This is a genomic window from Mesorhizobium sp. C416B, from assembly GCF_030323165.1.
Classification (GTDB): Bacteria; Pseudomonadota; Alphaproteobacteria; order Rhizobiales; family Rhizobiaceae; genus Mesorhizobium.
Genome location: NZ_CP100471.1, coordinates 4,356,388 through 4,410,762, shown reverse-complemented (window position 1 = coordinate 4,410,762; position 54,375 = coordinate 4,356,388). Strand labels below are relative to the sequence as shown.

Below are 54,375 nucleotides of genomic sequence, written 5' to 3'. Positions count from 1 at the left end.
CGCTGAACGCGCCGATCCGCGCCAGCGAGGGTGAATCCGGCGAATGGCAGGACTGGCTGGTCGATGACCACGAAAGCCAGGAAGACATGCTGATCGAGCAGGACGAGCTGGAAAACCGCCGCGGCATGCTGTCGGGCGCTCTGGCCGTGCTCAACGATCGTGAGCGGCGCATCTTCGAGGCCCGCCGCCTCGCCGAGGAGCCACTGACGCTGGAAGAGCTGTCTTCCGAGTTCGACATCAGCCGCGAGCGCGTGCGCCAGATCGAGGTGCGCGCCTTCGAGAAGGTGCAGGACGCGGTCAAGGCCGCCGCCAAGCGCCAGATGCAGGCGCTGCGCACGATCGAGGCGCAGCCGGCGGCGTAAAGCCGGGTTCGGCTAAGGAACAGAAGGCGGCGTCGGGAAACCGGCGCCGCCTTTTTTATGTCTTACGCTTACGCTGGCGATTGGCGAAAGCATTCTTGACATCCAATCTCCCCCCTTGCGGGGGAGATCGGCAGCTTCGCCAACTGCCCTCTCAAAGCCCATCAAGCGGAAACTTCAGATACCGCCTCCCATTGGCCTCCGGTTCCGGCAGCCGTCCACCATTCATGTTGACCTGCAGCGCATGCAGGATCAGCCGCGGCATCGGCAGTGTCTTGTCGCGCGCTTCGCGCAAGGCGACGAACTCGGCTTCGCTGCGCGCCGCAACGAGGTGGATATTCTTTGCCCTCTGCTCGGCGACCGTGCTCTCCCAGCACGGCTCGCGCCCGCCGGCCTGATAGTCGTGGCCGACGAACACGCGCGTATCGTCCGGCAGCGCCAGAATGCCCTCAATCGAATGCCACAGCCGCGCGGCACTGCCGCCGGGAAAGTCCGTCCTTGCCGAGCCGCTGTCGGGCATGAACAGCGTGTCGTGGACGAAGGCTGCGTCGCCAATGACATAGGTGATCGAGGCGAGCGTGTGGCCGGGCGAGAACAGCACCTTGACCGGCAGGTTGCCGATCATGAACGTTTCGCCTTCCCCAAACAGCCGGTCCCACTGCGAGCCGTCTGCGGGGAAATCCGGCCAGTTGTAGATCGCCTTCCACAGCGCCTGGACTTCGACGATCCTGTCGCCGATCGCCGTCGGCGCGCCGGTCTTTTCCCGGAGATAGTGCGCCGCCGAGAAATGATCGGCATGCGGATGGGTGTCCAGAATCCACTCGAGCTCCAGCCCGTTTTCGCGGATAAAATCCAGCAAGGCGTCGGCATTCTTCGTCGCCGTCGCGCCGGATTTTTCGTCGAAGTCGAGGATCGGGTCGATGACGGCGCAGCGTCTCGTCACCGGGTCGGTGACGACATACTGGATGGCGCCGGTCGGCTTGTCGTAGAAGCCGGCGACCTCAGGTTTGGCCGAAGCGATGTCCAATGTCCGGCCCCCCTGCCCCTTGCCCGACAGGAACCGTTTTCTCCGTCGGGTTGAACAACAGCATGGTCATCTGGCAAAGCGCGCCGGTCAAGCACGCCTTGCCAGAAATAGGACTGAAGCCCGAAATAGCTCCGACGGAGAAAACCTAGGCTGACGGCTGCTTGGTCTTCCTGAGATAGGGCAGGATCGTCTCGAAAGCGCCAAAACGCTTGACCGCATCTTCGTTCGAAACCGCGGCGGTGATGATCACATCCTCGCCCTGCTTCCAGTTGGCCGGCGTCGCCACCTGGTGCTTGGCGGTCAGCTGCATGGAATCGACCGCGCGCAGGATCTCGTCGAAGTTGCGGCCCGTCGTCATCGGGTAGGTCAGCACCAGCTTGATCTTCTTGTCCGGCCCGATGACATAGACCGAGCGCACCGTGGCGTTGTCGGCCGGCGTGCGGCCTTCCGACGTCTCGCCGGCGCCCGCCGGCAGCATGTCATAAAGCTTGGCCACCTTGAGGTCCTTGTCGCCGATCAGCGGGTAATTCACCGTCTGGCCGGTCGCCGTCTTGATGTCGGCCTGCCACTTGTCGTGGCTCGCAACGGGATCGACGGAAATGCCGATGACCTTGACGTTGCGCTTCTTGAACTCGCCTTCGAGCCCCGCCATCGTGCCCAGCTCGGTGGTGCAGACCGGGGTGAAATTCTTCGGATGGCTGAACAGGATCGCCCAGCCGTCGCCGATCCAGTCATGAAACTTGATCGGCCCTTGCGTGGTATCGGCGGTGAAGTCAGGCGCGATGTCGTTGATACGAAGGCTCATGGCATTATTTCCCCAGCAACAGATTTCGTCAGGAGCGGCCGTGGACGGCGTCAACGCTCCGGCATTCCCGCATCTTAGCGCAAAAATCGCGGCTGCAGGACAATAGGAAACTATTATTGGCGACGGAACGAGCACTTTCGTTCTACGGACCGACGTTGGGCCGACAATCTTTCGTTTGTGCGGGGAAGGCTCAGGCCTTGTTGACCGCCAGCGACGTGGCCAGGTCTTCCATGCGCTGGGCGAGCGCGCCGAGCGCGCTGGTCAGCACGGTGTCGTTCTTGTCGGCCTTGGTCAGCGCTTCGTCGCGCGTCTTGCGCAGCGTCTGCACTTCGGTCTCCATGCCCTTGACCCGCTTCTGCAGCTCCGAAAGCTCGTCCATCACCATGATACCGGCCATCACCGTCAGCCGCTGGTCGCCGATCTCGCCGAACGAATCCTTCAGATGCGAGACATAACGGTCGAACCGCTCGGCGAGGTCGATCAGGTGCTCCTCCTGACCCTCGTCGCAAGCCATGCGATACTGCTTGCCGTCGATGGAAACCGTGACCTGTGCCATGGCCTGCAGCTCCTACCTGTCCAGCACCGCGCGGATGGTTTCCATGGCGGTCACCAAGCGGCGCGACACTTCCTTGTTGGCATCTTCCAGCCGTTCGGCGCGGGCTTCGGAATTGTCGAGTTCCTGCGCCAGCCGTGAACGGTCGGCGTTCATGCGCTGCACCTCAGCCTCGGCTTCGGAATAGTCGCGCTCGTGCTCGAGCTTGGCCGCGACGGCGTTTTCCAGCCCCTCGATGGCCTTGCCCAGCCTGTGGATGACTTCCTTGAGTGTGGTTTCGCCGGTCATGGCCTTCGTCCTGTGCCCTGCCCATCACCGAATCGCTTCGCGTTCAGAACGCGTTAACAAGGAAACATTAGGCACCGGGTGAAGGCAACGTCAACAAAGCTCTCGCGACTGTCCCCCGCTAACGCTAATGTAGGTCGCCCCATAAGGTCTCAAAGCCATCACAAGACCGGCAAATGTGCTGCCGATTTGTTGACTAAAAGCCCGTGGCTGCTATGTGTCGCGCACTCTTTCCTGGGCTCTGCCAAGCCCACAAATTCCCACCCCGGAGGTACCATGACGTCGCGTGAACAACATGACCGGATGGCCAATGCGATCCGTTTTCTCTCCATGGACGCCGTCGAGAAGTCCCAGTCCGGCCATCCCGGCCTGCCCATGGGCTGCGCCGACATCGCCACAGTGCTGTTCACCCGCTTTCTGAAATATGATCCGAAGAACCCCCATTGGCCGGACCGAGACCGCTTCATCCTGTCGGCCGGCCATGGTTCTATGCTGCTCTACTCGCTGCTGCATCTGACCGGTTACGAGGACATGACCCTCGACCAGATCAAGCATTTCCGCCAGCTGGGTTCCAAGACTGCCGGCCATCCCGAATACGGCCATGCCACCGGCATCGAGACGACGACCGGCCCGCTCGGCCAGGGTCTCGCCAATTCGGTCGGCTTCGCGCTCGGCGAGCGCATCATGAACGCCGCCTTCGGCAACGACCTCGTCGACCACTACACCTATGTGCTGGCCGGCGACGGCTGCCTGATGGAAGGTGTTTCCCAGGAAGCCATCGCGCTGGCCGGCCACCTCAAGCTCAACAAGCTGATCGTCTTCTGGGACAACAACAACATCTCGATCGACGGTCCGGTTTCGCTTGCAGACAACACCGACCAGGTCGCCCGCTTCCAGGCCTCGGGCTGGAACGCCAGCCACATTGACGGCACCGACCCCGAGGCGATCGCCTACGCCATCGAAGCCGCCCGCCATTCCGACAAGCCGACGATGATCGCCTGCAAGACGACCATCGGCTTCGGCGCCCCGACCAAGGCCGGCACCAACAAGGCCCACGGTTCGCCGCTCGGTGCCGACGAGATCGCAGGCGCGCGGAAATTCTTCAACTGGGACTCGCCGCCCTTCGAAATTCCGGCCGACATTCTCGACGCCTGGCGCACCGCCGGCAAGGCCGGCGTCAAGCCGCGCACCGACTGGGAAGGCCGCCTGGCCAAGGCCAAGTCTGAGTTGAAGACCGAGTTCGAGCGCCGCCTCGCCGGCAAGCTGCCGTCGAATTTCGATGCCGTCATTGCCGACTACAAGAAGAAGCTGTCGGCCGACAAGCCGAAGGTCGCCACCCGCAAATCGTCGGAAATGGCGCTGGAAGTCATCAATGGCGCGGTGCCGGAAACCATCGGCGGCTCTGCCGACCTCACCGGCTCCAACAACACCAAGACCAGCCAGACCAAGAACATCACGCCGGACGATTACGGCCAGCGCTATGTCCACTACGGCATCCGCGAGCATGGCATGGCGGCCGCCCTCAACGGCCTGACGCTGCATGGCGGCCTCATCGCCTATGGTGGCACCTTCATGTGCTTCTCCGACTATGCCCGTCCGTCGATGCGGCTGGCGTCGCTGATGGGCATCCGCTCGATCTTCGTCATGACCCATGATTCGATCGGTTTGGGCGAAGACGGCCCGACCCACCAGCCGGTCGAGCACCTGGCGGCGCTCCGCGCCATCCCCAACCACAATGTCTTCCGCCCGGCCGACGCGGTGGAAACCGCCGAATGCTGGCAGATCGCCATTGAATCGGAAAAGACCCCGTCCACCCTGGCGCTCACCCGTCAGAACCTGCCGACGGTGCGCACCGAGCACTCGGCCAGGAACCTCTCGAGCCAGGGCGCCTATGAACTGGCCGCGGCGAGCGGCGAAGCGGCGGTGACGATCTTCGCCACCGGCTCCGAGGTCGAGATCGCGCTCGGCGCCCGTGATTTGCTTGAAAAGCACGGGCACCCGACCCGCGTCGTCTCGGTGCCTTGCTTCGAACTGTTCGACCAGCAGAGCGACGCCTACCGCAAGGAGACGATCGGCAACGCGCCGATCAAGATGGCGATCGAGGCTGGCATCCGTCAGGGCTGGGATCACCTGATCGGCTCCGACGGCATCTTCATCGGCATGACCGGCTTTGGCGCTTCCGGCACCATCGAGCAGCTCTACCCGCATTTCGGCATCACCGCCGAAGCCGCGGCCAAGGCGGCGGAAGCCCGCCTGCACGGCCAGTAAGATCAGGGTCAGTCCCGCGCACCTCCGAGGCGGATTCGCGGGGTGGACCAACCTAATCGATTTAAATTCGGCCTTCTGCGGCTGGATTCTTGTGCCATCCGCCGCTATGAAGCTGCGGACCCATCTGCCGCCTCCAGCTCCCAGGGAGAGTAAAATGACCGTCAGAGTTGCCATCAACGGATTTGGCCGCATCGGCCGCAACATCCTGCGCGCCATCCATGAATCCGGCCGCAAGGACATCGACGTGGTCGCCGTCAACGACCTCGGCCCGGTCGAGACCAACGCGCATCTGCTGCGCTATGACAGCGTGCACGGCCGCTTCCCGCACGAAGTGTCGGTCTCGGGCGACCAGATCACCGTCGGCAAGGAGACCTTCAAGGTCACCGCGATCAAGGACCCGGCGCAACTGCCGTGGAAGGAACTCGGCATCGACATCGCGCTCGAATGCACCGGCATCTTCACCGCCCGCGACAAGGCTGCCGCGCATTTGACCGCCGGCGCCAAGCGCGTCGTCGTCTCCGCGCCTGCCGAAGGTGCTGACCTCACCGTCGTCTACGGCATCAACCACGACAAGCTGACCAAGGACCACATCGTGATCTCGAATGCGTCCTGCACCACCAACTGCCTGGCGCCGCTGGCCGCAGTGCTGCACGAGACCGTCGGCATCGAAAAGGGCATGATGACGACGATCCACTCCTACACCGGCGACCAGCCGACGCTGGACACCATGCACAAGGATCTCTACCGCGGCCGCGCGGCTGCCCTGTCGCAGATCCCGACCTCGACCGGTGCGGCCAAGGCGATCGGCCTGGTGCTGCCCGACCTCAAGGGCAAGCTCGACGGCATCTCGATCCGCGTGCCGACCCCCAACGTCTCGGTTGTCGACTTCAAGTTCATCGCCAAGCGCGCCACCACCGTGCAGGAGATCAACGAAGCGGTGATCGCCGCCTCCAACGGCAAGCTCAAGGGCATTCTCGGCGTCACCCATCATCCGAATGTGTCGATCGACTTCAACCACGATCCGCGCTCGTCGATCCTGGCGCTCGACCAGACCAAGGTCATGGACGGCAACTTCGCTTCGGTGCTGTCCTGGTACGACAATGAGTGGGGCTTCTCCAACCGCATGGCCGACACCTCGGTCGCCTTCGGCAAGACCATCGCCTGACCTGAAGGCATCGTCTTGCAGCTTCGAACGCCCGGCTTTGCCCGGGCGTTTTTCGTCAGCGCGCCGGGCAAGGCGCGCCGAGCCGCCAAACGCCGGAAAATCAGCGGCATAAGGCAAAAAGCCACCCTTGCGCCTTGCACCGGCCATGCCTTCGCCCCACTCTCCCGTGAATCGGTAGAAAGAGGAATTCGAGGGGCAAATCACGGATGGAGCATGCGATCTATCTCGTCACGCTGGTCGGCACAGCGCTAGTCGTCGCCGCAGCGTTCTCGAGCCTGATCGCCTTTCGCTTCGGCGCCCCTTTGCTGCTGCTCTTCCTCTGCATCGGCCTCGCCAGCGGCGTCGATGGTCTCGGCATCGAATTCGACAATGCGCGCGTGGCATATTTTGCCGGCTCACTGGCGCTGGCGGTCATCCTGTTCGATTCCGGTTTCGGCACGCCGCTCAACGCGCTGCGCCAGGCGGCCGGACCGGCGCTGTCGCTGGCGACCTTCGGCGTAATCCTGACCACTGGCCTGTTCGGCGCCGCCGCCTATTACCTGCTCGACCTCAGCTGGCTGGAATCCTTCCTGCTTGGAGCTGCCGTCGCCTCGACCGACGCGGCTGCGGTGTTCTTCCTGCTGCGCGCCGGCGAGATCAATCTGCGCGAGCGCGTGCGCGCGACACTGGAAGTCGAATCCGGCACCAACGACCCGATCGCCATCTTCCTGACCATCACGCTGGTCGAGATCATCGCTGCCCACACCAATCCCGAGACCCATGTGCTGGTCACCGACCTGATCCTCGGCTTCCTGCTCAATATGGGGCTCGGCGCCGTCGTCGGCGTGCTTGGCGGGCTCGGCATCGTGCGCCTCGTCGACCGGCTCAACCTCGACCATGGCTTGCTGCCGATCTTCGTGCTGACCCTGTCGCTGATGGTGTTCGCCGCCGCCGGCGCCATTGGCGGCTCGGGCTTCCTGGCGGTCTATCTCGCCGGGCTGATTGCCGGCAACTCCGACATCCGCGCCGTCACCATCCTGAAGCGCTTCCAGGACGGCATGTCGTGGCTGGCACAGATCATCATGTTCCTGATCCTCGGCCTGTTCGCGACACCCTCGCAGTTTCCGGCGATCATGGTGCCGGCGGTGCTGCTCGGCCTGTTCCTGATGTTTGTCGCGCGCCCTGTCGCCGTCTGGCTCTGCCTGATCCCGTTCCGCCTGCCGCGTCCCGAGATCGCCTTCGTCTCCTGGGTCGGCCTGCGCGGCGCCGTGTCCATCCTGCTTGCCATCACCCCACTGCTCGGCGGACTGGAGAACGGCCGCACCATCTTCAACGTCGCCTTCATCATCGTGCTGGTATCGCTGGTGGTGCAGGGCTGGTCGGTCGGTCCGCTGGCGCGCCGGCTCGGCCTTATCGTGCCGGCGAGACTCGGGCCGCTCGACAAGGTCGAACTCGAACTGCCGGGCTCCGCCCACCACGAACTGCTCGCCTACCGCGTCGCGCCCGGCAGCCCGGTGGCGCGCGGCGAGCGCATCCCGCGCTGGGCACGGCCCTCGCTGGTGCTGCGCGACGGCCGCTCGATGCGTTTCCAGGACATGGGCCGGCTCGCGGCCGGCGACCAGGTCTACATCTTCGTGCCCGACCGCTATCCGCGCCTGCTTGACAAGCTGTTTGCCAGCCGCGCCGTAGTCGACCCCGAGGATGCCGACTTCTTCGGCGCCTTTGCCGTCGATCCCGCCCGCTCGGCCGCAGAGCTCGAGGCCGCATACACTCCGGGATTGAGCGAAGCCGAGCAGAAGCTCACCGTCGGCGCGCTGGTGACGGCGCGGCTCGGCGGCCATGCCGAATATGCCGACCGGGTGCTGATCGGCCCGATCGAATTGATCGTCCGCGACGTCGACGACAAGGGCAAGATCACCGGTCTCGGCCTCTCCTTCGAGCCGACCGCGCCGGTGGCGCGGGTTCCGGTGTTCCTGAGCGCCGGCGAGATCGGCGATCGGGTCTCCGCCTTCATCCGCAACTGGCACCAGCCGACCGAGACGCAGACTGCAGAGGCGATAGCCAATGAGAAGGCCCTTGAGCCGACGGCGGAAAAGATAACGACCGAAGGCTGACAAGCGATCGGTTCACGCTGACGTCCCGCATCATCACGACAGCCTTCGCCTTGATCTCAAAATTTAGCTCGCACCCCGGCTCAAGCCTTGCATCGTCATCGATGCGAGGTATGGTCCCGGCGATTTTTCACGGAAAGGTATCAGCATGGCCGCCTTCAAGACACTCGACGATATCGGCAATATCAGCGGCAAGCGCGTGCTGGTGCGCGTCGACCTCAACGTGCCCGTCGCCGACGGCAAGGTCACCGACGCCACCCGCATCGAACGCATCGCGCCGACCATCGCCGAACTGTCCGGCAAGGGCGCCAAGGTCATCCTGCTCGCGCATTTCGGCCGCCCGAAGGATGGTCCCTCGCCCGAATTCTCGCTGGAGCCGATCGCCAAGGCTGCCGCGGAGGTGCTTGGCCGCCCCGTCGGCTTTGCCGGCGACTGCGTCGGCGACACGGCGGGCAGTGCGGTCGCCGCCATGAACAAGGGCGATGTGCTGCTGCTGGAAAACACCCGCTTCCACAAGACCGAGGAGAAGAACGACCCGGCCTTCACAGAGCGGCTCGCCGCCAATGGCGATATCTTCGTCAACGACGCCTTTTCCGCCGCCCACCGGGCGCACTCCTCGACCGAAGGCCTGGCGCGGCTGTTGCCGTCCTATGCCGGCCGCACCATGCAGGCCGAGCTCGAGGCGCTGGAGAAGGGGCTCGGCAATCCGGTCCGCCCTGTCGTCGCCATTGTCGGCGGCGCCAAGGTGTCGACCAAGATCGACTTGTTGATGAACCTGGTGAAGAAGGTCGACGCGCTGGTGATCGGCGGCGGCATGGCCAACACTTTTATCGCCGCGCGTGGCACCGCTGTTGGCAAGTCGCTGTGCGAGCATGACCTTGCCGCGACCGCCAAGCAGATCATGATCGAGGCCGCCGAAGCCGGCTGCGCCATCATCCTGCCTGTCGACGGTGTCGTCGCCAAGGAATTCAAGGCGGGTGCCGCCAGCGAGACCGTTGCCATTTCGGATGTCCCGGCTGACGGCATGATCCTCGATGTCGGCGAAAAGACCGTGAAGACGATCGGTGAATGGATCGACCGCGCCGCGACGCTGGTCTGGAACGGCCCGCTCGGCGCCTTCGAGATCGAGCCTTTCGACCACGCCACGGTGGCGGCGGCCAGGCACGCGGCGGCCCGCACCAGGGCCGGCAAGCTGGTCTCGGTCGCCGGTGGCGGCGACACGGTGGCCGCCCTCAACCATGCCGGCGTCGCCGACGACTTCACCTATGTCTCGACCGCCGGTGGCGCTTTCCTGGAATGGATGGAAGGCAAGCCGCTGCCCGGCGTCGACGTCCTGAAGAAGCAGGCCTGATCGGGACGAGGGCGTCAAACGAGGCGCTGGAAACTTTCAATCGATTCGAGCTTTCCGATGCCATTCCTTTGGCGGTAGACTTCCCTTAAGCGCGGAACAACACCGTCAAGGAGAAGCAAAAATGAGCGAACGTCTCGAAGACATTGCCGCCGCGATGGTGGCCGGCGGCAAGGGCCTGCTGGCCGCCGATGAGAGCTCCGGCACCATCAAGAAGCGCTTCGACGTTATCGGCGTCGAATCGACCGCCGATAGCCGCCGCGACTACCGCGAGATGATGTTCCGCGCCAAGGACGCAATGACGAAGTACATCTCCGGCGTCATTCTCTACGACGAGACCATCCGTCAGAAGGCTGCCGACGGCACGCCTCTGGTCGACATCATCAAGGCGGCGGGCGCCATTCCCGGCATCAAGGTCGATGCCGGCGCCAAGCCACTCGCCGGCTTTCCCGGCGATACCGTTACCGAAGGCCTCGACGGCTTGCGCGAGCGGCTCGCGGATTATTACAAGCTCGGCGCCCGCTTTGCCAAATGGCGCGCGGTGATCGACATCGACACCGGCAAGGGCGTGCCCTCGGCCAATTCGATTGCCTCCAATGCCCATGCGCTGGCCCGCTATGCCGCACTGTGCCAGGAGGCCGGCATCGTGCCGATCGTCGAACCGGAAGTGCTGATGGACGGCGCGCACGACATTGCCACCTGCTACGACATCTCGAAGGCAACGCTGATCAAGCTCTATGACGAGCTGCATGCGGCGCGCGTTGTGCTGGAAGGCACCATCCTGAAGCCGAACATGGTGCTGGCCGGCAGGAAATCAGGCAAGGTGAGCAGCCCCGAAGAGGTCGCGGAAAAGACCATAAAACTGTTCCGCGAAACCGTAGCGGCAGCGGTGCCGGGCATCGCCTTCCTTTCGGGCGGGCAGTCGGACGAGGAGGCTACCGCCAACCTCAACGCCATCAACGCCATCGGCCCGCATCCGTGGAAGCTGACCTTCTCCTATGGCCGCGCCTTGCAGGCCGCCCCGCAAAAGGCCTGGAGCGGCAAGGCATCGAACGTCGCCGCCGGCCAGGCCGCCTTCACCCATCGTGCCCACATGAACCATCTGGCGGCGCTGGGACAATGGACGGCGAGCCTCGAACAGGCCGCCTGAGCGCAGTCCTCCCGTTGTCATACAACCCGGGCCGATGCGCCCGGGTTTGTTTATGCAAAGCCCGGCTTGGACGGAGTTCGTCCATCCTTATCTCCTTTTCGGCAAAAGCTGACGGCGATGTCGGTTTCTGCCCACCCCAGACGTCCTTGGGTGAACAGACAGGGAGAACTTCATGACTCGCAGCAAGGTGGTTTCGCGTGAAGACTGGTTTGAGGCGCACAAGGCGCATCTGGCGCGCGAGAAGGAATTGACACGGTTGCGTGAGCGCATCGCCGCCGAGCGGCGTGAACTGCCCTGGATGAAAATCCGCAAGGACTATGTCTTCGAGACCGAGCAGGGTCCGAAGAACCTGGCCGGACTGTTCGGCGCCAACAGCCAACTGATCGTCTACCACTTTATGATGACGCCAGGATCGAACCACCGCTGCGAAGGATGCTCCTTCCTTGCCGACCATATAGACGGCGCCGATCAGCATCTCAGGCACCACGACGTGTCGCTGGTGGTGGTTGCGCGCGCGCCGCTGGCGGAACTGCTGCCTTACAAGCAGCGTATGGGCTGGAAATTCGACTGGGTGTCGTCCTACGCCTCGGATTTGAACTTCGACATGCAGGTCTCCTTCACCGACAAGCAGATCGCGGCCGGCGACACCACCTACAATTTCGAGACGCGTCCGCGCACGTCAAAGGACCTTCCCGGCACCAGTGTTTTCTACAAGGAAGAGAACGGCGACATATTCGTTACCTTTATGTCGCGCGCCCGCGGCGGCGAGGCCCAGATCGGCACTTACGACTATCTCGACATGACACCGAAGGGCCGCGGCGAAAATGGCCCTTATCATAGCCTGATGGACTGGGTGCGGCTGCATGACGAATATCAGGACAAGCAGGCGGACAAGCCGAACTGCTGCGACTAGAAGCTCGTTCACCTCAGGCGAAACTTGCGCTAAGGCTGCCGCTGATCTCTAAACGGTATCGCCATGCGCTTCCCGGCCCTTCTTACCTGGCTCGCCTACCCCGTTTATGTCTGGCAGGGCCTCGGCGTGCGCCGCCGCACCACCCGCATGCTGCCGGCACAAGGGCCGGTCATGCACGAAATATCGGGCAAGGCGCCGGCCATCTCGCTGCTGGTGCTGGGCGATTCCTCGGCCGCTTCCGTCGGCATCGGCAATTCCGAGAACGGGCTTGCCGCGCAGCTTGCAATGCTGGTCGCAAAACGAACCGGCCTTGCCGTGCGCTGGCGCGCCGCCGGATTCAACTCGGCAACGTCGGGCCAGATCCGCGACCATGTGCTGCCCAATCTGTCGGCCGATCGGTGGACGCATATAGTGCTGGCCATCGGCACCAACGACACCAAGAATTTCCACTCGGTGCCGCGCTTCAAGAAGGAGTTCGGCGGCCTGCTTTACGCGCTGCGCGCCAAATGGCCGGAGGCCCGCGTCGTCTGGTCGCCGGTGCTGGAATTCACCCGTGCGCCGGCCATGCCGCCGCTGCTCGGCAAGATACTCGAAATCCGCGCTACCGCAACGAACCGCATGGGCGAGCGCCTCTGTTTCGAGCGCGGCGCCGTGCCGGCGCCACGGCTGCCGATCACCAACCCTGAGGCCGGCTTTGCCTCCGATGGCTTTCATGCCTCGGAAGCCGGTTACCGCGCCTGGGCCGAACATCTGGTCGGATGGGTGCTCGCCGATTGACCTGAGGGGGCACAAGCTCGGACTGGTGGGCTTCAGAGAACTGACGCGAGTATTTCCAAATACTGTTGATTGCAGCCTGCTTCCAATGGATCTGAGCCAGAATATCATCCAGCAGCAATGGATGAGCTACGGCCTGGATTCCGAAACCGGCAACGACACCTGCACGCTGACCGGCAACCGCGCCGAATCGAGCAAGCATGTCATTCCGGCCGGCCCGGCCAACGCCACGCCTTTTATTGCGGCGAACCTGCCGGAATTCATGACGACGCGCGGTGGCGATTACTTCTTCGTGCCCAGCCTCAACGCCATCCGGATGATTGCCATGGGAACGGTGGACCCGACCTGACCCTCAAGGCTATGCCCAGTGCCCCAGCGCACCCGCCAGCGCGATGGCCGCCATGGCGATCAGGGCCAGCTTCCAGAAATCGCCGCGCCGCTTCAGGCCCGGCCAGCCGAGCGGCTTGATCAGCTGAATGGCCATCATGCCGATGATGACGAGCGCGAGGAGTTTCGACATGCCCGCCTTTGAGCAGCATCGCGACGGGCTGTCAAAGCGGTTCTTGCATGGTCTCGGTCGACTTGGCCATTCCTGACAAAAGGCTCGTTTCCGAACCGACCGCGAAGCACCTCGCAGCTTTCTTCAACGACCTGTCATGCTCCTGACAGACTGCTGTCAGGAGGGGTATGCAATAGTGTCTCCATCAGAGAAGAGGAGATGGTCATGAACAGCTTTGGTATTTTGAACAGCGTACAGCACTATGTCGGCAAGATCCGCACGATGCGCAATGAAGTTCGTACCCAGCGCTTCCTGAACTCCTTGCCGGCGGACATCCGCAAGGACATTGGCTGGCCGGATATGTATGAGGGTCACAGCCGCATTCGCGAGATCTGAGGCGTTTTACATGACAATGCTTGGATGCGGACCCCGCAACGCCCGGATCATTGACATCGACCCCCGGGCGGCGACCCCTCGGGCTGGCGCAAAGACTTTTGGCGCCTGCTACGGACAATGCTGAAGGCTCCTGACAGAATGCTGTCAGGAGCACCATGCCATAAACGTGTCAGGAGACATGAATGGTGAAAAGCTGGAACGACAGGCTGAACACGCCGGGCGTCAACGGCGTGAAGCCGACGCCACGCACAATGGGCAACGTCGTCGAGGGCCAGCCGATGCTGGTGCCGACGGCCCGTCAGGTCGATGATTTCATCCGCACGATCCCCAACGGCCTCGAGATGGATGTACGCGCCTTGCGCACCGCGCTCGCCATCGAGCATGGGGCGCAAGTGACATGTCCGGTCACCATCGGCTATCATCTGCGAACCGTCGCCGAAGCCGCCAATGAGGATCTCGAACGCGGCATGACGCTGAACGATATCACGCCGTACTGGCGTGTGCTCGACGTGAACACGCCGACAACGAAGAAGTTGTCCTTCGGCGCGGAATTCGTCGCCGTGCAGCGCAAGCGCGAAGGACTTAAACCATAATGCGTGTCGCCCAAAAGTGCGCAGCGGTTTTTGGGAGAACGACAAGCATAAAACAGGACATGGATGTCACCCGGAACCGGTTTTGGGACCATGACATTCATAGACAAGCAGCCGAGGGACCATACGATGCGACGTGCCGACAGGCTCTTTCAGATCGTGCAGCACCTGCGTGGCGGCCGGCTGGTCACCGCCCAGAAGCTCGGCACATGGCTCGAGGTTTCCGAGCGGACCATCTACCGCGATATCGCCGATTTGCAGTCGACCGGAGTGCCGATCGACGGCGAGGCCGGCGTCGGCTACATGATGAGGGAGGGTTTCGACCTTCCGCCGCTGATGTTCACGCGTGACGAAATCGTCGCGCTGGTCGCCGGCGCCCGCATGGTGCGGGCCTTTGGCGGCGCGGCCATGGCGCGTGCGGCCGACGAGGCGCTGGTCAAGATCGGCGCCGTCCTGCCCGACGCCGAGAAGGACCGCATCGCCCGCACCGAGATCCACACGCCGATGTGGGTGGTGAGCGACGCCGCGCGTGAGGCGATCGACGTGATCGAGCGCGCTGTCGAGAAGCGACAGGTGCTGACCATCGACTACCGCGACGAGGCCGGCCGCGGCACCGGGCGTGACATCCGTCCGCTCGGTCTGTGGTTCTGGGGCAAGGTATGGACGCTGGTTGCCTGGTGCGAGATGCGCGACGATTTCCGCGCCTTCCGCATCGACCGCATCGGCTCGGTGGTCATCGCCGGCCGCATCTTCAAGCCTGAGCGCGGCAAGCAGCTTGCCGACTTCTACCGCGCCGTCGAACGCTCGGAGGACTATGGCATGACGCCGGACCGGGCGGCGCGCAGCTGAGACTTCGATAATCAATGAAAAAGCCCGCTCGAAGCGGGCTTTTTTGATGAACTGTCGCAAACCTTACTCGTCGTCCGCATCTTCCTTCTTGGACTTGAGCGCCGAGAGCTTGGCGAACACGGCGTTTGCGTCGAGCTCGGCATCCTCGTCCTTCGGCTTCTCCGGCGCCGGCACCAGGCGCTCGGTCACGGCAGCCGGCAGCAGCGTGTCGCCGACAGGCTGCGCCTGCTCGCGGCCGCGCGAGGCGCGGTTGACTTCCATGTCGAGGTCGATCTGCGAAGCGAGACCCAGCGTCACCGGGTCCATCGGCTGCAGATTGGCCGAATTCCAGTGCTTGCGCTCGCGGATCTGTTCGATCGTCGACTTGGTCGTGCCGACCAGGCGCGAAATCTGCGCGTCCTTCAATTCCGGATGGTTGCGGACCAGCCACAGGATGGCGTTGGGCCGGTCCTGGCGCTTCGACAGCGGTGTGTAGCGGGGACCCTTGCGCTTGGATTCCGGCACCCGCACCTTGGGGTCGGACAGTTTCAGGCGCTGGTTCGGATCCTTCTCGGCGCGCGCGATCTCGTCGCGGGTCAGCTGTCCGGTCATGATCGGATCCATGCCCTTGATGCCCTGCGCCGATTCGCCGTCGGCGATCGCCTTGACCTCGAGCGGATGCAACCCGCAGAACTGCGCGATCTGCTCGAAGGAAAGCGCGGTGTTGTCGACCAGCCAGACGGCGGTCGCCTTGGGCATCAGCAGCGTATTGGCCATTTCAAAAATCCTTCTCGTTCGCCCGCGTTCCCGCGCGGGCGGTGGTTTAGAGCCACCAAAATGGGAAATTCGCGGCCTGTATAACCGCTCCGCTGCCGTTTCGCAATGTTTTTGGCACAGGGCGCAGCCGTCGGACACCGGACAGCGGGGGAGGCAGGAGGACCTCGGCTCCGGCGATCATTGATGCCGAGTTGTACAGGGGGTCCAAAACGACAAAACCCGCCGGACAGGGTCCAGCGGGCTCGGAACCGGCGACGGGATACCGTCTGCGGCGGCTCTTGCTTCTGCCGCGTGGTCAGGCCTCATCGGCCGACCAGGCTTCGAATTAGATGGCCTTGCGGGCAATCCTCTCGATGTCGCCGCGGCTGATGCCGAGGTCGCTGAGCTGACGGGCGTTGAGCTTGTTCAGCTCGCGCACGGTTTCGTTGTACATACGCCAGTTACGGAAAGCGCGGATCGGGTTCATGGTTGTCCTCCAGTTGTTAGATCAAATCGTTTCGATGACGCTTAGATAGGCAGTGCTGCCCACGAATTGAACAGACGTCTTTGCATAGCCGCAATGCAAATGCTGCATTGCAGCATTAAGCTTGTGTTCATCTTGCCGACAGGCTGAGCGCGGAGCATGGCGCGAGGTTCAGGTCAGGCCGAGCAGAGAATGGCGGCTCCCGAGAACCGGCCTACGCCCGCCGTAGCCTTCATAGAGCGGAGGCATTTATGACGGCTACGGCCGGCGAAGGCCGGAGCGAAGCGTACTTCAGTACGAAGCACCGGCCTACGCCGGCCGTAGCCTTAACTGCCGCAACGCCTCATGAGGGCTTCGGCCGGCGAAGGCCGGAAGCGCAGGGAGCCGCCATTCGCAGGCCGGCCTCACCTAAATCTCGCCCCATCTAGCCGACGTCGAGAACGATCTTGCCTATATGCTCGCCCTCTTCCATGCGCTCATGCGCCCGCCAGGCGTCGGTCAGCGGGAAGATCATGTCCATCACCGGCGCTACCTTCCGGGTGCCGAGCAGCGGCCACACCTGTGCTTCCAGTGCGGCGGCGAGCGCCGCCTTGAACTCGACCGTGCGAGGCCGCAGCGTCGAGCCGGTGTGGGTCAGCCGCTTGACCATGATTTTCGAGAAATCGGCGCTCGCCACCGCGCCGGCCTGGACGGCGATCTGGACGATCCTGCCCTCGACCGCGGCGGCCTCGTAGTTGCGCGCGATATAGTCGCCGCCGACCATGTCGAGAATGACGTCGGCCCCCTTGCCGCCGGTCGCATCCTTGACCGCCGCGACGAAATCCTCCTCGCGGTAGTTGATCGCCCGGTCGGCGCCGAGTTTCAGGCAGGCGTCGCATTTTTCCTTGCTGCCGGCGGTGGTGACGACATAGGCGCCGAAGGCCGACGCCAGCTGGATCGCCGTGGTGCCGATGCCCGATGAGCCGCCATGGACCAGCAGCGTCTCACCCTTTTTCAGGCCGCCGCGCTCGAACACATTGTGCCAGACGGTGAAATAGTTTTCCGGAACCGCGGCCGCCTCCGTGTGGGTGAAGCCGGCGGGCAGCGGCAGCACGCTGCCGGCATGAACCTTTACATATTCGGCATAACCGCCCCCCGGCGTCAGCGCGCAGACCCGGTCGCCGATGCGCCAGCGCGATATGTCGTCGCCAAGGACGGCCACTTCGCCCGATGCCTCGAGACCGGGCAGGTCGGAAGCGCCGGGCGGCGCCGGATAGGCGCCCTTGCGCTGCTGCACGTCGGGGCGGTTGACGCCGGCCGCACGCACCCGGATCAGGATTTCGCCGGGACCAGGCACCGGCACGTCGCGCGTTTCCGGTTTCAGCACCCGCGGCCCGCCCGGTTGCGAGATTGCAATGGCCGTCATCGTGGCTGGAATTTTATGTCCGCTCGCCATGAAATTTCCCGTCTCGGTCCGCCGGCTGCCAGCTTCTTGCCGGCTGTTTGCATCTACGCCCCTGCCCTATGTATGCTGATTGCCGGATCAGGCAAATGGCCAAATCAGCCCCAATACTGAATAGGGAGGAGCGACGATGGCGATCTTCGACGACGAACCCAAGAAGAAAGCCCGCCCGCATGAGATCGGACAGGATCTGTCGCTGCTTTCGGTCGGTGACCTGACCGAACGGATCAGCATCCTGCGCGAGGAGATTGCCCGGCTCGAAGCCGAGCTCCAGACCAAGGGCAGCACCAAATCGGCGGCCGAAGCCCTGTTTCGCCGCGGCTAGTTTTCGCGTTAGTTTCGGCGTTGAGCATCCGCCGCCGAAAAGCCCGAATGCGCCTGTCTTCAGACCCCGCCACCGAATCTCCAGACGGATCAAACAATGTTTGCAAGCTACAGGCCGATCCTCTCGCTGCTTCGCGGCACCGCTTTCCTGCTCGCGGCTTCGGGATTGCACGGCCTGTTGTTGCCGTTGCGCGGCCAGCTCGAAGGGTTTTCGACCGCATCGCTCGGCCTGATGGGCACGGCCTGGGCCGGTGGCTTCGTCACCGGCTGCTTCTTCGCACCGCGCCTGGTGCGCCGCGCCGGCCACGTCCGGGCGTTCGGCGCCTTTGCCGCTTCGGGCGCCATCGTGGCGTTGCTTACCGGCCTGATCATCGACGAATATGTCTGGATCCTGCTGCGCGCCTTCACCGGCTTCACCATGGCCGGAGCCTTCATGGTCATCGAAAGCTGGCTGAACGAGAAGGCCACCAACGAGAACCGCGGCACCGTCTTCGGCCTCTACATGATGGTCACCTATGCCTCGATCATGGGCGGCCAGATGATCGTTGCCGGCGGCGACGTCAGATCGGCATCGCTGTTCATGATCACCGGCATATTGTTCTGCCTGTCGCTGATCCCGACCGCGGTGTCGTCGGCTTCGTCTCCCAAGCCTTTGCAGGACGTCAAGCTCGACGTCAAAGGTCTCTACGCCAACTCGCCGGTGTCGGCGATCGCCTGCCTGTTGGTCGGCATCGCCAATGGCGCCTGGGGCACGCTTGGCGCCGTCTACGGCGCCCGTATCGGCATCTCCACCGCCCAGATCGCACTGATGATGAGCCTTGTCGTTATTGCCGGCGCGGCCATGCAGCTTCCGGCCGGACGCCTCTCCGACAAGACCGACCGCCGTTTCGTGCTGGCGGGCGCGGCTTTCGGCGCCGCACTGTTCGCCATCCTGATCTTCCTGTTCGAACCGCGTTCCGCCGTCCTCGTCATTGTCTTCGCCGCTGCCTACGGCGCCTTTGCCTACACGCTCTATTCGATCGCCGTGGCGCATGCCAACGACCACGCCCGATCGGAGGATTTCGTCAAGGTCTCGGGCGGCCTGCTGCTTCTGTATGGCTTCGGAACCATGATCGGGCCCTTGCTGGCTGCCGCCCTGATGGGCTGGCTCCGCCCCGAAGGCCTGTTCCTGGCCACCGCGCTGGCGCATCTCAGCCTCGCCGCCTACACGTTGCTGCGCATCAGCCGCCGCGCGCCGGTGCCGATCGAAGACCGCGATGCCTTCAAGACCCAGCCGGCCGATCGCTCGGTCACCCCTGAAGCACTGCGGCTCAGAAAAGCGGAAGCCGACGGTTGAGATTTGAAAAGCTTTGCCCCACAAGTATAGGCATGATCTTTTCTGACGCCTTCATGGCGATTGCCGACCCCAACCGGCGCTATCTTCTGGAAGAGCTCCGGCGTGGCCCGAAAACCGTCAACGAGCTGGCTTCGGGCCTTCCAGTCTCCCGCCCGGCCGTGTCCCAGCACTTGAAAGTGTTGCTGGACGCCGGTCTGGTTCAGGCCAGGGCCGAGGGCACGAGGCGCGTCTATACAGTCAGCAGTGCCGGCTTCCTCAAGCTCAATATTTGGCTTGATCAGTTCTGGGAAGCATAGGCCGAGATTCCAGCTCGCCTCCCTGGCTTTCAAGTGTCCGTTGCCAGCGCCTTGCCCAGCGCATCGAGCAGGAATCGGGTACCATGCTCGCGCGATGACGGTGTGTCGTGCCCATCGAGAAACGCGCCCTGCTCGGTGAGCACCAGACGCGTGCCCGTGCCTTCCGGGCGAAGCTCAATTGTCGCCAGCGAAACCGAGATTCTGACATCACCGAACAGCATGTCGTAGCTGTAGACGATGCGCTGGTTGGGCACGATGTCCTGATAGGTGGCGGTATAGGTGTGGATCGGCCCGTTCTTCGGCCCGCCGGCATTGACCTCCTGGCCGCCGACGCAAAAATCCATTTCGTGCCTGTGGGTCATCGGGTTGTCGGGGTCGGCGAACCAGCGCCGCTTGGCGGCCGGATCGCTGAGCGCGAAATAGACTTTCGCCGGCGCAACTGGATAGAGGCGCTCGAGGACGAAGGTGGAGTGGACGACGGATCGTTCGGCCATGGTCAGGTCCTCTTGGTCAGCTTGATGGTTTCTGCGCGACGAAGACGCCGTCGCGATAGGACGCGCCGAAATAGACTTCGACGGCGCGCAACCTGTCGTCATGGAACAGATGCAGTTCGGTGTTGCGGAAGGTCTTTCCGCCCGCCGTCTCGCAGCGATAGAGGACAAAGGCGGCGTCCTCGTCCTCGCATATCCGCTCGATGACGATCGAGTTGAAGGCCGGGCTGTCCGGCCAGCAGCGCTCGAAATAGGTCGCACGCTCGATGGCGTCGTCATAGGGGCTGGTGAAGGTGAAATCGTCGGCGAGCACCGCCGCGACGGCAGCCTTGTTATTCGCCTGGTAGGCGGAAAAATAGCCGCGGATCAACTCCGCTCTGCTTTTGCCGGGCATGGTCATTTCTCCTCTGCTTCAGGTCATTCGGTCCCGGCGAGAAAATCGCCGAGCCGGTCGAGCCGACGCTCCCATGTCAGCCGCCGTTCGTTGATCCAGTGTTCTGCGCTGCGCAGCGCCTGCGGCGCGATCTGGCAGGTGCGCACGCGGCCGAGCTTTTCCGAGCGCACCAGCCCGCTTGCTTCGAGCACGTTGAGATGCTGGACGACGGCCGACAGCGACATCGCCAGCGGTTCGGCCAACTGGCTGACCGAGGCCGGCCCACGCGACAGCCGTTCGACCATGCTGCGCCTGGCCGGGTCTGCGAGCGCCTGGAACATCAGGTCGAGCTGGGCGGGATCGTGCAGCATCGCGATCAGCCGTTATTGTAGGGAAAGAACTTGAAGTAGGGCTGCGCCTCCTCGACCACCCGGGCGAAGGACGGCCGCTTGAGCAGGCGGTCGTGGTAGTGTTTCACGGCCGGATAGCTGTCGCCGAACGGCTCGACCTTGTTGGCGTAGAACAGCGCCGGCGAGGCCGCGCAGTCGGCCATGGTGAAGGTGGGGCCGGCCGCCCAGATTTTCGAACGCATCTCCTCCTCGATGATCGCATAGGCGTTGCGCAGTTGCGCGCGCGCCTCGTCGACCCCGAACGGGTCGGTCCGGTCCTGCGGGCGCAACCTGTCGCCGACGATCTTCTGCATCGGCGCCTGCACGTAGAAATCGTAGAAACGGTCAGCCTGGCGGACCTGGAGAGCAAGGTCGGCCTCGGCCGGGATGAGCTCGACCGGCCCGGGATAATGCGCGGCCAGATATTCGATGACGATGGTCGATTCCAGCACCGTGCGATTGCGTGCATCGTCATGCAGCGCCGGCATCTTGCCGGTCGGCGACACCTTCAGGAATGCTGCCCGCGACTGCTCGTCGCCGAGGTCGACGATAACCGGCGTGAAGGGCGTGTCGTTCTCGTAGAACGCAATCAGCGGTTTCCAGCAGAACGATGCCAGCGGATGGAAATGGAAGGTCAGGGACATTTTTTGCTCGTCTGTTTGTGGTTCGCCGATGCTGGAGCGGTGCCAGCCAGCGCCAACACTGAAGCATTTACTTAACTATTCCCGTGAGGCGAATGTGTCAAGGTTCGAGACTGCCTTCAGGGCTTGGTATGCGTGACGATGGCGGCAACGATCGTGCCCCAGTCGTCGGGATGCAGTTCGTGGCCACCGCCTTCGACGCGGACAAGCCGCCCGCCGGCAACAGCGTCGGCAAGGGCTGCGCCATGCTCGACCGGAAAGATCGGATCCGATGTCCCGTGAATGACGAGCAGCGGAACCTTGATCTCGCGCAGGCGTCCTTTCAGATCCTCGCAGCTCTTCAGCATGAAATGGTTAGTCGCGCTCAGGAAGCCGCCGGATCGGTCGTAGTCCTGTTGGACGAACGCGCGCATCGCCTTCTCGTCGAACGGATGCGCGGTGCTGGCGATCGCACGCGCATCCTTGACGACGAAGCCGATCACCTGGTGGCGGTCCGACCAATCGACCTTGGCGCCATCGGCCGAGTGCTCCATATCGGCCTCGGTCGTCCCCGGCAGGTGCGATGTATCGATCCCCACCGGCGAACTGCTGATCACCGTCAGTGTGATGACACGCGAGGGATGTCTCAACGCCAGTCGTTGCGCGATCGTGCCGCCCATTGACATCCCGACCACATGCGCCTTGCCGATGCCGCAACCGTCGAGGACGCGCACCGCATCGTCCGCCATGTCGTCGAACGTATACGGCGGCTCGCCCGTCGCATATTTGGTCGACAGGCCGGTATCGCGATTGTCGTAGCGGATCACGAAACGGCCCTCGCCGGCGAGTTTTTTGCAGAGCGCCTCCGGCCCCCACAGCATCGAGGCCATGGCGCCCATGATCAGCAGAACGGTTGGATCGCTGGGATTCCCAAACGTCTGGGAGACGATTTCGGGTGCTGCGGCCCGTGTCATGGGACTCTCCTCGCATCGGCCAATCAAAGGCCAACCAAACTGATTGCGTTTTGCAATCGGTTGCACGATAATAAAACTGATACGACAATGCAACTGGTTTTGAGGAGAGTCGGATGAAAACCGAACACCGCTCGGGATGCCCTATCAATCTGTCGCTGGAAGTGTTCGGCGATCGCTGGAGCCTGATCATCCTGCGCGACATGATTTTTGGCGGCAAACGCCACTTTCGCGAACTGCTCAACGGCTCGATCGAGGGCATCGCTTCCAATATCCTGGCCGACCGGCTGAAGCGGCTGATGGAACTCGGCATGCTGACCAAGGCCGACGACCCCTCGCACAAGCAGAAGGCGATCTACAGCCTGACCGAGATGGCCATCACGCTGGTGCCGATCATGGCGCATCTCGGCGCTTGGGGCCGCGTCTGGCTGCCGGTGAGCGAGGAGCTTTCGATCCGCGCCGAACTGCTGGAGAAAGGCGGTCCGCCAATGTGGGAGCAGTTCATGGACGAGTTGCGCCACAACCATCTGGGCACGCCTGTCGCCACACCCGCGGGGCCTTCCGTCCGCGCTACATTGCAGGCCGGATATGAGGCGGTGGTCGCCCGCAAGGCGTCGAGCGGCATCGAGGCCCCCGCCGCTTGACCAACTTATTTCCCCATTATCAGGCCGGCTCTGCTATCAAGGGGCTGAAAAACATAATTTACGGGATTGGATAACGCTCTTGGTCGAGAACTCTAAGGATACTGCCCGCGCCCGGGCGGATATGCGTTTCAAGAAGCAGGAAGAGGCCGCCACGGTGCGGCAAAAGGCGATGGCGGAGTATGTCGCCGAGGCCGACGCCCGCCAGGCCAAGACCAACAAGCTCCGGGCATTGCGCCTTGCCAAGGAAGCGGAAGACCTCGCCAACGCCCCTGCCGTTCCGGTCAAGAAAGCGCCCCGAGCCAAGAAAAAATAGCGCGGCCTTCTTCATCGACGCCCGATCTGGATGCCGGCGGATCGTATCGGCCATGTGCCACGATCAGCAATGCCCGCCATTTCCGCTTTCCCACGCGAAGCAATTTCAACCGCAACCGGGATTTCGCATCCCGCATGTCAGGCGATGATTGACGCGTTTTGATCAGGAGACAGCCATGACCGCACTGACCCTCGAAAAAGCCAAGCACATCATCGACGCCGCCTTCGCCAAGGGCGCCGAGCTGAAGCTCAAGCCGCTCGGCGTTTCCGTGCTGGATGCCGGCGCGCATCTCGTCGCCTTCCAGCGTCAGGACGGCGCCTCGTTCCTGCGCCCGCAAATGTCGGCCGGCAAGGCCTATGGGGCGCTGGCCATCGGCATGGGCTCGCGCCGTGTCGAGGCTTTCGCCAAGGAGCGGCCGCATCTCGTCGCCGGCATTTCGGACGTTTCGGGTGGACGCGTATTGCCGGTCGTCGGCGGCGTGTTGATCCGCGACAAGGCAGGCGCCGTCATCGGCGCCGTCGGAATTTCGGGCGATACGTCGGACAATGACGAGGCCGCCGCCATCGCCGGCATCGAAGCGGCGGGCTTCACCGCCGATCCGGGCTGAGGGGGAGCTTCGTCATCCCAGGGCGAAGCAGGAGCGAAACTCCGTCGCGAAGACCCTGGGATGACGACCAGAAAGAGCAGCCACGCCAATCGCGAACGGATGCGACCATCCAACGAAGGCGGCTAGTTCAAATTTATGTCTCTACTCGCCGACCGCATCGACACCGAAAACCCGGCCAGCACATCGAACAGGGCGATCACCATCAGCGTGAAGAAGACGGAGTGCGCCGCGCCCTTCACCAGCAGGAACTCGACCAGGAACGCCACGAAGACCAGCGTCGACAACAGATGGTCCATGATCGAAGCGTTCGTGGTGCGCACCGACTTCACCATTTCGAGGAACAGGAAGATCAGCCCGATCACGACCATCAAGTCGCCGAGCGTCATCGAAAACACTCCGCCCGACATCATGCTGAACGAGAAGATCTCGGTCGCCCACGGATCGTCGCCGCTGCCGAATATTCCGAGGAGTCCGAGATTGTAGGCCACGAAGGGCACGATCAGCAGCGGGATGGCACCGAACATCAGGCGTCTCCTCTAGCAATTCCAGGAAAGCGGTTTCCCAAGGAATTGCCTAAACAATGGGGGCACCTTCTGTAGAATGCCCCGCAGGCACGCCGTCAAGATTTTTCGCTAGCGCCCGCAAACACGGAAAAAGACCGCGCGAAACAACCCTGTCAGCCACAGTTGCCCCGGCTGACCACCGACACGCCGGGATTCAGCGCTTGAACTGGCCTGTCCGCACGGCGGCGCCGATAGCGTTGAGGATGAAAAGGCCGGCGGTCATCGAGGTGATCTCGTTGACGTCGCGCGCCGGCGCGATCTCGACGATGTCGATGCCGACGACACGTCCCTTGGCGAACAGGCCCTTGATCAGTTCGATCGTCTGCCGGTAGCTGATGCCGCCAGGCGCCGGCCCTTCGACCGCCGGCATGACAGCGGGATCGAGACCGTCGGCATCGATGGTCAGGTAATAGCGGCCACGGTCCGGGATGCGCTTGAGCAGCGCCGCCGTACCGATATCCTGCCATTCATTGGCGGTGACGATGTTGGAGCCGTAGGCGCGGGCCGCCTCGACCTCCTCGAGCCGGGCGCTGCCCTGGCCGCGGATGCCGAGCTGGAAAATCCCGGCTATATGCGCCATCTCCGAAGCGCGGCGGATGGGGCTGGAATAGCCTTCCCTGACCCCGTTGACATTGTCGCGCCAGTCGAGATGGGCATCGATCTGAACCAGGGTGATCGGCCCTTCGTCGTCAAGCGCCCGCAGGATCGGGATTGGAATGCCGTGATCGCCGCCAATGGTGATCGGCAAGGCGCCGGCGACGCGGATCTTGCGGATCGCCGTTTCGGCCAACCTGTAGTGGCCGCCGGCGGCATCGCCGGGAACATCGCCGACATCGACCACCTTGACGTCCTGCCCGTCGAACAGGGTTCCGCCAATGTCGAAATCATAGCGGTCGAGCCCGAGGCTGATGCGCTGCGAGGCGCGCCGCACCGCGGTCGGCGCGTTGGTCTGGTCGTTGACCAGCTCGTCGATCGTGTAGGGACTGCCGTAAGGCATGCCGATGATGGCGACATCCGCCTTCAGCGCATCGAGGTCCTCGACCAGCGGGAAGTTCATGAAGGTCTGGAAGACATCGCGGGGTGCTGTGGTGAGCTTGGTCATGCGGTCCCTCTGAAGCCGGTCGATCATCGCGCGGAAGCGCCGCGACAAGGCATGCGGACTCAATACAGCACCGCCGCCGCAGCTTGTATCGCCACGGACGCCCGGTCTTTGGCATAGTTGGCGGCGCGGCGCACCAAACGCAAAAAAACCGGCCAATGGCCGGTTCTTTTGGCATTCAAACCCTTCGAAAGCTGGTCTCAGCTTTCCTTGGGCGTCAGCACCTGGCGACCGCGATACATGCCGGTCTTCAGGTCGATATGGTGCGGGCGGCGCATTTCGCCGGAATTCTTGTCCTCGACATAGGTCGGGGCCTTGAGAGCGTCGGCCGAGCGGCGCATGCCGCGCTTGGACGGAGAGGTTTTTCGTTTCGGAACGGCCATGGATATGCTCCACTACATGGTCAAAATGCCCCGATAGCCCTCGTGAAAGGGCCGCGTCAGGGCCATAATCTGAGAAAGTCGGGTGCCTATACACGCCCTGCGCCGTTTTGGCCAGCACCGTGGCGATTTTTTTTGAACTGGCAGCGGTTCTACCTAATCAAGACAACCGACATACGCGCCCGAACGGCCGGCGCGGCGTTCGATCAGCGACGCCAGCCGCCGCAGACCCGGACCGGGCTTGGCCGGATTGCGGGCGATCGGATTGGGCAGCGAGACGGCCAGCAATGCCGCCTGCCGCCGCGACAGCTGTTTGGCCGAAACGCCGAAATGGTGCTGCGCCGCCGCCTCGATGCCGTAAATGCCCGGCCCCCATTCGGCGATGTTGAGGTAGATCTCCATGATCCGCCGTTTCGACATCACCGCGTCGAAATAGACGGCCAGCGGCAGTTCGACCACCTTGCGCACCGAGCCCAGCGGCCGCGACCACAGGAAAAGGTTCTTCACCGTCTGCATGGTGATGGTCGAGGCGCCGCGCGTCGCCTCGCCGGCCAGCGCATCGTCGACGACGCCGCGCAATTCGCCGAGATCGATGCCGCGATGGAAGCAGAATTGCCCGTCCTCCGACATGATCACCGAATTGGCCAGCACCGGGGACACATCGTCGATCGACACCCAGCGCCGGTCGTAACCGGAGAAGGTCGCGAGGTCTTTGACCATCAAGGTCGATATCGGATGCACGAAGGACGGCAGATAGAGGAAGGTCAGCACAATGGGTATCGCCGCCAGCACGACGGCGACGACCAGGCCGCGCCGTGCCAGGCGCTTCAGACCGGCGCGGTTCACGCGCCTTGGTCGCGCCATCTCAAACCCTTCGGTTTCATGATCGACGATCGGTTCCGTCAAGCCGCCCCCACCCGCGCCACTCTCCCGCCTCCGGCATAATGGCGCGAGGCTTCTTGCGCAACGTCTGAGTGTCGGCTACCGCTCCCGGCCATGACGAAAGACGAGCAATTGGCCTTTGAGGCCGCACTTCTGGGGCGGGCGGCGGCGATCGAGGCCGGGCTCAGGCTGCTGCTCGACGGCCGCACGCTTGCCGGCGAGATCGCCCGACCGGAGCGTCTGATGGCGGCCATGCGCCATGGCGTGCTGAACGGCGGCAAGCGGCTGCGCCCCTTCCTGGTCATGGAAAGTGCCGCCCTTTTTGGCGCCGATGGCGAGGCGGCGATGCGCGTGGCGGCGGCGCTCGAATGCGTGCATTGCTATTCGCTGATCCATGACGATCTGCCTGCCATGGACGACGACGATCTGCGCCGCGGCCAGCCGACCGTGCACAAGGCCTTCGATGAAGCTACCGCCATACTTGCCGGCGATGCGCTTCTGACGCTTGCCTTCGATGTCCTCGCCGATGAGGCGACGGCGCTGCCGGCGGAGCGCAGGGCGGCGCTGGTGCTGGCGCTGGCGCGCGCGGCTGGCACCGGGGGCATGGTTGGCGGGCAGACGCTCGACCTCGAAGCCGAGCGCAACAGGCCGGACGAAGCCGGCATTATCCGGCTGCAGGCGATGAAAACCGGCGCGCTGATCCGCTTCGCCTGCGAAGCCGGCGCGATCATTGCCGGCGCCGCACCGCAGGACCGCGACCGGCTGGCCGAATTCGGCTCGGCGGTCGGGCTTGCCTTCCAGCTTGCCGACGACCTGCTCGACCTGACCGCCGATGCCAGCCAGATGGGCAAGGCGACCGGCAAGGACGCAGCCGCCGGCAAGGCGACGCTGGTGGCGCTGCATGGCGCGAACTGGGCGCGCAGCCAGCTCCATGGGCTGGTCAAGCAGGCCCATGAATTGCTCGAGCCTTACGGCGGACAGGCAGCCTTGCTGAAGGCAGCGGCAAGCTTCGTTGCAATCCGCAACAACTGAGGTTTGGGCGATCGGATGCCGAACCGTTTTCGGAATTTGTCGGCCTTGCGCTGCCTTGCTTTGGTGTCTCTCAAATGCCCCAAAGCAACTGGGCGCGCTATCTGACCTTGACGACGACCTTGCCCTTGGCGCGTCCTGTTTCGACGTAAGCCAGCGCCTCATTGGTCGCTTCAAAAGGAAAGACCCTGTCGACGACCGGGCGAATCGCCCCATCTTCGATGAGGGACGTGATTTTGCTCAGTTGCTCACCTTGCGCCGACATGAACAGGAACGAAAATCCCACGCCCCGGCGCTTGGCTTTGGTCCTGATACCACGGCTCAGCAGCCGCAGCAGCAGCCTTAGCACCACGTTCAGTCCCTGTTTCCTGGCAAATTCGGGATCCGGAGGACCGGAAATCGAGATGAGCTTCCCACCCGGTTTCAGCACAGTCAGGGATTTCTCAAGCGTCTTGGCGTCCTGGCTGTTCAGGACGACGTCGTAGCCCGACAGGATTTTCTCGAAGTCGTCCTTCCTGTAGTCGACGACGACATCGGCGCCGAGATCCCTGACCAGATCGTTGCTTGCCGCGCCCGCTGTTGTCGCAACGATCGCGCCGAGGTGCTTTGCCAACTGGATGGCGAATGTCCCCACGCCGCCGGAGCCAGCCTGGATGAAGATCTTCTGGCCTGTCTTCAGACCCGCCCTCTCGATGAGAGCCTGCCAGGCGGTCAGACCGACCAGCGGGATCGAGGCCGCCTCTTCCATGCTGAGGTTCGCCGGCTTCAGCGCCACGTCGGCTTCATCGATTGCGATGAATTCGGCGAATGTCCCGATCCGGCCGTCGCGCGGCCGCGCATAGACGGCGTCGCTGGGTTTGAATTTGCGGACTTTCGAGCCCACCCTGACAACCCTCCCGGCAACGTCGTGACCGAGGATGAAGGGCCGGCGATAGGGAAGGACGAGTTTGAATTCGCCGGTCCTGATTTTGGAATCCAGCAGGTTCACCCCGGCGGCATGGACCTCGACCAGGACGTCATTGTCCAGCAGCTCCGGCTCCGGCATCTCGGCCAGCCGCAAAATGCCTTTCTTGTTATATTTATCGACAACGAATGCCTTCATGGCAGTGACTTTCTGAGAGTGTCCGTTGGTGTGCCGTTTGTGTGTGAAATTCTCCGTCCCATCGTTGTTCAGACCGGCAGGCGGAACTGCTTGCGCAAGGTCTTGTCGAACATCCCCGCGGGGGCGAAGCGGCGCAGCAGGCTGACCTGGCGCGCTGCCTTCCCTGCGGTATAGCGCCGTCGCGGACGGGCGTCGGTCGCTGCCTTGACGACCACATCCGCCACCACTTCCGGCCGATCGGCTTTGGGCATCACATCGGCAAGCAGCGCCTTGAGACCGGCGCGCGCCTGATCGTAGTCCTTCAACAGGGAATCCGGCTCGATGCCGTTCTGGTCGAAGACGGTGCGCACGAATGCCGGCTCGATGACCGAGACGCGAATGTTGAAGGCGCGAACCTCATGATCGAGCGATTCCGAATAGCCCTCCAGCGCGTGCTTGACCGCCGAGTAGTGCGCTGAGTATGGCGCGGGCACCAATCCTAGAATCGAGCCGATGTTGACGATGCGCCCTTGGCCGCGGCGCCGCATCGACGGCAACACCGCATTGGTCATGCGCATGACGCCGAACAGATTGACGTCGAACAGAACCTGCACCTGTGCGACCGAAGATTCCTCGGCGCCGCCAAGCAGGCCGACACCGGCATTGTTCACCAGCAGATCGATACGACCGGTCTGGGCCAGCACGGTTGCAACGAGGGCGCTGACGGACTCCCCGTCGGTCACGTCGCAGGTCAGCATGGACACCTTAGCCGGGCCGTTGCCGGCCTTGCTGCGGCTTGTCCCGAAGACGGTATACCCCGCCCGCGCCAAGGCCTCGGCACTGGCGCGGCCGATGCCCGAAGAGGCTCCGGTCACGACTGCGGTTCTTCCCGAAAGGGTATTCATTTGATACTCCAGAGACATGAGGGCTAGCTTTTTGCCGTTGATTGAATTATGATCGTAATATCATATTACACTCATAATGCAATAGCAGAAAGGAAGAGCCGCCATGCGCTACGAAAAGGGCCGAAAGGACGCCTCCCGCGATCGCATCGTCGAGGTCGCAGCCCAGCGTTTTCGCGGTGACGGCATCGCCGCGTCCGGACTGGCAGCCATTATGGGCGACGCCGGGCTGACGAACGGAGCCTTCTATCCGCATTTCCAGTCCAAGGCGGAGCTCGTGCGTGAAAGCCTTGTAGCGGCACTGGAGAGCCAGGTGCAGCAACTGCAGGAGGTATTGGCCGCCGGTGGTCCGGAGATGGGCATAGCGGCGTATCTGTCAGCTGCGCACCGGGACAACCCGGGAACGGGCTGCGCCAACGCCGCGCTGCTCCCGGAACTCGCGCGTCAGCCGCTCGAAACGCGACAAGTCTATACCGAACGCTTGCTGGTTCTGGTGCGCCAGTTGTCTGCAGCGCTTCCGCAGGCCAGGGATCCGGAAGGCGTTGCCATGGGCGTCTTTGCGACCCTCATCGGCGCGCTTCAACTGGCCCGCGCGGTGGCAGGGACCGAATTGTCGGATCGCTTCCTTGCGGCAGGAGCAGATGCCGCGCGCAGGCTGATCCAGCCACGTGACGGCGAGAAGGCATCCATTTAGAGATAGAGCGGCAGCAGCAAAGAGCCTGACATCCTCATCATGGCGGGCCGCATTACAAGAAGGGTCGCTTTGCCTAAAGTCATCGGCCATTGCCAGCACGAGGCCATCTCAACCTGCATCAGGGAATGACCGCATTAGGGCCGGAAGCGACTGGCAGCTTCATGGCTCGGAATCGGACGGCCACCGCGACGCAGTCCGTAAGGGGGGTAACTTGCGACGGAGGAAATCGATTGGACGCCCGAAAATCGTGCTGATGAGGAGGGATAACTCACTTTGCCAAGTTAGAGCGGCGTGTTTCGCCCCTCAGTCACGCCTTGAGACCGAGTGCCTCCACAAGAAGAGCGAACGCTGCAGTGTGCTGGCGTCGGCTGGGATAATAGAGGTGATAGCCCGGGAAGGGTTGGCACCAGTCTTCCAGCACCCGGATCAGGCGTCCGTCTGCGATGAACGGAGCGACCTGGCTCTCAAACGTGTATGCTAGCCCGAGGCCGTCGAGGGCCGCAGCCTCCAGCATTTCCCCGTCATTGATAATGAGGGGGCCATTCATCCTGACTTCAAGTTCCTCACCGCCTTTTTCGAACTCCCAGGCAAAGAGCCCGCCGCTGGTCTTCTGACGGTAGCTGATGCCTTTGTGTTCCCCAAGTTCGCGCGGTGTCTTTGGAACCGTTCGGGTTGCAAAATACGACGGTGATCCAACCACCGCCATACGCAGGTCCGGGCCGATCCTTATTGCCACCATGTCCTTCTGGACCTGCTCGCCGATCCGGATACCGGCGTCGAATTTGCTTGCAACGATGTCAACCAGACCTTCGTCCAGGCTCAATTCCACTTCGATATCCGGATACTGCAGAAGGAGTTTGGCGATGACGGGCCACAGTACTGATTTGGCAGCATACCGGAATGTCGTCAGGCGAATGAGGCCAGTGGGCTTGTCGCGCAGGGCGGCGACGGCGGCGATCTCGCTTTCGATGTGATCGAAGGCCGGTCGCAGGCTTCGCAGCAAGCGCTCTCCAGCTACCGTCACGGACAGGCTGCGGGTGGTGCGTGAGATCAGCCGGACTCCCATGCGCTGTTCCAGCGTTCTGACAGCGTAACTGAGCGCCGACTGCGATAGACCAAGCTTTGCTGCGGCGCGTGTGAAGCTGCCCGCCTCTGCTACGGCGATGAAGACTGCCAGCTCGCTGAAATCTCCGCGCCTCATTTATCAATCCCATTTCTAACTTCATGCAGATTATAGAGGCTAATCGTATCGAGTCCTATTCGCTATTTCACCAGGCAGACAACGAACGCTGAGACGGACGTGCCACAAGCCAACGCAGCATAAACTGAAAGATACCGGCCATGAAGGATATGCCTATGAACAGAGTATGGATGATTACCGGCGCAGGGCGAGGCATGGGCCTCGACTTTGCCAAAGCGGTCCTGGCCATCGGCGATAAGGTCGTTGCGACCGGTCGTAACCCAGATCGGGTCGCCAAGGCGATCGGGCAGTCGGACAATCTTTTGGTCGTCACGTTGGACGTGACCAAGCCGGCCGACGCCGACGCCGCGGTGAAGGCAACCCTGGACCGCTTTGGTCGCCTCGACGTGCTCGTCAACAATGCCGCGGGCTTCTATGCCGGCTATTTCGAGGACCTGACTCCGGCCCATATCGAACTTCAGCTCGCGTCCACCCTGACCGGCGCCATGAACGTCACCCGCGCAGTCCTGCCAGTCATGCGCGCGCAGGGTTCTGGCAAGGTCATTGCCATCTCATCGACGGCCGGCCTGGTCGGCTTTGAGTTCTGTTCTGCATACGCCGCGGCAAAGTTCGGCGTTGATGGCTGGATCGAGTCACTGCAAGCCGAGGTGGCGCCGTTCGGCATTGAAACGATGATCGTGAACCCCGGGTTTTTCCGCACGGAGCTGCTGACGGACGAATCCACACAATATGCTCCGTCATTCGTCAGCGATTACAGCGAACGTCGCGCCCAGCAGATAACGGGTTGGAAAGCCGCGAACGGCCAGCAAGTCGGCGACCCCGCGAAACTCGCGCAGGCGTTGATCACTCTGGTCGACAAGCCGGAGTTGCCCCGTCGGTTCATCGCCGGCGCCGATGCTCTTGCAATGGTCAGGCAGAAACTCGCTCTGCTGCAGCAGCAGGTCGATGCCCATGAGGAGCTATCCGGGTCGCTGGCCTTCGACAGCTGAACGTCGCATCCAGCACTGCCGTCGTCGCAGGTCTATTTATGAGCGCCGTCGATAGGCTCATGCGAATTTTGAGGGCTAATTCGGATGTCGCGTCCGTGCTCTCCTGAGGGTTGACCCTTAGGCAACCGGCCAATGACAGGCCTTCGAATAGACGTCCCTTTCCGACCGATGCCGTAGGCTTCGTCGGTCCGATCGATTTCGCGAGAAGTCCCAATCCCGCCCGCCACTCGAGGAGACGACATGCCAGAGCACCGACAGCTAGCCTTGGACATCAACAGCCGGCGCCACCAGTTCAATCTTGATGTACGCGTGACTCTGCTGGATGCACTACGCGAGCATGCCAACCTGCCCGGCACGAAAAAAGGCTGTGATCATGGGCAGTGCGGCGCCTGTACCGTCCACGTCGACGGCGAGCGGGTATTGAGCTGCCTGACGCTGGCGGCCCAGGTCGAAGGCCGTCAGGTCACGACGATCGAGGGCCTCCAGGCTGCCGACGGCGTGATGCACGCAGTCCAGACCGCGTTCATCGAGCACGATGCATTCCAGTGCGGCTATTGCACCCCCGGTCAGATCATGTCGGCCGTTGCATGCATTCGTGAGGGCCACGCCGATACGGACGAGGACATCCGCGAATACATGAGCGGCAACATCTGCCGGTGCGGCGCTTACCCCCATATCGTCGCCGCGGTGCGCGATGCCGCCAGCCGCCTGAAGAAGGAGGCAGCACTATGAGACCTTTCGAGTATCTCCGCGCCAAAGATGCCGCGAGGGCGCTTGCCGAGGCTGCCAAGCCAGAGACAAGATTTCTCGCCGGTGGGACCACGCTTCTTGACCTCATGAAGCTGAATGTCGAGCGTCCTGCGCGGGTGGTCGACATCACGCGCCTTTCCGGCCTGGACACGATCGAGGTATCGGCGGATGCCATTCGCATCGGTGCGCTCGCCAAGATGAGCAAGGTCGCCGACCACGCCGATATCAAGCAGGCTGCGCCGGTGCTTTCCGAAAGCCTGTGGCGCGCTGCCTCGGCACAGCTGCGCAACATGGCGTCCATCGGTGGAAACTTGATGCAGCGAACCCGTTGCACCTACTTCCGGGACCCGGGCGCTTATTCGAACTGCAACAAGCGCAATCCAGGTTCCGGATGCGCTGCCCTTGGCGGCGTCAACCGCAACCACGCGGTGCTCGGCACGAGTGACGCGTGCATAGCAATCTACCCCGGAGATTTTGCGGTTTCCCTGGTGGCATTCGACGCCACGGTCATCATCCGGGGAGCTTCCGAACGCAAAATTCCCGCCGACGAATTCTTCCTTCTCCCTGGCGATACCCCGCACCTTGAGCATGAGCTGTCGGCCGGCGAGATGGTCGTCGGGATCGAGATCCCGCGTTCGGCAGCCCTGGAACGCTCGCATTATCTCAAGGTCCGGGATCGCGCGTCGTACGAGTTCGCCGCGGCCAGCGCTGCTGTCGGAATCGAATTGGAAGCCGATGGCAAGACAATTCGCGAAGTACGCATCGCGGTCGGCGGCCTCGCCACCAAACCCTGGCGCCTGCGCGCCGTCGAAAATTTGCTCAAGGGAAAGACGCTCGACGAGGCGACGATTCGTAGCGCCTCGTCAGCCGCCGGCGACGGCGCGAAGTCGAGCGGACATAACGCATTCAAGGTTGAACTGGCACCGAAGGTCGTGGCCCGCGCCCTGATGACGGTAGGAGGTATCGCATGACACATGGTAACGCGTTCGAACTCAACCGCCGCACCGTCTTGAAGCTCGGCGCCGGCGTAGCCGCTGTCGCTGGCGCCGCTGTCGATCTCTCGTCAAAAGCCGTTGCGGCTGAGACCGTCCCCGCCAAGGCGCCAGCTCTCGGTGCCAGGCTTTCCCGCGCCGAAGGCCCGTTGAAAGTAACCGGGCAGGCTCGCTATGCGATCGAGCAGAAGCTGGAGAACCTGGCCTATGGCGTAACTGTCCAATCGACGCGGCCGGCAGGGCGTATCGTCAGTATCGATACGTCGGCCGCCAAGGCTCTACCGGGTGTCCTGGATGTCTACACCGCGCAGAATTCCCTGAAGCTCAACAAGCCGACCGTCTACAGCAAGGGCGGCGGAGCGACCGAGGAATTTACCCCAATTCAAGACGATGTGGTCCGTTTCAACGGCATGCATATCGCGCTCGTGGTCGCAGAAACCTTTGAGCAGGCAACGGAAGCGGCAAGTCTTCTCAAGATCGAATATGAGGACGGCGACCCTATTCTCGACATCAACGATCCCAAGGCAAAAGTGCAGCCCATCGATGAGATGGGTGCCGCGTGGGGCGATGCGGCGACAGCGTTGGCCAATGCCGAGGTCAAGGTAGACGTCACTTACACGACGTCACGCGAATACAATGTGCCGATGGAGCCGCATGCGTGCATCGCTTCCTGGGACAACGGGAAAATCACCGTCTGGGAGCCCAGCCAGTGGGTTGGCGGGGCACGGAGCGTCGTGTCGGAATGGCTCGGCATCGACATCGAGAATGTGCGGGTGATCTCGCCCTATGTCGGCGGTGGGTTCGGGTCCAAGATCGGGGCACATCCGCATGTGGGGCTGGCTTGCGCGGCCTCGCGGAAACTGGGCAGGCCGATCAAGGTTTCTCTCACGCAGCCGCAGACCTTTACCGGCCTTGGCGGCCGACCGGCGACACGGCAGACACTCTCAATCGGAGCCTCGAAGGACGGAAAGATAAGCTCGATCGTCCATGAGAGCTGGAACGAGACGGCGATTGACGAAGTCCATATCGAGGCTTGCAACAATGTGACGAAGATCATGTATGCGACGCCGAACTTTTCTTCACGTCTCAACGTCGTCCCGGTCAATACGGTCCAGCCCGGCTGGAAACGGGGCCCCGGCGAAAACCCCAGTGCCTATGCTGTGGAAAGCGCGATCGACGAGCTGGCGTACGCGCTCAGCATGGATCCGGTCACGCTGCGCCTTGCCAACTGGGCGGAGACGGATCCCAGCAATGGGATGAAGTGGAGCACTCGACAGTTACGCGAAGCCTATGCCGTGGGCGCGGAAGCCTTCAGCTGGTGGAACCGGAACCCGGCCCCTCGCTCGATGCGCGAAGGCCGCGAGTTGATCGGTTATGGAATGGCCGCCGGGTCATACCCCATGATCCGTACCGCGAGCGAAGCCAAGATCGTACTCCATGCCAGTGGACAGATCGAAGTCCTCAGCGCGGGCACCGACATGGGAACGGGGACCTATACCATTCTCGCCCAGACAGCGGCTGACGCATTGGGCGTTCCTGTTGAGACAGTCGCGGTGCGGCTGGGCGATACCCTCCTCCCCAGATCGGCGCTCGCAGGCGGTTCCCAGCAAGCCAACAACCTGACGGGAGCGGTGGACAAGGCGGCCAGGAATGCACGGGACGCCTTGCTGGCGCTTGCCGCATCCGATCCGAAGTCGCCGCTGGCAGCCTCGAAGGCGACTGACCTCACGTTCGAAAACGGCTCGGTGCAACCGACCCGACGGCCGAACGGCGGTATCGGCATCGCGGAACTCTTGAAGGCAGTGGGCAAAGACAAACTGGAAATCGAGGGTAACACCTTTGCTCCCGGCGCCACCGAGGAGATGAAGAACGGAGCTGACCGCAGTTTTGCACAGTTGAAGGGCGCTGTGGAAGGAGGCGTCTCGGCCCATAGCTGGTGTGCGCATTTCGTGGAAGTTCGGATCGATGAGGATTTTGGCACGATCCGCGTCAAGCGCATGGTCTCGGCATTCGATAGCGGCAGGATCTTCAATCCGAAGCTTGCGGAAAGCCAGTGGATCGGCGGTATGGTCATGGGTCTCGGGCAGGCTCTCCTGGAAGAAGGTTACGTCGACCAGCGAGACGGGCGCACCATCAACGCGAATTTTGCCGACTATGCCGTCCCGGTTAACGCCGATGTGCCCGACATCCAGGTGATTTCGGTTGGAATTCCGGACATGCAGGCAACCGCTCTTGGCGGCAAAGGCGTCGGCGAGATCGGTGTCGTAGGGGTCGCACCTGCGATCGGTAATGCCGTCTTCCACGCGACCGGCAAACGCATTCGAAGCCTTCCGATCACGCTGGAAAAGCTCGTTTGAGTTCGGTCGATGCGCCCTGGTGACCCTCAGGCTCGCAAATAGGCGAGCATGCAAAAACAACGATTCTAAACCCAAGGCAAAACTGGGTCGCTAATCCCTGGTCGCCGCCTGTTGTAACGTCACCAAGCAACGCCGGGAAAGTGTGCAACGGTTTTCCCGGCGCGTTCAATTGTCTTTGATCAGCACGATCTTCGCCGGATCGAAATCGATCCCGACCATCGTCCCTTCCGCCACGGCGGGTGTGACATCAGGCGATGTCGCGAACAGTTCGACCGCCGGATCGCTGATCGCGATCCGGTATTCCATGTGGTCGCCGAGATACGAGCTCTTGACCACCTGGCCCTTCATGGTGCCCGCTGGCTGGCCGGGCAAGATTCGCACGGCATTCGGGCGCACAGCGAGCATCGCCGGTCCCGGAGCGTTACCGCGACCCGGCATGTCGAGCAGCAAGGGTCCGACCTTGACCCTTGCACTGGTCGCATTGCTGGAAACCACCTCGACGTCGAGCAGATTGGCGTCGCCCATGAAGTTGGCGATGAAACGGTTGGTCGGCTCGTTGTAGAGGTCGCGCGGCGTACCGTCCTGGGCGACGCGAGCGGCGTTCATGACGATGATGCGGTCGGAGACGGCGAGCGCCTCTTCCTGGTCATGCGTGACATAGACCATGGTCAGCGCCAGATCTTGCTGCAGGCCGCGGATTTCGTCGCGCACCCGCCGGCGCAGTTTGGCGTCGAGATTGGACAGCGGCTCGTCGAACAGCAGCACCTTCGGCTCCAGCACGATGGCGCGCGCCACCGCGACGCGCTGCTGCTGGCCGCCGGACAACTCGCTCGGCTGGCGCTTCTCGTAGCCGGACAGGCCGACAAGCGACAGCTTTTCGGCGGCGCGCTCGGCTGCCTGCGCCTTGCCAAGCCCCATCGCCCGCAGGCCGTAGCTGACATTCTCCATCACGTTCATATGCGGAAACAGCGCATAGGACTGGAAAACCATGGAGACATCTCGCTCGGCGGCGGACAGCAAGGTGACATCCTTGTCGTCGATCAGGATGCGCCCGGTGCTGGTCTGTTCCAGCCCGGCGATCAGCCTGAGCGTCGTGGTCTTGCCGCAACCCGAGGGCCCGAGCAGCGTCACCAGGCTGGCCGGCGCGATGTCGAAGCTGACATTGTCGACGGCGATCACCGCGCCGTATTTCTTGGTGACGCCCTCGAACCGCACGGCCGGCCTGTCCGTGACAACCGGGGCAGCATTCTTCGCCGTCTGATCCACGCCGCTTCTCCCCATCAGATTGCCGCCACGACGGCTTCCGGACCCGCACGGCGCCGGCCGAGCCGGCGTTCGCCGACCAGCAGCTGGATGCCAATGAGGATGACCATCATGACGACGATCATCACCGCCGAATAGACAATCGCGATGCCGTATTCGCCGACATCTGCGCGCCCGACAATGTAGACCGTGGCAAGGTTGAACCGGCCGCTCGCCAGGAAGATGACGGCGCTGACCGCCGTCACCGCGCGCACGAAACTGTAGATCATCGCGGTCACGATCGCCGGCTTCAGGATCGGCAGGATCACCCGCCGCAAGGTAGCAAAAGACCGCGCCCCAAGCGTCAGCGATGCCTCGTCCAGGCTCTTGTCGATCTGGCCCAGATTGGCGAGCCCGGCACGGATCGCCACTGGCATGTTACGGAAGATGAAGGAGATGACGATGATCAACCCGGTACCGGTCAACTGCACCGGCGGCACGTTGAAGGCAAGGATATAGCTGACGCCGATCACCGTGCCGGGAATGGCGAAACTCATCATGGCCAGGAACTCGAACATGGTACGCCCGGCGAAACGCTGCCGGTCGAGCAGATAGGCCGTCAGGATGCCGAGCGCCGCGGTGAACGGCATCGCCACCAGCGCAAGGCCGATGGTCATCAGCAGCGACGGCCAGGCCGAGCCGCTGAAAAACCAGCCATTGACGCCTTTCTCGATCGAAAAGGCGGTGAGGAAATATTGGAGCGTCGGCGTGTTGTCGCGCCCGATCGATTGCACGAAACCGCCGCCCAGGATGATGCCGTAGACCACGATGGTCAGAACCAGCCACGGAACGACGGCGGCGTAGCAGCCGATCCGCAAGGCCTTGGGCAGCGTCGCCGGTACGCCGCCATCGCCCTTGCCTGCGACGGTGACGTAGCTGCGGCTGCCGATCCAGCGGCGCTGGATGACGAAGGCTGCCAGCGTGAACATCAACAGCACGATCGCCAGCACCGCCGCGCGACCCTGGTCGTGCGCCGCGCCAACCACCGCGAAGAATATATCGGTCGACAGCACGTTGAAATTGCCTCCCAGCACCAGCGGATTGGCGAAATCGGCCATGCTCTCGATGAACGAGATCAGGAAGGCGCTGGCCAGGCCCGGCCGGATCAACGGCCAGGTGACGGTGCGAAACGTCCGCCAGCGGCTGGCGCGCAAGGTCTGCGACGCCTCCTCCATGCTCGGGCTGACCCCTTGCAGCACGCCGACCAAAACCAGGAAGGCGATCGGCGTGAAGGCCAGCACCTGCGCGATGGTGATGCCGGCCATGCCATAGATCCAGCGGCTGCGCGGAATGCCGAGATGCACCGACATGAGGTTGGTGACGATGCCGGCGCGGCCGAACAGCAGGATCAGCGCCAGGCCGATGACGAAGGGCGGCGTGATGATCGGCAGGATGGACAGGCCGCGCAGCAACCATTTGGCCGGCAGCTTGGTGCGTAGCGCGATCAGCGCCAGCGCTAGGCCGAGCGCCGTGCAGAAAAAGCCGACGAGGACTGCGATCGCCACCGTGTTCCACGCCACGCCGCAGGAGCCCTCGCCATAGAGGCAGCGCAGGCTCCATATGTTGGCGCTAAAGATCTTATCGAAGAACAGCGCCGGCACGACATTGCCGTCATTGTCCTTGATGGCCGAGGTGAGGATCGACAGCAGCGGATAGGCGACGAACAGGATCAGCGAAGCAATCACGATTGAGAGCGAGCCGACGACGAAACGGTCGCCCTTGCACCATCCCCGCGCAGCGAGCGCCTCGGCGATGAACATCAGCATCGCCACGGCATAGAGCGCCGCACCCCAGCCGAGCCCCGGCTGTATCGGTCCCGGCGTGCCGGCGACCTGGGTAAGCAAGCCAAATCCCCAGCCCGAATGGATGATGGAAAAGCCTTCGATGGCCAGCCACAGCAGGCCCGCCGCGCCTGCAACCGCCAGGCTCTTGGGGTTGTTGCGCGCCACCAGCCAGCTCGCCAGCAGAAGCGGCAGGATAATCGGCAACAGCCAGGGCCGGCCACCGAGCGCCAGCATGATGGCCGGCGTCGCATCCGCCGGCTGTGCCAGCCAGTCGAACGAAAGGAAGCCGCCTTCGACCTTGTACCAAGGCAAGAGCACGAAGCTCGCCCACGCGGCCATTACCCAGGGGAGCGCGCTGCGTCCAGGAGCGGAACTGACCATGGAACCGGCCGCGGCCATTCAATGTCTTTCTGTTGCCAAAGGACGGTGCGCCAGCTGCCGCGAAGGGCAGCCGGCGATCAGATGCTAGAGTGAGCGCGAAAGAACGCGCTCAGCCGCCATTGCGGACCTCGTCGGTGAACTTCTTCAACAGCCGCTTGCGTTCGGCCGACGAGCCGTATTTGGCGAAGTCGTAGTCGATCAGCTTGATCTTCGAGAGGTCCGGCGCCTCGGGCGGCACCGGCGTGGCGGTGTTCGACGGGATCTGGAAGCTGCCGTTCGGCGCCGCGAGCTTCTGCGCGTCCGGGCTCAGCGCCCAGTCGTAGAATTTCTGCGCCTCTTCGGCATGCTTGGCGCCCGTCACGATGCTCATCGAACCGATCTCGAAGCCGGTGCCTTCGCAAGGCGACACCACCTTCACGGCAGGGTTCTGTTTCGCGGCATTGATCACGTCGTGCTGGAAGGAGATGCCGATCAGCGTCTCGCCCTTGCCGACGGCGAGCGCCGGCGCAGCCCCTGCCTTGGTGTATTCGGCGATGTTCTTGTTGAGCTGCTTGAGATAGTCGAATGCCTTGTCCTCGCCCATCAGCTGGACGATGGTGGCAAGCATGGTCCAGGCCGTGCCCGATGAATTCGGGTCGGCCATCTCGATCTCGCCCTGGAATTCCGGCTTGACCAGATCGGCCCAGCACGCCGGCGCGGTCAGCCCGCGCTGCTTCAGATCTTCCTCATTGTAGCCATAGCCGAGCGCACCGAGATAAATGCCGACCGTGCGGTTCTTCGACCTGTCGGCCTGCTTCAGCGCCCAGTCGCGCAAGTTTGCCAGTTGCGGCGACTTGTATTCCTGGGTGAGGCCCTCTTCCGCCGCCTGCAGATGCGGGTCGCCGGTGCCGCCCCACCAGATATCGGCTTGCGGATTGTCCTTCTCGGCCCGGAGGCGGGCGTAGATTTCGCCGGCGCTCATGCGGGTCATGTCGACGCTGACGCCCGTCTCCTTCTGGTAGGTGGTCGCCATCGCCCGGCACCAGGCCTCGTCGACGGCGCAATACATTGTGAGGCTGCGGTCGGCCGCCTGGGCGGCACCCGCCAATCCGAACATGGCCAGCGCCGCGCCAAGGCCAAGCCAGGCGGCGCGCAAGCCTTGCTTACTGTCAAATGTCTTCATCGATATTCCTCCCTGTCTTCTCACTGGAAACGATCTACCCGTCGTCGAGCGGCACTCCGATCACCTGGGACAATGTCGCCGCGACACCGGGTGCTGCCGCAAGCACGGGATTGCCCTTCGCCATGCCGTCGCCGTCGAGGAACCGGTTCACCCGGCCGCCGGCCTCCTCCACCAGCAGCAATCCGGCCAGGCAGTCCCACGAATTGATGTGCAGCTCGGCATAGGCATCCGAGCGGCCGTCGGCCACATAGGCCAGCCCAAGCGCTCCGGAGCCGGAGCGGCGTACATTGGCGCCGAGCGCCCACACCAGGCTCACCTTGTCGAGATACTCACGGTTCGGAATCCTCGGCGACCAGCCGAACTCCACAAAGGCACGGTCGAACGCTTGCGTCGGCGAAACATGGATCGGCGCGCCATTGCGTGTCGCGCCTTGCCCGCGACGGGCAAAATACGTTTCGCCGATGGCCGGATTGGCAATGCCGCCGATCTCGCTGCGGCCGTCCTCGACGAAAGCTATCGAAATGCAGAAATGCGGAATACCGCGCATGAAATTGGCGGTGCCGTCGATGGGGTCGACGACCCACATGCGGGCAGAGCCGATGCCACCGCCTTCCTCGCCCAAAAACCCGTCCTGCGGAAAAGCGTCTGCCAGCGTCGCGCGGATGTGCTCCTCGACCTTACCGTCGGTTTCAGTGAGAAAATCCTGCGGGCCTTTCATCGCCACCGGCTGGACGGCGCCCTGCCGGGCATAGCCTTCCATCGCCAGTTGCCCGGCCGTGACAAGCAGTTTCCGGCAGACCTCGGCACGCCTGTCCATCTCGGCCTCGGACAGCCGGTCCGCCTTCGGATGCGCCGCCGCCCTGCTCATGCAGCCGGTCCGGACAGTCGCGCCCTCAATGCCGTCTTCGGCGAAATGGACAGGGTATTCCTCCGATGCCACTCTTGAGCCGGCTTGTATTGCACGGCTGTGCAAAGCTGTTGCATTCCGCCATGCCTGTCAAGTGCGGTGGGTGGCAATGGCAGAAGAGTTGCATTACATTGCACGGGCGTGCAAAGAATTACGAAAACAGCAGCGAGAGCGTTCGCTTGACGGTTCCGAGAATCCGCACCGGTTTTTCCAGCGCCCAGCAGGTTGCCGACCTCGCCGGGGTTTCGCGCTCGGCCGTGTCACGTACCTTCACGCCCGGCGCTTCCGTTTCCGGGGAAACCCGCGAGCGGGTGATGCTGGCGGCCGAGCAACTCGGCTATCACGTCAACCATCTGGCTCGCGGCCTGATGCGGGCTTCGACCGGCATCGTCTGCCTCATCGTTGCCGACGGCGACACGCCCTATCATGCCCGCCTGCAGAAGGCGCTGACCCAACATCTGCGGGACGCCGGCAAAATGGCCATGGTGTTCAACACCTCCGGCCCCAGCCACCATGTCGACCAGGCGCTGCGCAACACGCTGAACTATCGCGCCGATGCGAGCATCGTTCTGTCCGGCTCGCCGCCGCAGTTGCTGATCCGCACCTGTCTTGAGAACGGCCAGCGGCTGGTGCTGATCAATCGCGATGACCGCTTCGACGGCCCGCACAATATCGGTGTCGACAACGCTGCAGCCGCAGAGGCAGCGCTGCATGCCTTCATCCGGGCCGGCTGTACCCGCCCCGCTTTGGTGACCTCGGCTGCCGGCACGCCCAGCCTGCTCTCCCGCGAAACCGCCTTCCTTACCGCCGCGCAGAAGGAAGGGCTGGAGGTGACCGTGTGGCGCGAGGGCCGCACCGGCTATGCCACCGGAGCCGATGGCGCCAGGCGACTCTTTTCCGGCCGGCAGCGGCCGGATGCGGCGTTCTGCGTGACCGACCTGATTGCGTGCGGCTTTCTCGATGCGGCCCGCCACGAGTTCGGCATCAACGTACCCCGCGATCTCTGCGTCATCGGCTTTGACGACATTGAACAGGCCGACTGGGCCTCTTACCGGCTGACGACGTTCTCGCCGCCGATCGAGGAGATCGCCAGGCGCGCCGTGCGGCTCGCGACCGGCGCGCGGGAGGAGGCTGGCAGCCGCCTGATCTGCCATGCGCCCATGGTCTGGCGCAGCACGGTGAGGCCGGGCCAGGGCTGATGCGAAACATGTGTCGGTCAAGACGGGAAACGTACTGATGTCCAAGAAAAAGGCCAGGAAGACCCGCCAGGCGGCAAGACCGGTGGAGATAGCTGTAGACCCCGAAATCCGGAGCATGATGCGCAAGTTCGGCCTGACCGAGGAAGAAGCACTGCGCATGATGCGCGAATGCGATGCCACCCTCTATGGCGCCAACTCCGGGCACGTGCAGCCAGGATCTTGACGGCCCGCCAGGCGCGAACGGAATTTTAATGTAAATCAAGCGTAATCCCGACCGTTAAAATGATGCGTATGTGTTGGGGTTGCGCATGCCGGAATATTCTTTCTTCATCCGCTCGATCCGGATCCGCTACATCTCGGGATTGCTCATCTTTGCGCTGGCTTCCACCGCGGTGATGTTTGCGCTCAATCGCGTCAATTCCTTCCGCCACGACATCGACGCGCTGAGCAGCAATCTCGTCGTCTTCACCCGCGACCTGCGCAACGCCTCCAGCTTTGCCGAAACCGCCAGCACGACCTGGCGCACCGAAACCCGTGACGGCCTTGCCGCCGCAGCGCGCGGCCATTCGCAACGCCTGACCAGCGAGATCGAAACACTGTCCGCGGAGTTGGCCGCGATCAAGCCGAGCCTGTCGGCCAAAACGCTGGACGAACTCTCGTCGGCCGCCGTCAACGGCGACCTGTTCTGGTCGTCGCGCGACATCGTGCGCAACTTCAACCTGATGTCGGCGGCGCAACAGACCGACGAATGGAGTTCGCGCGAAATCCTCAACCAGAACGACCTGTTCGTCCAGCCGATGCTGGTGCGTGTGCGTACCGCCATGGATGGCGAACGCCATCTGGCCGACGCCTCCAGCGACAGGCTGCTGTTGTGGGCAAGCGGCCTTCTGTTCGCGGTTCTTGCCATCGTTGCCCTCTGGATCTTCCGGCCGATGGAAAATGCGATTCGCCGCGCCTTCACCGAATCCGCCGCATCCTTGTTCAAGGCCGAAGCGGCCGACCGCGCCAAATCGGAATTCCTGGCCAATATGAGCCATGAGATCCGCACGCCGATGAATGGCGTGCTGGGCATGGCCGAACTGCTCGCCAAGACCGAGCTTAACGCGCGCCAGAAAACCTTCACCGAAGTCATCGTCAAGTCCGGCAATGCGCTGCTCACCATCATCAACGACATCCTCGATTTCTCCAAGATCAATGCCGGTCAGCTGACGCTCGATCCTGCACCCTTCCGGCTTGCCGAAGCGGTCGAGGACGTGGCCACACTGGTGTCGGCGCGCGTCGCCGAAAAGAACCTCGAGCTGATCGTGCGTGTCGACCCGCGCCTGCCTGCCCATGTCGTCGGCGATGCCGGACGGTTCCGTCAGATCGTCACCAATCTGCTCGGCAATGCGGTGAAGTTCACCGAGAAGGGCCATGTGCTGATCGATGTCGGCGGCGAGGTGGTCGACGGCATGGTCCAGCTCAAGGTCCGCGTCGAGGACACAGGCATCGGCATTCCTGCCGAGAAGCTCGAGAACGTGTTCGAGAAATTCGCGCAGGTCGACGGCTCGTCGACGCGCCGCCATGAAGGCACCGGCCTCGGCCTTGCCATCGCCGCCCGCCTCATCGACCTGATGGGCGGCAAGATCGGCGTCGAAAGCGAGATCGGCCGCGGCTCGGTGTTCTGGTTCGCCGTGCCGCTGCCGGCGCATCAGCAGGACACGCGCAACGAGATCGTGCCGGTCGATGTCACCGGCGCCCGCGTGCTGGTCATCGACGACAACCCGGTCAACCGCGAGATCTTGCTGGAGCAGCTCAGAAGCTGGAGCTTCGACTGCGCGGCCGCCGAAAGCGGCGCCGTCGGCCTCGCCTTTCTAGACCGGGCCAGCCAACTCGGTGCTGCGGTCGACTGCATCATCCTCGACTACCAGATGCCCGGCATGAACGGCGCCGATGTCGCCAAGGCGATTTCCGCCGACAGCCGTCTCTCCGCCATCCCGGTGGTGCTGCTGACCTCGGTCGATCAGGTCGATTTCGGCAAGATGGTCATCGATTTCGGCATCGCCGCGCATCTCACCAAGCCGGCGCGCTCGGCCATCCTGCTCGGCACCGTCATCTCGGCCATCCAGAAAGCGCGGGCCCAGATCGGCAAGGCCCAGTTCGTTCGCGAGCCTGTTGTTCCGCAGGCGGCACCCGTGACGCCACCCGCCTTCACCGTCATTCGCGGCCCGGCAATTCCGGCGGCCACAGTGCCTGAATCGATCGCCACGCCAAACGGCCCGATCGATATTCTGATCGCCGAGGACAATGACGTGAACCAGCTGGTGTTCGGCCAAATCCTCAATGGGCTTGGCCTCAGCTACCGCATCGCCAGCAATGGCCGCACGGCCGTTGAGATGTACCGGGCGCTGCGGCCGAAGCTGATCCTCATGGACGTCTCCATGCCGGAGATGAACGGCTACGAGGCGACCCGCGCCATCCGGGCGGCGGAGGCAGCGAGTGGCAATCACACACCAATCATCGGCGTCACCGCGCACGCACTGAAGGGCGACCGCGACAAATGTATCGAGTCCGGAATGGACGACTATCTGCCTAAGCCGGTGTCGCCCGACCGCCTCGGCAGCAAGATCGGCACATGGCTCAGCGAAACGGTCGCGGTAAAGAGGGCTTGATCAAATCGCCGCGTCCAGACGATAGCGGCGCATCCAGTCCAGACTAATCTCGTCCGAGAGCTTGGCGACGCCCGGCTTTACGTCGGCGGCATTCGGCGCCGGAACGCCCAGGGCCTTGCAGATGGATGCCAATGCCGCTGCCGGATCGCCTGACAGGCGCTCATAGCCGATGCGCAGCGGGACGATCCCCTGCTCCGCGAACCAGACGTTCCAGCCCGCGTCATAGGCTTCGAGTTCGGCAAGCTCGCGCTGGATCCGCTTGAAATCGTAGCGGGGTTCCTGCGGCGGTGCGACTCGTTCGATCTCGGTTCCGTCGGGCGCGATGTGCCAAAGCCCGGTCTGCTCGGCCTTGATCAGCGACACCGCCTGCGCCAGCTTGTTTTCGCGCGAAAGATGGATGTAGAGGACCCGCCCGAAGGCCTTTTCAAAGCGTGCTTTGTCCGATGGCAGGTCTGGGTAGATCCGGTCGAGGATTGCCGAGAGTTCATCCAGGTTTTCCCGCATCAGGCGCAAGCCGAAGACGCCCGTTCCGCCCCTTCCCGCGCTGATTGCCGCACCGAGATAGGCGAGGTCGAAATCATGCGCGCTCATCGTCTCGGGATGCGGCAATTTCCACTCTTCGGCCCATTCCGCCTTGTCCTGCCGCCGGTAGAACGAGTGCGGATCGCCGGCTGTTTTCGTCGAGGCCAGAAGGCCGCACAGCAAGGTGCTTCCGGTTCTCGGCGTGCCGCAGATTATGTAGCCGTCACGCATCTCGGGGCTCTGTCGCTTGTCATGGATTGGGCTAACCTCGCCAGGCGCGGTGACACGCGCGCTTCGCGAAGGACTCCAGTCTAGCCGCGCCGGAAGGGATAGAGGAATTGCTGCCAGTATCCGTTCGGAACGGGATGTCCGTGAATGCCGTAGCCGTTCGGCCAGCGCCCTTCGGGCATATGGTGGGTACCGAACAGCCGGTCGAGCAGCGGGAAATGGATGGCGAAGTTTACGTCGATCGCTTCTTTCTCGAGGCCGTGATGCCAGTGGTGGTAACGCGGCGACACCAGCACCTTTTCGACTGGACCGAAACTGGTTCCGATGTTGGAATGGATGAAAGACGAATAGACGTAGACGATCAATATATACGTCTGGATAGCCGATTCATCGAACCCCAGCACGAACATCGGGGTGGCCGTCAGGCTGCGCAGCACGATGATTTCCAGGAAATGCATGCGCGCACCGGCAATCCAGTCCATCGACTTGGCGGAATGGTGCACGGCATGGAACTTCCACAGCCAGGGAATGCGATGAAAGGCCCGATGCACCCAATACTGGGCAAGGTCGGTCAGAAACATCACCGCCAGCAGTTGCACCAGCCACGGCAAGTCGTGGACCCAGGCGCGCACCGAACCAAGGGCGCCCTGCGCATTGACGAAGTTGGACGGCGCCAAGGTCAGGTAGGTCAAAATCTGCACCAGCAGCGATGAGACCAGATAGTAGAACAGGTCCTCGCGCCATTCGTCGCGGAACACGGTCTGATCCTTGTTGCGCGCGAAAAGACGTTCGAGCGGAACGAACAGCACACCCATGAACAGGGCGTTCAGGATGAAGAAATCAAGCCCGAAGAACACCCCTTCGATGTGCAGTTGATGGCGCACCGGAAGCATGCCGACCAGCGACGCCAGCAGCACAGTGAACATCGCTGCCGCGCCGAGCGTCTTTTGCCTGCGCAGAGTCATGCTGAGGATCGCCAGGATATAGCCGGAGATGAGGACGAAATAGAGCACCGGCTTGAAGAACAGCATCTGGTGGATGGGGGCCAGATCCGGCATCGATGTAAGCGACGGGTAGCGCAGCACGATGACCATCAGCAGGGCGGTGACCCCGGCAAGCAAGCCAATCGAGCCGGACAGCCAGCCAGAACCGAACGGCCGTTTGGCGCGCGGCGTTTCAAGTTCACTTACAACGCGTCTAAGGAAATTTGCCACCGCCCCCATGCCCCGCCTTTTTGACGATCGCAAAAGCTCTCGTCGAGATATCGACCTCTTTTGCTACAGCAGGGCTCATTAATATTTAATCGCCACGACCCTGCACATGACGGGTGACTATCGCTTTCGGGCGATTGGAAGAGCTATGATTGCAACAAAAGAACACCGGCCACTATAGTCGGAATCTTTCCTGGATGCGACGGGCGCATTCAAGCGGCGTCAGCCGGCTGGTGTCGACTTCGAGGTCGTAGTCTATGCCGTTGTGGACGCGTCCATATTGCCAGCGCGCCAGGCCAGGCAGCCTGTCGGCGCGCGCGGCCTCGCGCGCTTCCAGCACCTCCAACGGCGCCATGACGCCGACCAGATGCAGATCGAAACCCGACAGCAGCATGCGGTACTCCGCTATCTCGTCATTGAAGACCACGTCGTCGACAATGAGATTGTTGCCTTGCCCGGCCGTGGCGGCGATGGCATGGCGCATGCCGCGCATGGCTCGCGCCGACCGGCCCGCTCCTGATCACCACCGACGGCTTGCCGTCTTCCAGCACGGTCTCAAAGGAAAACCCGTCGGCATGATCCTGCAGCGCCGGCGGCAGCATGTCGATGAAAGCATCCATCTGGACATGCAGGAAGGGCTCGGTGGCGATTGTTTGCAGCGCCCTGGCGATCGAGCTTTTGCCGGCGCTGCCGACGCCATTAAGCAGGACGATTTTGGCCGTCATGTCGCCCCCTATCGGTTGCGCACGACGATACAGGCGCCGCCGACGCTTTGCAGTTTCTGGCAGATGACGTTGGCGGCGGCACGGTCGTCGACACCGATCCTGACGGCGTAGATGCCGCGTCGGCCGATCGGCGTGCGCACCCGGCTGACCACCGGGTCACGACCGGAAAGCAGCGCCGGAAACCGGCTCCTGACCCGCAGCCACTGATTGATCGCAGCTCCCCTGCGGAAATTGCCGGCCACCTGGACGCCCCATGGCTTCACAGTGATCGACGCCATGGCCACGGTTCTCGACATGATCACCGGCAGCTTGCGGCAGGCGACGGCAAAGCTGGTTTTCGCGTCGAGCGGCTCGATCGTTCCGGCGTAGGCGCCGTCGGAGAACTTGTCGGCTGGTTCGCCCATGATGTCGAAGACGTAGCTCTCGGTCTCCATCGGCAGGAAACCGCCGGAATCCAGCCAGCGCGAAACGCGGCTCTCGCCGGCATTGTAGGCAGCCGCCGCCAGGCCGAGATTGCCGAAGCCGGTCTTCATTTCGGCGAGATATTTCGCCGAAGCCGGGATCGCCTGGTCGATGTCGAAAGGATCGGCCAGCCCGCGCATCTTGGCGGTGCCCGGCATGAACTGGGCGATGCCTTCGGCACCGACAGGGCTCACCGCATTGGGGTCGAAGCGGCTTTCTTTCCAGATCAGCCGGGCGAAGTAATCCTTCGGCAGACCGTTCCGCTCGGCATGCGTCTCGATCAGGTCACAGACACGGCCGATCAATCGTTTCGCCGCCGAGCGCGATTGCGGTGGATCGGCGAGCGCCTGTCCGGCACCCAGCCCGCAGAGCAGGATCACACCGGCTTTGAGCAGCCCCCGCATGGCTTATTCGGCCGCAGCCTTGCCGTGCTGGCCAAACCGCTGCTCGATATAGTCGGCAACCATTTTTTCGAAATCGGCGGCGATCGACGGACCGCGCAGCGTCGCCGACTTCTTGCCATCGACGAAGACGGGCGCGGTCGGCGTCTCGCCGGTGCCGGGCAGCGAGATGCCGATATCGGCGTGCTTGGATTCGCCGGGGCCGTTGACGATGCAGCCCATCACCGCGACCTTGAGGTTCTCGACGCCGGGATATTTCTCCCGCCAGACCGGCATGTTCTTGCGCAAATCGGCCTGGATGTTCTGGGCGAGTTCCTGGAACACGGTGGATGTCGTGCGGCCGCAGCCGGGGCAAGCGGCGACGATCGGCACGAACTGACGGAAGCCCATGGTCTGCAGCAGTTCCTGCGAGACCTGCACCTCGCGAGTGCGATCGCCATTCGGCTCCGGCGTCAGCGAGATGCGGATGGTGTCGCCAATGCCTTGCTGCAAGAGGATGCCCATGGCCGCCGACGAGGCGACGATGCCCTTGGAGCCCATGCCGGCTTCGGTGAGGCCAAGATGCAGCGCATGGTTGGAACGCGTGGCAAGCTCGGTATAGACGGCGATCAAATCCTGCACGCCGCTGACCTTGGCCGACAGGATGATCTTTTCGCGGGCGAGGCCGATCTCTTCGGCCATTTCGGCCGACAGGATCGCCGACTGCACGATCGCCTCGCGGGTTACTTCCTGCGCCGTCAGCGGGAAGCCTTGGCGCTGGTTCTCGTCCATCAGCCGGGTGAGCAGTTCCTGATCGAGCGACCCCCAATTGACGCCGATGCGCACCGGCTTGTCATGCCTGATCGCCATTTCGACGATCGCCGCGAACTGGCGGTCTCTCTTGTCCTTGAAGCCGACATTGCCGGGATTGATGCGGTATTTGGCCAGCGCCTCGGCGCAGTCCGGATGGTCGGCCAGCAGCTTGTGGCCGATATAGTGGAAGTCGCCGACCAGCGGCACATTGATGCCGAGCCGCTCGAGCCGTTCGCGGATGCGCGGCACGGCGGCAGCGCTCTCGTCACGATCGACGGTGATGCGCACGATCTCGGAGCCGGCGCGATGCAAAGCCGCAACCTGCGCGACGGTCTGGTCGATATCGGCCGTGTCGGTGTTGGTCATCGACTGCACGACGACCGGCGCGCCGCCGCCGACGACCACGCCGCCGACATCGACGCCGACCGATGTCCGGCGCGCAAAGGGGGAGGAAAAATACCCGGTCATGCCGGCAGCCTCTTGATCACCCGAGCGACATACGTCCACGTCGACGCACGCTCAAACAGCTATCAGCGCATAGCGCTGAGGTTCGGGCATGAGGTGGAGGAGCAAAGATGGCTTGTCAATGGCGACAGACAAGCAGAGCCGCCAAATCGCAGCAGCGCGGCGACCCCACAGACGGGTTTCGCCGGCCAACAGTATCGGAATCAAGTAGCAAAAACAGGCCTCCGGCGGCATGTCGCCACCGGAGCGATAGTCACGCGCCAAGGCGGCGCGTCTAATCCTGGAAGGGCGTCAGTGTCTCGTCGGTTTCGCCTTCAGTTTTTCAATCTCGTCCTTGAGTGCCAGCTTGCGTCGCTTCAGATTCACGATTTCGAGGTCGTCGACCGATGGATGGTTCATCGCATCGTCGATCTCGCGTTCGATATCACCGTGTTTCCGCTGCAACTCATCAAGATGGGATGCAAGAGACATGATTGGTTCTCCCTTTCATGGTTTCCTCGATTGCAGCCGTCAAAGGCACGTCCACCGCAGGTCGCATCTGTGACGGCACCATGACAGTCTGCCACCATCCGGCTGCGATGTCGAATGCTGCGTGGTAGCATTCCACGACAATGTGATATGTGATATTGGCTGCGCGCCGGCGGCAATTGATGCCGCCCCCGCCCAATCATGCCCATTGCCGGGCGCCGCAGACATGCAGACGGTAGAGAATGTCCGACCAGGAAAAGGCCGATGTCCGCCTCGAATTTTCCCGCCTGAAGCAGGAGCATGCCGATTTCGACGCGGCCATCAATGCGATGATCGCCATGGGCTGCGACCCCTTGCAGATCCAGCGCATGAAGAAGAAGAAGCTTTTCCTCAAGGACCGGCTGATGGCGCTGGAAGACAAGATCATTCCGGACATCATCGCTTAGCCGACGGCCTCGGGGCCTAACTGCTCACCCCGCTATCGACAGCCGCGCCGCGCGATGGCGCAGCAACGTCAGCAATTCGTCGGTCTTCTCCGCTGAAGTGTCGATCGGCACCACCAGGCACAGCGTCGCCTCGACCTTGCCGGCGGCCGCGAAGACAGGGGCGGCCAGGCATTTGGTGTAGGCGTCGACCAGCCCCGAAGTGATGCAATAGCCGGTCGTTCTGGCCGTCGCGATATCGGCAATGAAGTCGTCGAACTGCAGCCTGCGGCCGTCGGGCAGCAAAAGGTCGTCTTCCGAGACCATGTCCTGGATGGCGGCCCTTTCCAATCCGGCCAGAAGCAGCCGCCCCGATGCCGTCCATGGCAGCGGGATCTGTAAGCCAGTGGCCGAGCTGATGCGGAACGGCCTGGTGCCGGGGCTGGAATGGACGATGGTATAGCGCCCGCTTTGCAGCATGCACAATTCGGAGGTCTCGCCGGTCTCGCGCGACAGATTGTCGACCTCCTGCCGGCCCCGCCTAAGCAGGTCGTTGCCCCTGACATAGTCCATCCCATAGAGGTAGAGCTTCTTGCCGAAATAGACCCGGTTGCCGTCGCCCTCCATCTCCAGGAGACCCGCATCGACCAGCGAACGCACCAGCGTATAGGTGGTGGAGCGCGGCGCATTCACCCCCTTGGCGAGATCGCCAATGCCGATGGCGCGCTGCGTAACATGCAGGAAGTCCAGGATCTCCAGCACCCGGTTGAGGCCCTTCTCGCGCGAGCCGGAGGTCTTGTCGGGCGTCGGGCTCTCGGCTGGACCAAGCTCCGCCCGATCCGTGAGTCCATTGCTGTCTTGCATAACTGATTCCTGATGTTAGTATCTGTCTTGTATAGGATACATGTGTCTATTGTAAGAGACAATTCAAGTCGGCGACACGTGTGTCTGTAAGGGGAACTCAAACAACAGGAGGTCGCAGTGAACGACGCATCCAAGCGAGATTTTCTGAAACTGGGCATGGCCGGGCTTGCAACGGCGGGCGTGATGACCGCTGTCAGCGCCGAAAAGGCGGCGGCACAAGCCGCATCCGACAGCGTTCTGCGCACCGCGCTTGACCGCGGCAAGCTGATCGTCGGCACCGGCAGCACCAACGCGCCATGGCATTTCGAAAACGATGCCGGCGAGCTGGTCGGCATGGACATCACCATGGGCCGCATCCTGGCCAAGGGTCTGTTCGACGATCCGAGCAAGGTCGAGTTCGTCATGCAAGATCCGGCGCAGCGCATCCCCAATGTCACCACCAACAAGGTCGACATTACCATCCAGTTCATGACCATGACCGCGCAGCGCTCGCAGCTGATCCACTTCTCCAGGCCATACTATGTCGAGGGCGTCGCCCTGCTGACGCTGCCGACCGCGGAAAACAAGACCTTCGACAAGCTGCTCGCCGGCGGTTCGGCGACGCGCATCTCGATCCTGCAGAATGTCGACGCCGAAAGCTCGGTCCATTACGCCCTGCCGGAGGCGCAGGTGCTGCAGATCGACACCCAGGCCAATGTGCTGCAGGCACTGGAATCGAAACGCGCCGATGCCGCCGCTGTCGATCTTTCAACCGTGCGCTGGCTGGCCTCGCGCAACCCCGACAAATATTTCGATGCCGGCAAGAGCTGGTACTCGATGCTCTACGGCGCGGCGGTCAGGCAGGGCGACCTGGACTGGCTGACCTTCGTCAACCAGACCTTCACCATCGCCATGTTCGGCCATGAGACCGCACTCTACGACGCCGCCTTCAAGGACTATTTCGGCCAAGAGCCGCCGGCCCGCCATCCGGGTTTCCCGGTTGTCTGACAAGCGCTGGCGGAAGGGTTAGCCCTTCCGCCTTCTAGTTCGCATCCCCTTGGTTATTGCGGGAGACGCATGGGCTATACGCTCAACTTCAACCTGATCTGGCGGCATTTCGACAAGCTGTGGGGCGGCCTTCTGCTCAGCCTCGAGCTTGCCGTGATTTCGATTGCCATCGGCGTCGTCATCGGCCTGATGCTGGCGGTCTGGTATGTCTCGGCCGGACGCGTGGTGCGCGCCATCATTGCGGCTTACGTCGAATTCATCCGCAACGTGCCGCTGATCCTGCTCGTCTATCTCGTCTTCTACGGCCTGCCGACGGTGATCGACGTCGCCTACGACGCGCCGACCTCGTTCGTGCTGACGCTGTCGGTCTATAGCGGCGCCTATCTGGTCGAGGTGTTCCGCTCCGGCCTGGAAGCCGTGCCGCGCGG

The 54,375-nt window shown here is 63.0% G+C and carries 62 protein-coding genes (2 of these 62 cut by a window edge); 30 read left to right on the top strand and 32 right to left on the bottom strand.

All coding sequences use genetic code 11. From position 1 onward, the window contains the following. Positions 1-362: the final stretch of an RNA polymerase sigma factor RpoH gene (gene rpoH / locus NLY43_RS21545; RefSeq protein ID WP_023670124.1), read on the top strand. It extends 550 nt beyond the left edge of the window; only the last 362 of its 912 coding nucleotides appear in the window; its start codon lies beyond the left edge, outside the window; the stop codon is at positions 360-362. Positions 363-513: 151 nt separating this feature from the next. Here the strand turns inward: rpoH and NLY43_RS21540 are convergent, their stop codons facing one another. From NLY43_RS21540 to NLY43_RS21525, 4 genes are all read right to left on the bottom strand, one after another. Then, positions 514-1,386 (bottom strand): MBL fold metallo-hydrolase, encoded by an 873-nt coding sequence (locus NLY43_RS21540; protein ID WP_023711664.1) that lies wholly within the window; start codon positions 1,384-1,386, stop codon positions 514-516. Positions 1,387-1,531: 145 nt separating this feature from the next. Then, on the bottom strand, positions 1,532-2,191 hold the full coding sequence (locus tag NLY43_RS21535) for a peroxiredoxin (RefSeq protein ID WP_023711663.1): 660 nt from the start codon (positions 2,189-2,191) through the stop codon (positions 1,532-1,534). A 190-nt stretch (positions 2,192-2,381) separates the two neighbouring features. Next, positions 2,382-2,747 carry a cell division protein ZapA gene (locus NLY43_RS21530; RefSeq protein WP_023670127.1) on the bottom strand — a complete coding sequence of 122 codons (366 nt, stop codon included), beginning with the start codon at positions 2,745-2,747 and terminating at the stop codon, positions 2,382-2,384. 12 nt (positions 2,748-2,759) lie between these two features. After that, positions 2,760-3,032 (bottom strand): DUF4164 domain-containing protein, encoded by a 273-nt coding sequence (locus NLY43_RS21525; RefSeq protein ID WP_023670128.1) that lies wholly within the window; start codon positions 3,030-3,032, stop codon positions 2,760-2,762. 273 nt (positions 3,033-3,305) lie between these two features. Here NLY43_RS21525 and tkt point away from each other — a divergent pair, with 273 nt between their 5' ends. From tkt to NLY43_RS21485, 8 genes are all read left to right on the top strand, one after another. Next, a complete protein-coding gene (gene tkt / locus NLY43_RS21520; RefSeq protein ID WP_023711662.1) occupies positions 3,306-5,297 on the top strand; it encodes a transketolase in 1,992 nt (663 codons plus the stop codon). Between the two features lie 154 nt (positions 5,298-5,451). Then, a complete protein-coding gene (gene gap, locus NLY43_RS21515; protein ID WP_023711661.1) occupies positions 5,452-6,462 on the top strand; it encodes a type I glyceraldehyde-3-phosphate dehydrogenase in 1,011 nt (336 codons plus the stop codon). A 206-nt stretch (positions 6,463-6,668) separates the two neighbouring features. Next, a complete protein-coding gene (locus NLY43_RS21510; RefSeq protein WP_023713276.1) occupies positions 6,669-8,555 on the top strand; it encodes a potassium/proton antiporter in 1,887 nt (628 codons plus the stop codon). 145 nt (positions 8,556-8,700) lie between these two features. Next, a complete protein-coding gene (locus NLY43_RS21505) occupies positions 8,701-9,903 on the top strand; it encodes a phosphoglycerate kinase (protein ID WP_023711659.1) in 1,203 nt (400 codons plus the stop codon). Between the two features lie 121 nt (positions 9,904-10,024). Next, positions 10,025-11,050, top strand: coding sequence for a class I fructose-bisphosphate aldolase (locus NLY43_RS21500; RefSeq protein WP_023711658.1), 1,026 nt, complete (start codon positions 10,025-10,027; stop codon positions 11,048-11,050). Between the two features lie 172 nt (positions 11,051-11,222). After that, entirely contained in the window at positions 11,223-11,963 is a 741-nt protein-coding gene (locus NLY43_RS21495; RefSeq protein ID WP_023711657.1) for a DUF899 domain-containing protein, read from the top strand. 63 nt (positions 11,964-12,026) lie between these two features. Further along, positions 12,027-12,740 carry an SGNH/GDSL hydrolase family protein gene (locus NLY43_RS21490; RefSeq protein ID WP_023711656.1) on the top strand — a complete coding sequence of 238 codons (714 nt, stop codon included), beginning with the start codon at positions 12,027-12,029 and terminating at the stop codon, positions 12,738-12,740. A 25-nt stretch (positions 12,741-12,765) separates the two neighbouring features. Continuing rightward, positions 12,766-13,086: a hypothetical protein gene (locus NLY43_RS21485; protein WP_155922469.1), complete on the top strand. Its 321-nt coding sequence runs from the start codon at positions 12,766-12,768 to the stop codon at positions 13,084-13,086. 9 nt (positions 13,087-13,095) lie between these two features. On the opposite strand, the gene NLY43_RS21480 is transcribed toward NLY43_RS21485, so the two are convergent. Next, entirely contained in the window at positions 13,096-13,257 is a 162-nt protein-coding gene (locus tag NLY43_RS21480) for a hypothetical protein (RefSeq protein WP_023683991.1), read from the bottom strand. 204 nt (positions 13,258-13,461) lie between these two features. Here NLY43_RS21480 and NLY43_RS21475 point away from each other — a divergent pair, with 204 nt between their 5' ends. From NLY43_RS21475 to NLY43_RS21465, 3 genes are all read left to right on the top strand, one after another. Then, positions 13,462-13,632, top strand: coding sequence for a hypothetical protein (locus NLY43_RS21475; protein WP_023670139.1), 171 nt, complete (start codon positions 13,462-13,464; stop codon positions 13,630-13,632). Between the two features lie 182 nt (positions 13,633-13,814). Beyond that, positions 13,815-14,225 (top strand): hypothetical protein, encoded by a 411-nt coding sequence (locus tag NLY43_RS21470; RefSeq protein WP_031199380.1) that lies wholly within the window; start codon positions 13,815-13,817, stop codon positions 14,223-14,225. 126 nt (positions 14,226-14,351) lie between these two features. Then, positions 14,352-15,071: a helix-turn-helix transcriptional regulator gene (locus tag NLY43_RS21465; protein ID WP_023711653.1), complete on the top strand. Its 720-nt coding sequence runs from the start codon at positions 14,352-14,354 to the stop codon at positions 15,069-15,071. A 63-nt stretch (positions 15,072-15,134) separates the two neighbouring features. Here the strand turns inward: NLY43_RS21465 and NLY43_RS21460 are convergent, their stop codons facing one another. The 3 genes from NLY43_RS21460 to NLY43_RS21450 all read right to left on the bottom strand — a co-directional run bounded on the left by NLY43_RS21460 (position 15,135) and on the right by NLY43_RS21450 (position 17,725). After that, positions 15,135-15,827: a DUF1013 domain-containing protein gene (locus NLY43_RS21460; protein ID WP_023670142.1), complete on the bottom strand. Its 693-nt coding sequence runs from the start codon at positions 15,825-15,827 to the stop codon at positions 15,135-15,137. Between the two features lie 325 nt (positions 15,828-16,152). Then, the gene (locus NLY43_RS21455) at positions 16,153-16,293 is read right to left on the bottom strand and encodes a DUF1127 domain-containing protein (RefSeq protein ID WP_023670143.1); all 141 of its coding nucleotides are present in this window, start codon (positions 16,291-16,293) and stop codon (positions 16,153-16,155) included. A 421-nt stretch (positions 16,294-16,714) separates the two neighbouring features. Further along, positions 16,715-17,725, bottom strand: coding sequence for an NAD(P)H-quinone oxidoreductase (locus NLY43_RS21450; protein ID WP_032903975.1), 1,011 nt, complete (start codon positions 17,723-17,725; stop codon positions 16,715-16,717). A gap of 136 nt (positions 17,726-17,861) precedes the next feature. Here NLY43_RS21450 and NLY43_RS21445 point away from each other — a divergent pair, with 136 nt between their 5' ends. From NLY43_RS21445 to NLY43_RS21435, 3 genes are all read left to right on the top strand, one after another. Beyond that, positions 17,862-18,056, top strand: coding sequence for a DUF1192 domain-containing protein (locus NLY43_RS21445; RefSeq protein ID WP_023670145.1), 195 nt, complete (start codon positions 17,862-17,864; stop codon positions 18,054-18,056). A gap of 96 nt (positions 18,057-18,152) precedes the next feature. After that, complete coding sequence (locus NLY43_RS21440; protein WP_023683997.1) at positions 18,153-19,391, top strand: MFS transporter; 1,239 nt, start codon at positions 18,153-18,155, stop codon at positions 19,389-19,391. 32 nt (positions 19,392-19,423) lie between these two features. Then, on the top strand, positions 19,424-19,687 hold the full coding sequence (locus tag NLY43_RS21435; RefSeq protein WP_023690079.1) for an ArsR/SmtB family transcription factor: 264 nt from the start codon (positions 19,424-19,426) through the stop codon (positions 19,685-19,687). Positions 19,688-19,716: 29 nt separating this feature from the next. Here NLY43_RS21435 and NLY43_RS21430 read toward each other — a convergent pair whose 3' ends face one another. The 5 genes from NLY43_RS21430 to NLY43_RS21410 form a co-directional block, all read right to left on the bottom strand. Continuing rightward, on the bottom strand, positions 19,717-20,181 hold the full coding sequence (locus tag NLY43_RS21430; protein ID WP_023690078.1) for an SRPBCC family protein: 465 nt from the start codon (positions 20,179-20,181) through the stop codon (positions 19,717-19,719). Positions 20,182-20,197: 16 nt separating this feature from the next. After that, positions 20,198-20,572: a nuclear transport factor 2 family protein gene (locus NLY43_RS21425; protein ID WP_032996687.1), complete on the bottom strand. Its 375-nt coding sequence runs from the start codon at positions 20,570-20,572 to the stop codon at positions 20,198-20,200. Positions 20,573-20,595: 23 nt separating this feature from the next. Beyond that, positions 20,596-20,922, bottom strand: a complete 327-nt coding sequence (locus NLY43_RS21420; protein WP_023699361.1) for an ArsR/SmtB family transcription factor — start codon at positions 20,920-20,922, stop codon at positions 20,596-20,598. A 5-nt stretch (positions 20,923-20,927) separates the two neighbouring features. Continuing rightward, positions 20,928-21,584, bottom strand: coding sequence for a glutathione S-transferase family protein (locus NLY43_RS21415; protein ID WP_023711651.1), 657 nt, complete (start codon positions 21,582-21,584; stop codon positions 20,928-20,930). Positions 21,585-21,700: 116 nt separating this feature from the next. Then, positions 21,701-22,534, bottom strand: a complete 834-nt coding sequence (locus tag NLY43_RS21410) for an alpha/beta fold hydrolase (protein ID WP_023711650.1) — start codon at positions 22,532-22,534, stop codon at positions 21,701-21,703. 113 nt (positions 22,535-22,647) lie between these two features. Here NLY43_RS21410 and NLY43_RS21405 point away from each other — a divergent pair, with 113 nt between their 5' ends. From NLY43_RS21405 to NLY43_RS21395, 3 genes are all read left to right on the top strand, one after another. Then, positions 22,648-23,175 (top strand): winged helix-turn-helix transcriptional regulator, encoded by a 528-nt coding sequence (locus NLY43_RS21405; protein ID WP_023711649.1) that lies wholly within the window; start codon positions 22,648-22,650, stop codon positions 23,173-23,175. A gap of 79 nt (positions 23,176-23,254) precedes the next feature. Next, positions 23,255-23,488, top strand: coding sequence for a hypothetical protein (locus NLY43_RS21400; RefSeq protein WP_023684002.1), 234 nt, complete (start codon positions 23,255-23,257; stop codon positions 23,486-23,488). A gap of 175 nt (positions 23,489-23,663) precedes the next feature. Beyond that, on the top strand, positions 23,664-24,095 hold the full coding sequence (locus NLY43_RS21395) for a GlcG/HbpS family heme-binding protein (protein WP_023690074.1): 432 nt from the start codon (positions 23,664-23,666) through the stop codon (positions 24,093-24,095). A gap of 122 nt (positions 24,096-24,217) precedes the next feature. Here NLY43_RS21395 and NLY43_RS21390 read toward each other — a convergent pair whose 3' ends face one another. The 4 genes from NLY43_RS21390 to NLY43_RS21375 form a co-directional block, all read right to left on the bottom strand. Continuing rightward, on the bottom strand, positions 24,218-24,619 hold the full coding sequence (locus NLY43_RS21390; RefSeq protein WP_023670154.1) for a hypothetical protein: 402 nt from the start codon (positions 24,617-24,619) through the stop codon (positions 24,218-24,220). 193 nt (positions 24,620-24,812) lie between these two features. Beyond that, on the bottom strand, positions 24,813-25,760 hold the full coding sequence (locus tag NLY43_RS21385; RefSeq protein WP_023693659.1) for an agmatinase: 948 nt from the start codon (positions 25,758-25,760) through the stop codon (positions 24,813-24,815). Between the two features lie 197 nt (positions 25,761-25,957). Beyond that, entirely contained in the window at positions 25,958-26,140 is a 183-nt protein-coding gene (rpmF, locus tag NLY43_RS21380; protein ID WP_008834724.1) for a 50S ribosomal protein L32, read from the bottom strand. A 153-nt stretch (positions 26,141-26,293) separates the two neighbouring features. Further along, positions 26,294-27,001: a biosynthetic peptidoglycan transglycosylase gene (locus NLY43_RS21375; RefSeq protein ID WP_050587122.1), complete on the bottom strand. Its 708-nt coding sequence runs from the start codon at positions 26,999-27,001 to the stop codon at positions 26,294-26,296. A gap of 132 nt (positions 27,002-27,133) precedes the next feature. On the opposite strand from NLY43_RS21375, the gene NLY43_RS21370 reads away from it, so the two are divergent. Beyond that, positions 27,134-28,051: a polyprenyl synthetase family protein gene (locus NLY43_RS21370; protein WP_023693656.1), complete on the top strand. Its 918-nt coding sequence runs from the start codon at positions 27,134-27,136 to the stop codon at positions 28,049-28,051. A 97-nt stretch (positions 28,052-28,148) separates the two neighbouring features. Here NLY43_RS21370 and NLY43_RS21365 read toward each other — a convergent pair whose 3' ends face one another. Continuing rightward, complete coding sequence (locus tag NLY43_RS21365) at positions 28,149-29,150, bottom strand: NADP-dependent oxidoreductase (RefSeq protein ID WP_023702756.1); 1,002 nt, start codon at positions 29,148-29,150, stop codon at positions 28,149-28,151. A 68-nt stretch (positions 29,151-29,218) separates the two neighbouring features. Then, entirely contained in the window at positions 29,219-30,034 is an 816-nt protein-coding gene (locus NLY43_RS21360) for an oxidoreductase (RefSeq protein ID WP_023711647.1), read from the bottom strand. A gap of 103 nt (positions 30,035-30,137) precedes the next feature. Here NLY43_RS21360 and NLY43_RS21355 point away from each other — a divergent pair, with 103 nt between their 5' ends. Then, entirely contained in the window at positions 30,138-30,725 is a 588-nt protein-coding gene (locus NLY43_RS21355) for a TetR/AcrR family transcriptional regulator (RefSeq protein WP_023711646.1), read from the top strand. A 307-nt stretch (positions 30,726-31,032) separates the two neighbouring features. Here the strand turns inward: NLY43_RS21355 and NLY43_RS21350 are convergent, their stop codons facing one another. Next, positions 31,033-31,926: a LysR family transcriptional regulator gene (locus NLY43_RS21350; protein WP_023711644.1), complete on the bottom strand. Its 894-nt coding sequence runs from the start codon at positions 31,924-31,926 to the stop codon at positions 31,033-31,035. Between the two features lie 155 nt (positions 31,927-32,081). Here NLY43_RS21350 and NLY43_RS21345 point away from each other — a divergent pair, with 155 nt between their 5' ends. From NLY43_RS21345 to NLY43_RS21330, 4 genes are all read left to right on the top strand, one after another. Further along, entirely contained in the window at positions 32,082-32,915 is an 834-nt protein-coding gene (locus tag NLY43_RS21345; protein WP_031199376.1) for an SDR family oxidoreductase, read from the top strand. A gap of 240 nt (positions 32,916-33,155) precedes the next feature. Then, positions 33,156-33,647, top strand: a complete 492-nt coding sequence (locus tag NLY43_RS21340; protein ID WP_023711642.1) for a (2Fe-2S)-binding protein — start codon at positions 33,156-33,158, stop codon at positions 33,645-33,647. Beyond that, positions 33,644-34,636 (top strand): FAD binding domain-containing protein, encoded by a 993-nt coding sequence (locus tag NLY43_RS21335; protein WP_023711641.1) that lies wholly within the window; start codon positions 33,644-33,646, stop codon positions 34,634-34,636. Before NLY43_RS21340 ends, NLY43_RS21335 begins: the two co-directional genes overlap by 4 nt. Next, a complete protein-coding gene (locus NLY43_RS21330) occupies positions 34,633-37,014 on the top strand; it encodes a xanthine dehydrogenase family protein molybdopterin-binding subunit (protein ID WP_023711640.1) in 2,382 nt (793 codons plus the stop codon). The genes NLY43_RS21335 and NLY43_RS21330 overlap by 4 nt, the downstream gene beginning before the upstream one ends. A gap of 165 nt (positions 37,015-37,179) precedes the next feature. On the opposite strand, the gene NLY43_RS21325 is transcribed toward NLY43_RS21330, so the two are convergent. From NLY43_RS21325 to NLY43_RS21310, 4 genes are all read right to left on the bottom strand, one after another. Further along, positions 37,180-38,280 carry an ABC transporter ATP-binding protein gene (locus tag NLY43_RS21325; RefSeq protein ID WP_023711639.1) on the bottom strand — a complete coding sequence of 367 codons (1,101 nt, stop codon included), beginning with the start codon at positions 38,278-38,280 and terminating at the stop codon, positions 37,180-37,182. 14 nt (positions 38,281-38,294) lie between these two features. After that, positions 38,295-40,499 carry an ABC transporter permease gene (locus tag NLY43_RS21320; RefSeq protein WP_245267878.1) on the bottom strand — a complete coding sequence of 735 codons (2,205 nt, stop codon included), beginning with the start codon at positions 40,497-40,499 and terminating at the stop codon, positions 38,295-38,297. Between the two features lie 91 nt (positions 40,500-40,590). After that, positions 40,591-41,616 (bottom strand): ABC transporter substrate-binding protein, encoded by a 1,026-nt coding sequence (locus NLY43_RS21315; protein WP_023711637.1) that lies wholly within the window; start codon positions 41,614-41,616, stop codon positions 40,591-40,593. Between the two features lie 61 nt (positions 41,617-41,677). Next, positions 41,678-42,511 (bottom strand): inositol monophosphatase family protein, encoded by an 834-nt coding sequence (locus NLY43_RS21310; protein ID WP_031198040.1) that lies wholly within the window; start codon positions 42,509-42,511, stop codon positions 41,678-41,680. Positions 42,512-42,729: 218 nt separating this feature from the next. Between NLY43_RS21310 and NLY43_RS21305 the strand changes: the two genes are divergently transcribed. The 3 genes from NLY43_RS21305 to NLY43_RS21295 all read left to right on the top strand — a co-directional run bounded on the left by NLY43_RS21305 (position 42,730) and on the right by NLY43_RS21295 (position 46,400). Further along, positions 42,730-43,749: a LacI family DNA-binding transcriptional regulator gene (locus NLY43_RS21305; protein WP_031195645.1), complete on the top strand. Its 1,020-nt coding sequence runs from the start codon at positions 42,730-42,732 to the stop codon at positions 43,747-43,749. Between the two features lie 37 nt (positions 43,750-43,786). Then, the gene (locus tag NLY43_RS21300) at positions 43,787-43,972 is read left to right on the top strand and encodes a hypothetical protein (RefSeq protein WP_023711635.1); all 186 of its coding nucleotides are present in this window, start codon (positions 43,787-43,789) and stop codon (positions 43,970-43,972) included. 85 nt (positions 43,973-44,057) lie between these two features. Then, complete coding sequence (locus NLY43_RS21295; RefSeq protein WP_023711634.1) at positions 44,058-46,400, top strand: response regulator; 2,343 nt, start codon at positions 44,058-44,060, stop codon at positions 46,398-46,400. Here the strand turns inward: NLY43_RS21295 and NLY43_RS21290 are convergent, their stop codons facing one another. From NLY43_RS21290 to NLY43_RS21260, 7 genes are all read right to left on the bottom strand, one after another. Continuing rightward, a complete protein-coding gene (locus tag NLY43_RS21290) occupies positions 46,401-47,153 on the bottom strand; it encodes a Stf0 family sulfotransferase (protein ID WP_023711633.1) in 753 nt (250 codons plus the stop codon). It lies immediately after the preceding gene. An 80-nt stretch (positions 47,154-47,233) separates the two neighbouring features. Next, positions 47,234-48,373: a sterol desaturase family protein gene (locus NLY43_RS21285; RefSeq protein WP_198020049.1), complete on the bottom strand. Its 1,140-nt coding sequence runs from the start codon at positions 48,371-48,373 to the stop codon at positions 47,234-47,236. 163 nt (positions 48,374-48,536) lie between these two features. Beyond that, positions 48,537-48,854, bottom strand: a complete 318-nt coding sequence (locus NLY43_RS21280; protein ID WP_280800294.1) for a phosphotransferase-like protein — start codon at positions 48,852-48,854, stop codon at positions 48,537-48,539. Next, positions 48,775-49,086, bottom strand: coding sequence for a phosphotransferase-like protein (locus NLY43_RS21275; RefSeq protein WP_280800295.1), 312 nt, complete (start codon positions 49,084-49,086; stop codon positions 48,775-48,777). The genes NLY43_RS21280 and NLY43_RS21275 overlap by 80 nt, the downstream gene beginning before the upstream one ends. Before the next feature lie 8 nt (positions 49,087-49,094). Beyond that, positions 49,095-49,952: a lytic transglycosylase domain-containing protein gene (locus NLY43_RS21270; RefSeq protein ID WP_023711632.1), complete on the bottom strand. Its 858-nt coding sequence runs from the start codon at positions 49,950-49,952 to the stop codon at positions 49,095-49,097. Positions 49,953-49,955: 3 nt separating this feature from the next. Next, positions 49,956-51,209, bottom strand: coding sequence for a flavodoxin-dependent (E)-4-hydroxy-3-methylbut-2-enyl-diphosphate synthase (gene ispG, locus NLY43_RS21265; protein WP_023684023.1), 1,254 nt, complete (start codon positions 51,207-51,209; stop codon positions 49,956-49,958). A 288-nt stretch (positions 51,210-51,497) separates the two neighbouring features. Then, complete coding sequence (locus NLY43_RS21260) at positions 51,498-51,677, bottom strand: YdcH family protein (RefSeq protein WP_023684024.1); 180 nt, start codon at positions 51,675-51,677, stop codon at positions 51,498-51,500. A gap of 239 nt (positions 51,678-51,916) precedes the next feature. Between NLY43_RS21260 and NLY43_RS21255 the strand changes: the two genes are divergently transcribed. Further along, on the top strand, positions 51,917-52,120 hold the full coding sequence (locus NLY43_RS21255; RefSeq protein WP_023673103.1) for a YdcH family protein: 204 nt from the start codon (positions 51,917-51,919) through the stop codon (positions 52,118-52,120). A 24-nt stretch (positions 52,121-52,144) separates the two neighbouring features. On the opposite strand, the gene NLY43_RS21250 is transcribed toward NLY43_RS21255, so the two are convergent. Beyond that, on the bottom strand, positions 52,145-52,960 hold the full coding sequence (locus NLY43_RS21250; protein ID WP_023711631.1) for an IclR family transcriptional regulator: 816 nt from the start codon (positions 52,958-52,960) through the stop codon (positions 52,145-52,147). 156 nt (positions 52,961-53,116) lie between these two features. On the opposite strand from NLY43_RS21250, the gene NLY43_RS21245 reads away from it, so the two are divergent. Together NLY43_RS21245 and NLY43_RS21240 are read left to right on the top strand one after the other, a co-directional pair. Beyond that, positions 53,117-53,947 (top strand): transporter substrate-binding protein, encoded by an 831-nt coding sequence (locus NLY43_RS21245; RefSeq protein WP_023673105.1) that lies wholly within the window; start codon positions 53,117-53,119, stop codon positions 53,945-53,947. A 69-nt stretch (positions 53,948-54,016) separates the two neighbouring features. Further along, positions 54,017-54,375 carry the 5' portion of an amino acid ABC transporter permease gene (locus tag NLY43_RS21240; RefSeq protein ID WP_023673106.1) on the top strand. 307 nt of this gene lie beyond the right edge of the window, so 359 of the gene's 666 nt are visible here — the first part of the coding sequence; it begins with the start codon at positions 54,017-54,019; its stop codon lies off the right edge, out of view.

Excerpts from the sequence above, each read along its gene's own strand:
- NLY43_RS21535 (WP_023711663.1), bottom strand. The coding sequence starts at position 2,191 with ATGAGCCTTCGTATCAACGACATCGCGCCTGACTTCACCGCCGATACC.
- NLY43_RS21530 (WP_023670127.1), bottom strand. The coding sequence starts at position 2,747 with ATGGCACAGGTCACGGTTTCCATCGACGGCAAGCAGTATCGCATGGCT.
- NLY43_RS21525 (WP_023670128.1), bottom strand. The coding sequence starts at position 3,032 with ATGACCGGCGAAACCACACTCAAGGAAGTCATCCACAGGCTGGGCAAG.
- tkt (WP_023711662.1), top strand. The coding sequence starts at position 3,306 with ATGACGTCGCGTGAACAACATGACCGGATGGCCAATGCGATCCGTTTT.
- gap (WP_023711661.1), top strand. The coding sequence starts at position 5,452 with ATGACCGTCAGAGTTGCCATCAACGGATTTGGCCGCATCGGCCGCAAC.
- NLY43_RS21510 (WP_023713276.1), top strand. The coding sequence starts at position 6,669 with ATGGAGCATGCGATCTATCTCGTCACGCTGGTCGGCACAGCGCTAGTC.
- NLY43_RS21505 (WP_023711659.1), top strand. The coding sequence starts at position 8,701 with ATGGCCGCCTTCAAGACACTCGACGATATCGGCAATATCAGCGGCAAG.
- NLY43_RS21500 (WP_023711658.1), top strand. The coding sequence starts at position 10,025 with ATGAGCGAACGTCTCGAAGACATTGCCGCCGCGATGGTGGCCGGCGGC.
- NLY43_RS21495 (WP_023711657.1), top strand. The coding sequence starts at position 11,223 with ATGACTCGCAGCAAGGTGGTTTCGCGTGAAGACTGGTTTGAGGCGCAC.
- NLY43_RS21490 (WP_023711656.1), top strand. The coding sequence starts at position 12,027 with ATGCGCTTCCCGGCCCTTCTTACCTGGCTCGCCTACCCCGTTTATGTC.
- NLY43_RS21480 (WP_023683991.1), bottom strand. The coding sequence starts at position 13,257 with ATGTCGAAACTCCTCGCGCTCGTCATCATCGGCATGATGGCCATTCAG.
- NLY43_RS21475 (WP_023670139.1), top strand. The coding sequence starts at position 13,462 with ATGAACAGCTTTGGTATTTTGAACAGCGTACAGCACTATGTCGGCAAG.
- NLY43_RS21470 (WP_031199380.1), top strand. The coding sequence starts at position 13,815 with ATGGTGAAAAGCTGGAACGACAGGCTGAACACGCCGGGCGTCAACGGC.
- NLY43_RS21465 (WP_023711653.1), top strand. The coding sequence starts at position 14,352 with ATGCGACGTGCCGACAGGCTCTTTCAGATCGTGCAGCACCTGCGTGGC.
- NLY43_RS21460 (WP_023670142.1), bottom strand. The coding sequence starts at position 15,827 with ATGGCCAATACGCTGCTGATGCCCAAGGCGACCGCCGTCTGGCTGGTC.
- NLY43_RS21455 (WP_023670143.1), bottom strand. The coding sequence starts at position 16,293 with ATGAACCCGATCCGCGCTTTCCGTAACTGGCGTATGTACAACGAAACC.
- NLY43_RS21450 (WP_032903975.1), bottom strand. The coding sequence starts at position 17,725 with ATGGCGAGCGGACATAAAATTCCAGCCACGATGACGGCCATTGCAATC.
- NLY43_RS21445 (WP_023670145.1), top strand. The coding sequence starts at position 17,862 with ATGGCGATCTTCGACGACGAACCCAAGAAGAAAGCCCGCCCGCATGAG.
- NLY43_RS21440 (WP_023683997.1), top strand. The coding sequence starts at position 18,153 with ATGTTTGCAAGCTACAGGCCGATCCTCTCGCTGCTTCGCGGCACCGCT.
- NLY43_RS21435 (WP_023690079.1), top strand. The coding sequence starts at position 19,424 with ATGATCTTTTCTGACGCCTTCATGGCGATTGCCGACCCCAACCGGCGC.
- NLY43_RS21430 (WP_023690078.1), bottom strand. The coding sequence starts at position 20,181 with ATGGCCGAACGATCCGTCGTCCACTCCACCTTCGTCCTCGAGCGCCTC.
- NLY43_RS21425 (WP_032996687.1), bottom strand. The coding sequence starts at position 20,572 with ATGCCCGGCAAAAGCAGAGCGGAGTTGATCCGCGGCTATTTTTCCGCC.
- NLY43_RS21420 (WP_023699361.1), bottom strand. The coding sequence starts at position 20,922 with ATGCTGCACGATCCCGCCCAGCTCGACCTGATGTTCCAGGCGCTCGCA.
- NLY43_RS21415 (WP_023711651.1), bottom strand. The coding sequence starts at position 21,584 with ATGTCCCTGACCTTCCATTTCCATCCGCTGGCATCGTTCTGCTGGAAA.
- NLY43_RS21410 (WP_023711650.1), bottom strand. The coding sequence starts at position 22,534 with ATGACACGGGCCGCAGCACCCGAAATCGTCTCCCAGACGTTTGGGAAT.
- NLY43_RS21405 (WP_023711649.1), top strand. The coding sequence starts at position 22,648 with ATGAAAACCGAACACCGCTCGGGATGCCCTATCAATCTGTCGCTGGAA.
- NLY43_RS21395 (WP_023690074.1), top strand. The coding sequence starts at position 23,664 with ATGACCGCACTGACCCTCGAAAAAGCCAAGCACATCATCGACGCCGCC.
- NLY43_RS21390 (WP_023670154.1), bottom strand. The coding sequence starts at position 24,619 with ATGTTCGGTGCCATCCCGCTGCTGATCGTGCCCTTCGTGGCCTACAAT.
- NLY43_RS21385 (WP_023693659.1), bottom strand. The coding sequence starts at position 25,760 with ATGACCAAGCTCACCACAGCACCCCGCGATGTCTTCCAGACCTTCATG.
- rpmF (WP_008834724.1), bottom strand. The coding sequence starts at position 26,140 with ATGGCCGTTCCGAAACGAAAAACCTCTCCGTCCAAGCGCGGCATGCGC.
- NLY43_RS21375 (WP_050587122.1), bottom strand. The coding sequence starts at position 27,001 with ATGGCGCGACCAAGGCGCGTGAACCGCGCCGGTCTGAAGCGCCTGGCA.
- NLY43_RS21370 (WP_023693656.1), top strand. The coding sequence starts at position 27,134 with ATGACGAAAGACGAGCAATTGGCCTTTGAGGCCGCACTTCTGGGGCGG.
- NLY43_RS21365 (WP_023702756.1), bottom strand. The coding sequence starts at position 29,150 with ATGAAGGCATTCGTTGTCGATAAATATAACAAGAAAGGCATTTTGCGG.
- NLY43_RS21360 (WP_023711647.1), bottom strand. The coding sequence starts at position 30,034 with ATGAATACCCTTTCGGGAAGAACCGCAGTCGTGACCGGAGCCTCTTCG.
- NLY43_RS21355 (WP_023711646.1), top strand. The coding sequence starts at position 30,138 with ATGCGCTACGAAAAGGGCCGAAAGGACGCCTCCCGCGATCGCATCGTC.
- NLY43_RS21350 (WP_023711644.1), bottom strand. The coding sequence starts at position 31,926 with ATGAGGCGCGGAGATTTCAGCGAGCTGGCAGTCTTCATCGCCGTAGCA.
- NLY43_RS21345 (WP_031199376.1), top strand. The coding sequence starts at position 32,082 with ATGAACAGAGTATGGATGATTACCGGCGCAGGGCGAGGCATGGGCCTC.
- NLY43_RS21340 (WP_023711642.1), top strand. The coding sequence starts at position 33,156 with ATGCCAGAGCACCGACAGCTAGCCTTGGACATCAACAGCCGGCGCCAC.
- NLY43_RS21335 (WP_023711641.1), top strand. The coding sequence starts at position 33,644 with ATGAGACCTTTCGAGTATCTCCGCGCCAAAGATGCCGCGAGGGCGCTT.
- NLY43_RS21330 (WP_023711640.1), top strand. The coding sequence starts at position 34,633 with ATGACACATGGTAACGCGTTCGAACTCAACCGCCGCACCGTCTTGAAG.
- NLY43_RS21320 (WP_245267878.1), bottom strand. The coding sequence starts at position 40,499 with ATGGCCGCGGCCGGTTCCATGGTCAGTTCCGCTCCTGGACGCAGCGCG.
- NLY43_RS21310 (WP_031198040.1), bottom strand. The coding sequence starts at position 42,511 with ATGAGCAGGGCGGCGGCGCATCCGAAGGCGGACCGGCTGTCCGAGGCC.
- NLY43_RS21300 (WP_023711635.1), top strand. The coding sequence starts at position 43,787 with ATGTCCAAGAAAAAGGCCAGGAAGACCCGCCAGGCGGCAAGACCGGTG.
- NLY43_RS21295 (WP_023711634.1), top strand. The coding sequence starts at position 44,058 with ATGCCGGAATATTCTTTCTTCATCCGCTCGATCCGGATCCGCTACATC.
- NLY43_RS21290 (WP_023711633.1), bottom strand. The coding sequence starts at position 47,153 with ATGCGTGACGGCTACATAATCTGCGGCACGCCGAGAACCGGAAGCACC.
- NLY43_RS21285 (WP_198020049.1), bottom strand. The coding sequence starts at position 48,373 with ATGGGGGCGGTGGCAAATTTCCTTAGACGCGTTGTAAGTGAACTTGAA.
- NLY43_RS21280 (WP_280800294.1), bottom strand. The coding sequence starts at position 48,854 with ATGCGCGGCATGCGCCATGCCATCGCCGCCACGGCCGGGCAAGGCAAC.
- NLY43_RS21275 (WP_280800295.1), bottom strand. The coding sequence starts at position 49,086 with ATGACGGCCAAAATCGTCCTGCTTAATGGCGTCGGCAGCGCCGGCAAA.
- NLY43_RS21270 (WP_023711632.1), bottom strand. The coding sequence starts at position 49,952 with ATGCGGGGGCTGCTCAAAGCCGGTGTGATCCTGCTCTGCGGGCTGGGT.
- ispG (WP_023684023.1), bottom strand. The coding sequence starts at position 51,209 with ATGACCGGGTATTTTTCCTCCCCCTTTGCGCGCCGGACATCGGTCGGC.
- NLY43_RS21260 (WP_023684024.1), bottom strand. The coding sequence starts at position 51,677 with ATGTCTCTTGCATCCCATCTTGATGAGTTGCAGCGGAAACACGGTGAT.
- NLY43_RS21255 (WP_023673103.1), top strand. The coding sequence starts at position 51,917 with ATGTCCGACCAGGAAAAGGCCGATGTCCGCCTCGAATTTTCCCGCCTG.
- NLY43_RS21250 (WP_023711631.1), bottom strand. The coding sequence starts at position 52,960 with ATGCAAGACAGCAATGGACTCACGGATCGGGCGGAGCTTGGTCCAGCC.
- NLY43_RS21245 (WP_023673105.1), top strand. The coding sequence starts at position 53,117 with ATGGCCGGGCTTGCAACGGCGGGCGTGATGACCGCTGTCAGCGCCGAA.